42 protein-coding genes (1 of these 42 cut by a window edge) are annotated in these 43915 nt (G+C 72.5%); 24 read left to right on the top strand and 18 right to left on the bottom strand.

The genetic code is table 11. From position 1 onward, the window contains the following. Positions 1-191: 191 nt before the first annotated feature. A complete protein-coding gene (locus tag ACIQFY_RS15720; protein ID WP_066653207.1) occupies positions 192-464 on the bottom strand; it encodes a mycoredoxin in 273 nt (90 codons plus the stop codon). 60 nt (positions 465-524) lie between these two features. On the opposite strand from ACIQFY_RS15720, the gene ACIQFY_RS15715 reads away from it, so the two are divergent. Then, positions 525-2057, top strand: a complete 1533-nt coding sequence (locus tag ACIQFY_RS15715) for a CYTH domain-containing protein (RefSeq protein ID WP_066653209.1) — start codon at positions 525-527, stop codon at positions 2055-2057. A gap of 107 nt (positions 2058-2164) precedes the next feature. Here ACIQFY_RS15715 and ACIQFY_RS15710 read toward each other — a convergent pair whose 3' ends face one another. Together ACIQFY_RS15710 and ACIQFY_RS15705 are read right to left on the bottom strand one after the other, a co-directional pair. Continuing rightward, positions 2165-4336 (bottom strand): S9 family peptidase, encoded by a 2172-nt coding sequence (locus ACIQFY_RS15710; RefSeq protein ID WP_400340864.1) that lies wholly within the window; start codon positions 4334-4336, stop codon positions 2165-2167. Next, a complete protein-coding gene (locus ACIQFY_RS15705; protein ID WP_066653211.1) occupies positions 4333-5565 on the bottom strand; it encodes a Fic family protein in 1233 nt (410 codons plus the stop codon). The genes ACIQFY_RS15710 and ACIQFY_RS15705 overlap by 4 nt, the downstream gene beginning before the upstream one ends. A gap of 110 nt (positions 5566-5675) precedes the next feature. On the opposite strand from ACIQFY_RS15705, the gene ACIQFY_RS15700 reads away from it, so the two are divergent. Continuing rightward, positions 5676-6875, top strand: a complete 1200-nt coding sequence (locus ACIQFY_RS15700) for an amidohydrolase (protein WP_251160876.1) — start codon at positions 5676-5678, stop codon at positions 6873-6875. A 138-nt stretch (positions 6876-7013) separates the two neighbouring features. On the opposite strand, the gene ACIQFY_RS15695 is transcribed toward ACIQFY_RS15700, so the two are convergent. Then, positions 7014-7904: an aminodeoxychorismate lyase gene (locus ACIQFY_RS15695; protein WP_400340860.1), complete on the bottom strand. Its 891-nt coding sequence runs from the start codon at positions 7902-7904 to the stop codon at positions 7014-7016. Between the two features lie 35 nt (positions 7905-7939). Further along, on the bottom strand, positions 7940-8290 hold the full coding sequence (locus tag ACIQFY_RS15690) for a tryptophan synthase subunit alpha (protein ID WP_066653218.1): 351 nt from the start codon (positions 8288-8290) through the stop codon (positions 7940-7942). Positions 8291-8374: 84 nt separating this feature from the next. Here ACIQFY_RS15690 and ACIQFY_RS15685 point away from each other — a divergent pair, with 84 nt between their 5' ends. Next, entirely contained in the window at positions 8375-8881 is a 507-nt protein-coding gene (locus tag ACIQFY_RS15685) for an 8-oxo-dGTP diphosphatase (protein ID WP_311205881.1), read from the top strand. Here ACIQFY_RS15685 and ACIQFY_RS15680 read toward each other — a convergent pair. From ACIQFY_RS15680 to ACIQFY_RS15670, 3 genes are all read right to left on the bottom strand, one after another. After that, complete coding sequence (locus tag ACIQFY_RS15680) at positions 8878-9177, bottom strand: hypothetical protein (RefSeq protein WP_066653223.1); 300 nt, start codon at positions 9175-9177, stop codon at positions 8878-8880. The genes ACIQFY_RS15685 and ACIQFY_RS15680 overlap by 4 nt on opposite strands. Before the next feature lie 47 nt (positions 9178-9224). Beyond that, entirely contained in the window at positions 9225-10634 is a 1410-nt protein-coding gene (locus ACIQFY_RS15675) for an ABC transporter permease (RefSeq protein ID WP_400340858.1), read from the bottom strand. 349 nt (positions 10635-10983) lie between these two features. Next, complete coding sequence (locus ACIQFY_RS15670; protein WP_209686086.1) at positions 10984-12672, bottom strand: sodium:proton antiporter; 1689 nt, start codon at positions 12670-12672, stop codon at positions 10984-10986. A 116-nt stretch (positions 12673-12788) separates the two neighbouring features. Between ACIQFY_RS15670 and ACIQFY_RS15665 the strand changes: the two genes are divergently transcribed. The 3 genes from ACIQFY_RS15665 (at position 12789) to ACIQFY_RS15655 (ending at position 16008) form a co-directional block, all read left to right on the top strand. Then, positions 12789-14045 carry an inorganic phosphate transporter gene (locus ACIQFY_RS15665; protein WP_081984745.1) on the top strand — a complete coding sequence of 419 codons (1257 nt, stop codon included), beginning with the start codon at positions 12789-12791 and terminating at the stop codon, positions 14043-14045. 55 nt (positions 14046-14100) lie between these two features. Then, entirely contained in the window at positions 14101-14397 is a 297-nt protein-coding gene (locus ACIQFY_RS15660; protein WP_066653232.1) for a hypothetical protein, read from the top strand. Positions 14398-14523: 126 nt separating this feature from the next. Further along, positions 14524-16008 (top strand): aspartate ammonia-lyase, encoded by a 1485-nt coding sequence (locus tag ACIQFY_RS15655; RefSeq protein WP_251160871.1) that lies wholly within the window; start codon positions 14524-14526, stop codon positions 16006-16008. Positions 16009-16111: 103 nt separating this feature from the next. On the opposite strand, the gene ACIQFY_RS15650 is transcribed toward ACIQFY_RS15655, so the two are convergent. Together ACIQFY_RS15650 and ACIQFY_RS15645 are read right to left on the bottom strand one after the other, a co-directional pair. Then, positions 16112-17200 carry a YihY/virulence factor BrkB family protein gene (locus ACIQFY_RS15650; protein WP_400340856.1) on the bottom strand — a complete coding sequence of 363 codons (1089 nt, stop codon included), beginning with the start codon at positions 17198-17200 and terminating at the stop codon, positions 16112-16114. 176 nt (positions 17201-17376) lie between these two features. Beyond that, positions 17377-18693 carry an MFS transporter gene (locus tag ACIQFY_RS15645; protein WP_081984746.1) on the bottom strand — a complete coding sequence of 439 codons (1317 nt, stop codon included), beginning with the start codon at positions 18691-18693 and terminating at the stop codon, positions 17377-17379. Positions 18694-18874: 181 nt separating this feature from the next. On the opposite strand from ACIQFY_RS15645, the gene ACIQFY_RS15640 reads away from it, so the two are divergent. The 3 genes from ACIQFY_RS15640 to ACIQFY_RS15630 all read left to right on the top strand — a co-directional run bounded on the left by ACIQFY_RS15640 (position 18875) and on the right by ACIQFY_RS15630 (position 22537). After that, complete coding sequence (locus tag ACIQFY_RS15640) at positions 18875-19246, top strand: FKBP-type peptidyl-prolyl cis-trans isomerase (RefSeq protein WP_058728797.1); 372 nt, start codon at positions 18875-18877, stop codon at positions 19244-19246. Then, positions 19246-20082 (top strand): aldo/keto reductase, encoded by an 837-nt coding sequence (locus tag ACIQFY_RS15635; RefSeq protein WP_066653239.1) that lies wholly within the window; start codon positions 19246-19248, stop codon positions 20080-20082. The genes ACIQFY_RS15640 and ACIQFY_RS15635 overlap by 1 nt, the downstream gene beginning before the upstream one ends. A gap of 208 nt (positions 20083-20290) precedes the next feature. Next, a complete protein-coding gene (locus tag ACIQFY_RS15630; protein WP_251154811.1) occupies positions 20291-22537 on the top strand; it encodes an ATP-binding domain-containing protein in 2247 nt (748 codons plus the stop codon). On the opposite strand, the gene ACIQFY_RS15625 is transcribed toward ACIQFY_RS15630, so the two are convergent. The 3 genes from ACIQFY_RS15625 to ACIQFY_RS15615 form a co-directional block, all read right to left on the bottom strand. Continuing rightward, positions 22527-22805: a protealysin inhibitor emfourin gene (locus ACIQFY_RS15625; protein ID WP_066653244.1), complete on the bottom strand. Its 279-nt coding sequence runs from the start codon at positions 22803-22805 to the stop codon at positions 22527-22529. The genes ACIQFY_RS15630 and ACIQFY_RS15625 overlap by 11 nt on opposite strands. A gap of 17 nt (positions 22806-22822) precedes the next feature. Next, on the bottom strand, positions 22823-23875 hold the full coding sequence (locus ACIQFY_RS15620; protein WP_400340853.1) for a M4 family metallopeptidase: 1053 nt from the start codon (positions 23873-23875) through the stop codon (positions 22823-22825). 84 nt (positions 23876-23959) lie between these two features. Beyond that, a complete protein-coding gene (locus tag ACIQFY_RS15615) occupies positions 23960-25060 on the bottom strand; it encodes a glycoside hydrolase family 6 protein (RefSeq protein WP_400340852.1) in 1101 nt (366 codons plus the stop codon). Between the two features lie 103 nt (positions 25061-25163). On the opposite strand from ACIQFY_RS15615, the gene ACIQFY_RS15610 reads away from it, so the two are divergent. The 3 genes from ACIQFY_RS15610 to ACIQFY_RS15600 all read left to right on the top strand — a co-directional run bounded on the left by ACIQFY_RS15610 (position 25164) and on the right by ACIQFY_RS15600 (position 26755). After that, entirely contained in the window at positions 25164-25610 is a 447-nt protein-coding gene (locus ACIQFY_RS15610) for a VanZ family protein (RefSeq protein ID WP_066653249.1), read from the top strand. Between the two features lie 100 nt (positions 25611-25710). After that, the gene (gene rpsO / locus ACIQFY_RS15605; protein WP_058742593.1) at positions 25711-25980 is read left to right on the top strand and encodes a 30S ribosomal protein S15; all 270 of its coding nucleotides are present in this window, start codon (positions 25711-25713) and stop codon (positions 25978-25980) included. A gap of 154 nt (positions 25981-26134) precedes the next feature. Next, a complete protein-coding gene (locus ACIQFY_RS15600; RefSeq protein ID WP_066653250.1) occupies positions 26135-26755 on the top strand; it encodes a CE1759 family FMN reductase in 621 nt (206 codons plus the stop codon). 27 nt (positions 26756-26782) lie between these two features. On the opposite strand, the gene ACIQFY_RS15595 is transcribed toward ACIQFY_RS15600, so the two are convergent. Then, a complete protein-coding gene (locus tag ACIQFY_RS15595) occupies positions 26783-27994 on the bottom strand; it encodes a hypothetical protein (RefSeq protein WP_251154816.1) in 1212 nt (403 codons plus the stop codon). A 306-nt stretch (positions 27995-28300) separates the two neighbouring features. Between ACIQFY_RS15595 and ACIQFY_RS15590 the strand changes: the two genes are divergently transcribed. Further along, entirely contained in the window at positions 28301-30574 is a 2274-nt protein-coding gene (locus ACIQFY_RS15590) for a polyribonucleotide nucleotidyltransferase (protein WP_066653253.1), read from the top strand. Positions 30575-30655: 81 nt separating this feature from the next. On the opposite strand, the gene ACIQFY_RS15585 is transcribed toward ACIQFY_RS15590, so the two are convergent. Together ACIQFY_RS15585 and ACIQFY_RS15580 are read right to left on the bottom strand one after the other, a co-directional pair. After that, a complete protein-coding gene (locus tag ACIQFY_RS15585; RefSeq protein ID WP_400340849.1) occupies positions 30656-31183 on the bottom strand; it encodes a YbhB/YbcL family Raf kinase inhibitor-like protein in 528 nt (175 codons plus the stop codon). 124 nt (positions 31184-31307) lie between these two features. Then, on the bottom strand, positions 31308-31955 hold the full coding sequence (locus tag ACIQFY_RS15580) for a TetR/AcrR family transcriptional regulator (protein ID WP_066653259.1): 648 nt from the start codon (positions 31953-31955) through the stop codon (positions 31308-31310). A 245-nt stretch (positions 31956-32200) separates the two neighbouring features. On the opposite strand from ACIQFY_RS15580, the gene ACIQFY_RS15575 reads away from it, so the two are divergent. Together ACIQFY_RS15575 and ACIQFY_RS15570 are read left to right on the top strand one after the other, a co-directional pair. Then, complete coding sequence (locus ACIQFY_RS15575; RefSeq protein WP_251160862.1) at positions 32201-33535, top strand: pitrilysin family protein; 1335 nt, start codon at positions 32201-32203, stop codon at positions 33533-33535. A 5-nt stretch (positions 33536-33540) separates the two neighbouring features. Continuing rightward, entirely contained in the window at positions 33541-34143 is a 603-nt protein-coding gene (locus tag ACIQFY_RS15570) for a histidine phosphatase family protein (RefSeq protein WP_066657952.1), read from the top strand. Positions 34144-34193: 50 nt separating this feature from the next. On the opposite strand, the gene ACIQFY_RS15565 is transcribed toward ACIQFY_RS15570, so the two are convergent. After that, complete coding sequence (locus ACIQFY_RS15565; protein ID WP_400340846.1) at positions 34194-34703, bottom strand: GNAT family N-acetyltransferase; 510 nt, start codon at positions 34701-34703, stop codon at positions 34194-34196. A gap of 22 nt (positions 34704-34725) precedes the next feature. Between ACIQFY_RS15565 and ACIQFY_RS15560 the strand changes: the two genes are divergently transcribed. Together ACIQFY_RS15560 and ACIQFY_RS15555 are read left to right on the top strand one after the other, a co-directional pair. Next, a complete protein-coding gene (locus ACIQFY_RS15560) occupies positions 34726-35478 on the top strand; it encodes a 4-hydroxy-tetrahydrodipicolinate reductase (RefSeq protein ID WP_209686068.1) in 753 nt (250 codons plus the stop codon). Then, positions 35475-35942, top strand: a complete 468-nt coding sequence (locus ACIQFY_RS15555) for a hypothetical protein (protein WP_400340844.1) — start codon at positions 35475-35477, stop codon at positions 35940-35942. Before ACIQFY_RS15560 ends, ACIQFY_RS15555 begins: the two co-directional genes overlap by 4 nt. 110 nt (positions 35943-36052) lie before the next feature. Here ACIQFY_RS15555 and ACIQFY_RS15550 read toward each other — a convergent pair whose 3' ends face one another. Further along, on the bottom strand, positions 36053-36964 hold the full coding sequence (locus ACIQFY_RS15550) for a TIGR01777 family oxidoreductase (protein ID WP_400340842.1): 912 nt from the start codon (positions 36962-36964) through the stop codon (positions 36053-36055). A gap of 78 nt (positions 36965-37042) precedes the next feature. Here ACIQFY_RS15550 and ACIQFY_RS15545 point away from each other — a divergent pair, with 78 nt between their 5' ends. From ACIQFY_RS15545 to ACIQFY_RS15515, 7 genes are all read left to right on the top strand, one after another. Further along, positions 37043-37867 carry a thymidylate synthase gene (locus ACIQFY_RS15545; RefSeq protein ID WP_235426526.1) on the top strand — a complete coding sequence of 275 codons (825 nt, stop codon included), beginning with the start codon at positions 37043-37045 and terminating at the stop codon, positions 37865-37867. Further along, a complete protein-coding gene (locus ACIQFY_RS15540) occupies positions 37867-38373 on the top strand; it encodes a dihydrofolate reductase (RefSeq protein ID WP_209686065.1) in 507 nt (168 codons plus the stop codon). The genes ACIQFY_RS15545 and ACIQFY_RS15540 overlap by 1 nt, the downstream gene beginning before the upstream one ends. A gap of 383 nt (positions 38374-38756) precedes the next feature. Further along, a complete protein-coding gene (dapA, locus tag ACIQFY_RS15535) occupies positions 38757-39734 on the top strand; it encodes a 4-hydroxy-tetrahydrodipicolinate synthase (RefSeq protein ID WP_058730183.1) in 978 nt (325 codons plus the stop codon). Between the two features lie 48 nt (positions 39735-39782). Then, positions 39783-41459, top strand: coding sequence for a ribonuclease J (locus ACIQFY_RS15530; RefSeq protein ID WP_271826491.1), 1677 nt, complete (start codon positions 39783-39785; stop codon positions 41457-41459). Between the two features lie 183 nt (positions 41460-41642). Then, positions 41643-42662 carry an HlyD family efflux transporter periplasmic adaptor subunit gene (locus tag ACIQFY_RS15525; protein ID WP_400340839.1) on the top strand — a complete coding sequence of 340 codons (1020 nt, stop codon included), beginning with the start codon at positions 41643-41645 and terminating at the stop codon, positions 42660-42662. After that, a complete protein-coding gene (locus ACIQFY_RS15520; RefSeq protein ID WP_400340837.1) occupies positions 42659-43408 on the top strand; it encodes an ABC transporter ATP-binding protein in 750 nt (249 codons plus the stop codon). Before ACIQFY_RS15525 ends, ACIQFY_RS15520 begins: the two co-directional genes overlap by 4 nt. Then, positions 43405-43915, top strand: partial view of an ABC transporter permease gene (locus tag ACIQFY_RS15515; RefSeq protein ID WP_209686057.1) — the 5' end (the start) only. 737 nt of this gene lie beyond the right edge of the window; 511 of the gene's 1248 nt are visible here — the first part of the coding sequence; it begins with the start codon at positions 43405-43407; its stop codon lies off the right edge, out of view. Before ACIQFY_RS15520 ends, ACIQFY_RS15515 begins: the two co-directional genes overlap by 4 nt.

Raw genomic sequence — 43915 nt, 5'->3', positions numbered from 1 at the left:
GGGCCCGCGGCGGCGGGCCCGGGCGGGGGGGGGGGGGGCCGCCCCCCGCGGGGGGGGGGGGGGGGGGGCCGGGGCGGGCGGGGGGGGCGGCCCCCCCCCCCCCCCCCCCCCCCCCCCCGCCCCCCCCCCCCCCCCCCCCGGGCGCCCCCCCCCCCGCTTCTCGTTGTGCAGCGCGCCGGCGGCGCCTCGCGTCAGACGCGCGACTGCACCTCGGCCAGGGACGGGTTCGTCGCGGTGCTGCCGTCCGGGAAGACCAGCGTCGGCACGGTCTGGTTGCCGCCGTTGACCTCGGCGACGAGCTCCGCGGTGCCGGGGGTCTGCTCGATGTCGACCTCGCGGAACGGCACGCCCGCCTTCGACATCTGGTTCTTCAGCCGGGCGCAGTAGCCGCACCAGCTCGTCGTGAACATCGTGACGCCGCCGGCCTCGGGCACGAACGCGTCGCGGGTGACTGTCTCGCTCATGTGCCCAGGCTAACCCCGCCGGTTCGGGGAACCCCGGTGACCCCTGGTAGACAGGACCGCGTGACGGACACCCACCTCGAGATCGAGCGTACGTACGACATGCCCGAGGGCGACGACCTGCCGGACCTCATCGGCGTCGGCAGCATCGCCCGGACGGAGCGCCAGGAGCCGTTCGGCCTCGACGCCACCTACTGGGACACCGAGCGGTACGACCTCGTCGCCTCACGGGTGACCGTCCGCCGACGGACGGGTGGCCCGGACGCGGGATGGCACATCAAGCGTGCCGCGTCGGACACCGTCCGGCACGAGCAGCACTTCGCCCTGACGGACGATCCCGACACCGTGCCCGACGAGGTCCTGGCCGCGCTGTTCGCCGAGCGCCGGGGCCGCGGCCTGCGCCCCGTCGTCCGCATCACCACCACGCGGGCGGTCGTGCGGTTGCTCGACGAGGACGACGACCAGGTCGCCGAACTCGCCGACGACCGCGTGGTCGCCCAGCGCCTCGACGACCACGCGCCCGCGACCCCGCGCACCTGGCGTGAGGTCGAGGTCGAGGTGGCCGAGGGCGTCGACGAACAGGTTGCGCACGAGCTCTTCGCCGCACTCGACGGTCGCTTCGCCGACATCGACGCGCACCCCGCGGCGGTCACCTCGAAGCTCGCCCGCGGCCTGGAGGGCGCGCCCGCCGCCCGGCTCCGCACGGCGGAGAAGCCGGAGAAGCACACCGCGGCGCGGGCACTGACGAAGCGCCTGCGCAAGCTGCGATCGACCCTGCTCGCCCTCGAAGGACAGCTGCGCGCCGGGGCGGAGACGGACCTCCGTGAGACGGCGAGGACCTCCCTCGACATCGCCGCCGTGCTCGGCTCGTACCGTCCTGCGTTCCCGGCGACCCCGGCGACCGACCGAGCAGCCGAGGCCGCGGACGCCCTCGCCGCCGTGACGGCGCGCGCTGCGCTGGCCGATTACCTCGTGGAGCGTCTGCCCCACGCATCGACGCCGGCACAGGACCTGCTCGTCGACGCGATGACCCGGGAGCGGGTGCTCGCCGCCACCCGCGAGCGCCGTGCTGTCGCGGTCGGCGAGGTCACGGCCTTCCTGCACTCCGAGCGCTACCTCGAACTCCTCGACGCCCTCGACGACGCCGTCGAGCGTCCGGCGCCGACGGCGTGGGCGCTCCGGTCGCCGAAGCACGTCGCACAGGACGTCTCGGCGGTCGAGAAGCCACGCGTCCGTGACCTGGTCCGGAACGCGGTCGGGGACGACGACGAGAGCGTCGGCCCTGTCGACCGTGAAGCCGCCGACCGTGCGGCGACCGAGACCGCCTGGCGCGCTGCGACCCGCGCCCGGGCGGCGATGGACGTGCTCGGGGACGACGCCTTCCCGCACGCGCTGTGGAAGCGCATCGGGGACGCCGCGGACGTGCTGACCGAGCGGGTGCGCTCCCTGCACGCCCTCGACGTGCTCCGGGTGCACTCCGGCATCGCCGAGCGTGGTGGTGAGGGGACGTTCGGGTACGGCGTGCTCGCGGGGGACCGCGTGCGGCTCGCCGAGGACTCGTACGACCAGGCCGTGCAGGCACTCAACCGCGTCTGACGCGGCTCGGCGCGCTGCGTCGCGCAGCATTCCGTGGGAGCGACAGGACTCCACCGAACTCCGGTGGAGTCCTGTTGCTCCCGCGGGACGATCGGCAGCGGCGCCGCTCAGCCGGCGGCGATCGGCTCCGCTGAGGCCGCCGCGGGGTTCACGTCGGCCAGGCCGAGCACCTCGAGCAACCAGGCGAGCTCGAACGCGCGCTCGCGCCACGAGTCGTACCGGCCGCTCACGCCGCCGTGCCCCGCGGCCATCTCGGTCTTCAGCAGGACCGGCGCCCCGACCTCGCGCAGCTTCGCGGTCCACTTCGCCGGTTCGACGTAGAGCACACGGGTGTCGTTGATCGACGTCACGGCGAGGATCCGTGGGTACTGCACGTCGTCGCGCACGTTCTCGTACGGCGAGTACTCGCTCATGTACCGGTAGACCTCGGCATCGTGCAGCGGGTCGCCCCACTCGTCCCACTCGATCACCGTGAGCGGCAGGTCCGGGTCGAGGATGCTCGTGAGCGCGTCGACGAACGGGACGGCGGCCAGGATGCCGGCGAAGCGCTCCGGCGCCAGGTTCGCGACGGCGCCCATGAGCAGGCCACCGGCGCTGCCGCCCTCGGCGACGAGGCGGTCGGCGCTCGTCCGACCGCTCTCGATCAGGTGCTCGGCGACCGCGACGAAGTCGGTGAACGTGTTCTTCTTCGTCAGCGTCTTGCCGTCCTCGTACCAGTGCCGCCCCATCTCGCCGCCGCCCCGCACGTGGGCGACCGCGAAGACGACGCCGCGGTCGAGCAGGGACAGGCGCATGACGCTGAAGCCCGGGTCGATGGAGTGCTCGTAGGAGCCGTACCCGTAGAGGTGCAGCGGTGCCGGGTCGTCGGCGTCCACCGCGTCGCGGCGCCAGACGAGCGAGATCGGCACCTGCGTGCCGTCCGGTGCCGTCGCCCAGTCACGCTCCTGCACGTAGTCAGCCGGGTCGTAGCCGCCGAGGACCGGCTGTCGCTTGAGCACCGTGACCTCGCCGGTCGCCAGGTCGAGGTCGCTGACCTCGGACGGGGTGACGAACGACGTGTACCCGATTCGCAGGGTCGGCTGCTCCCACTCGGGGTTGCCGCCGAGCCCTGCCGAGAAGAGTGCCTCGTCGAAGGGGACCTCGTGCGCGTCGCCGTAGCCGTCGCCCTCGATCGGGATGACGGCGACGCGGGGGAGCGCCTCGGCCCGGTACTCGAGCGCCAGGTGCCCGGCGAAGGCGTCGACGGACTCGATGCGGCGCTCGGTGTGGTGCGCGACGACGACGCGGCGGTCGTGCTCCGAGGTGGGGTCGTCGGCGGGGACGTCGACGAGTTCGAAGTTCTCGGCGCCGTCGTTGTGCAGCACCAGGAAGCGGTCGCTCCCGCCGACGATGGCGTGCTCGATCTCGTACTCGACCCCCTCGCGCCGCGGCCACACGACCCGGAACTCGCCGGTCGGGTCGGCGGCGTCGAGCACCAGTGCCTCGGACGTGATCTTGGAGCCGAGCTCGATGACGATGTACTGCGACGAGCGGGTCACGCCGACGCCGACCCAGTAGCGGTCGTCGGACTCCTCGAACACGACGACGTCGTCGCCGGTGGCGCTGCCGACGGTGTGCCGCCAGATGCGGTCCGGACGCCAGGACTCGTCGACGGTCGGGTAGAACACGTAGCGCCCGGACGGGTCGAAGGTCGCGCCCGAGCCGGTGTCCGGGATCTCGTCGCCGAGGTCGGTGCCCGTCGTGAGGTCGCGTACGTGCAGCGTGTAGCGCTCGTCGCCCTCGACGTCGACGCCGTACAGGAGACGGGTCCCGTCGTCGCTGATGTCGTAGCTGCCGAGCGAGAAGAAGTCGTGCCCCTCGGCCAGGGCGTTGCCGTCGAGGACGACCTGCTCCCCGGGCAGGGACGCCGCACCCTCGTCGACCGCGGGCGGCGTCCAGTCGTCCGGGCCGGTGATCGGTGCGCGGCAGTGCACCCCGTACTGGCTGCCCTCGGCCGTCCGCGTGAAGTACCACCAGTCGCCCATGCGCACCGGGACGGAGAGGTCCGTCTCCTGCACGCGGTTCTTGACCTCGGCGAAGATGCGGTCGCGGAGGCCGGTCAGGTGCTCGGTCTGCGCCTCGGTCCAGGCGTTCTCGGCCTCGAGGTGGGCGAGGGTCTCCGGTGACTCCTTGTCCCGCATCCACTCGTAGTCGTCGACGAACTCGATGCCGTGGTGGATCCGCGTGACGGGCCGCTTCGCGGCGGTCGGCGGGGTGGCCTGGGCGTGCTCACTGCTCACCACGCCACCCTATGCGCCCGGGCCTCGACACCTGCTCGAACGCGCTCGGCGAAGGCGTCGAGTTCGGCCGCCACCGCGGGCGCGATCCACGCACGGCGACGGCGACGGGCGGTCACCGGTCGGAGGACCCCGGCGCGGCACAGGTCGGTGACCGTCGTCTCGAGCAGCGTCTCGGCCGTCCCCGAGACGTCGCCCCGCGCGATCGCGCGGCGGAGGAGCTCCTCCGCGTGGTCCTCCGTCAGGACGGCGTCCTGGTCGAGCGCCCGCCCGAGCACCGCGTGCGGGCCGGCGGCGCAGGTCGTCGCCGCACGGTCCGCGGCGACCTCGTCGAGCAGCAGCCCCGTCACGAGCGCCTCGTCCGACCCCGCGCCCACGGCGATCGCGACGTCGCGCACCCACGCGTCGACGTGTCCCTCGCGGTACTGCGTCAGGTGCTGGAAGTACCGGGTGCGCTCGGCGACCAGGACGGACGAGACGGGTGGACTCGCGGTCCGCGTCGCACCCCGGTGCCGCAGGACCGCCGCGACGAGCGCGCGACCGGTCCGTCCGTTGCCGTCGGTGAACGGGTGGATCGACTCGAACTGCGCGTGTGCGATCGCCGCCTGGGCCACGGGGTGCAGGTCGTCGCGCGCGAGGAACGCGAACAGGTCGGCCATGAGCGACGGGACGAACTCGGGCGGCGGTGGGACGTGGTCGGCGTCCCGTGGTGTGCGCCCGCCCCCGATCCAGTTCTGCACGGTGCGGTAGCGACCCGCGTGCGGGCCGTCCACGGGGTCGCCGCGCAGCAGACCACGGTGGGCGTCGAGGAGCGCGGTCTCGTCGAGGTGTCCGGCTCCGGCTGCCCGCACCAGGCGCTCGAGGGCGTCCCCGGCCTGCACCATCACCGAGGCGCTCGTGTTCGCGCGCACGCCCACCAGCGCCCGGGCGACGTCCTCGGCCGTGGCGTCCTCGTGCTCGATGCGCGAGGTCGCGACCGCCTCGGTCCGGGTGAGCAGCCGGTGCAGGGGACCGGCTCCGCCGTCCTCGTCGAGCGCCCGGAGCGCCGTCAGGCTCCGGTCGAGCAGTGCCGCGGTCGCTCCGTCGGGCTCCCAGTGCGCGTCGGCGATGCACGGTGGGACCGAAGCGGTGACGGTCGCCGTCTGCCGGACGGTCCGGTCGCCGCGGGTGGCGCTGCGCCACGGCCGGACGACGGTGTCGTGGGCGGGCCAGGGTGGTCGGGGTCGGGACACGGAGCCTCCTGCGTCGATCGTCGGTGTCGAGACGGTAGGACGGACGCGACCGCGGACGCCAGGGATCGGTATGTCGCGGGGACGACGGTGCTCCGCCGTACCGTGGTGGCATGCGCAACTCGTTCGTCGTCACCGGGGCCCACGTCGTCCCCGTCACCGCTCCGCCCTTCGACGGGGGTGCCGTCGTCGTGGAGGACGGCCGCATCACCGCCGTCGGCCCCGACGTGGCTCCGCCGCCCGGCCTCCCCGTCGTCGACGCCGCCGGCGCCTGGCTCGTCCCCGGGTTCGTCGAGTCGCACGGCCACGTCGGCATCCACGAGGAGGCGAACGGCTGGGCCGGCAACGACACCAACGAGATGACCGACCCGAACCAGGCTGCGGTGCGGGCGATCGACGCCGTGGACATCGACGACGAGGGGTTCCGCGACGCACTGTCCGGCGGCATCACGAGCATCGTCGTGAAGCCCGGTTCGGGCAACCCGATCGGCGGGCAGACCGTCGCGATCAAGACCTGGGGTGGTCGCACGATCGACGAGCAGCTCATCTCCGACGCCGTCAGCGTCAAGAGCGCCCTCGGCGAGAACCCGAAGCGCGTGTACGGCGACAAGGGGAGGACGCCGTCGACGCGCCTCGGCGTGGCGAAGGTCGTCCGCGAGGCGTTCGTCGCCGCGCAGGACTACCGCGCCGCCCGTGCGGCCGCCGCCGCGAAGGGGGAGCCGTTCACCCGCGACCTGACGAACGAGACGCTCGTCCGGGTGCTCGACGGCGAGCTCGCGTGGGACCAGCACGTCCACCGGCACGACGACCTCGCGACCGCGCTCCGCCTGGCCGACGAGTTCGGGTACCGGCTCGTCGTCAACCACGGCACCGAGGCGCACAAGATCGCCGACCTGCTCGCCGAGCGCGACGTCCCGGTGATCTACGGCCCGCTGTTCACGAGCCGCTCGAAGGTCGAACTCCGCGACCGCGGCATCCCGAACGTCGTGGCGCTCGCCGCCGCCGGTGTCCGCGTGGCCATCACCACCGACGCCCCGGTCGTGCCGATCGCGATGCTGGTCGACCAGGCCACGGCGGCCGTCAAGGAGGGCCTGCCCTGGCAGACCGCGCTCGAGGCCCTCACCACCAACCCCGCGGCCTTCCTCGGCTTCGGGGACCGTGTCGGCCGCATCGCACCGGGCTTCGACGCCGACCTCGTCCTGTGGGACGGCGACCCGCTGGCCGCGACCAGCCGCGCGACGCGCGTCTGGATCGAGGGCGCGTCCGTGTACGAGTGGGCCGACGGGACGGGCGTCACCACGCCGCGCTGGTGACCGGATGACGGTCTGGAGGCTCGTGGCGGCCCCGCCACGGTCCTCCCGTCCGCAAGACGCAACCTCGGCGGTTGCTCGCAACGCCGTACCGCTGCGCGCAACCGCCGACGTTGCGTTCCGCGAAGGGGGCGCCGAGCGTCAGGCGTCGCGGGACAGCAGGAAGTCGTTGATGCGCTCGGTCATCGGCAGGTCCATCTCCCGCGCGACGCCGTTCACGGACCGGATCGGTGCCGCCTGGCGGACGCTCGACAGCAGCCACAGGGCGTCGGCGGCCTCCAGGTCGGCCAGCGTGACGAGCTCGTACGAGGTCGCGATGCCCTCGCCCTCGGCGAACCGGAAGACGTCGGCCTGCGTCGTCCCCGCCAGGATGCCGATGTCGGTCCGCGGCGTCACGAACCTGCCGTCGACGGACATCACCAGGTTCGCGCGGGTGCCCTCGAGCACGTACCCGTCCGTCGAGACGAAGAGCGCGTCGTCCGCTCCGTGGCGCTCGGCCTCGCGGAGCGCCGCCATGTTCACCGCGTACGACAGTGTCTTCGCGCCCTGCAGCAACCACGGCGAGGTCCGCTCGACGTCGTGCCGGTAGCCGCGGTCGAGCGTCACGACGGCGATGCCCGCCGTCCGCGCGGGCGTCTGGTCGCCGGACGGTGCCGCGTAGACCCAGCCGGTCGGTCGACCCGAGCCCTCGACGCCGCGGGTCATGACGGTCTTCGCGAAGGCCTCGTGCACCGGGTCGAGCCGGGCGCACACCGCCTCGATCGCCTGGCGCCACGCGTCGACGTCCGGCGTGGGCAGGTCGAGCATCGCCGCGGACCGCACGAAGCGGGCGAGGTGCGGTTCGAGCGCCTGCGGCCGCCCGTCGACCACCGTGATGGTCTCGAACACCCCGTCGCCGCGGATCGCCCCGAGGTCCTGCACCTGCAGGTGCTCCTCGAGCGGCTTCGCCCACGTGTACGCGTCGGCCTCGGGGTCGTGCGGGGCGGCGTCGCGCGAGGGCTGGTTGAGGACGGCGAGGACGGTGTCGGTCATGCCACCATCCAACCGCAGCACCGGGTCGGTGGTCGTCAGTCGCGCCCGGGGAGCGCGCCCATGAGCTTCCACACCGCCGGCGTCAGCTCGGGGTGCTGCAGGGCGATCCGGCGGAGCCGGTGGTACTCCTCGCCGAGCTCGGTGCCCTGCCCGGAGGCCGGGTGGCCCGCCCAGTGCACGCTGCGCTGCCCGATCGCGGCGTCGAGCTCGACGGCATCGGCGCGGAGGATGAGCACGACCTGCTCGTCGACGGTCGGGAGCGTCGGCATGAACTCCCACGGGTCCTCGCCTGCACGGCTGCGGTGCTCGACGATCATCGAGATCTCCTCGGCGGCCTCGGCGCGCAGCACTTCGAGGCTGCGCCCGGTCCTGCGGGGCTCAGCCATGGTGCCCCCGCAGCACGCCTGCCATGCCAGCGATCGTACGCCAGCGCGGAGCGTCCACCGGACACGTCCGCCAGACTGGGGACCGTGACCGAACGCGACGAGACGAAGTCCCAGCACGCCCCGGTCGTGGTCGTCTACCTGCTCCGTGACGGTCCCGACGGCCCCGAGGTGCTGCTCGGCGAGAAGCGTCGGGGGCTCGGGGCCGGGCGCCTCGTCGGTCCGGGCGGCAAGCGCGAGCCGGGGGAGCCGCCGGTGGCGGCAGCGGTGCGCGAGGTGGCGGAGGAGGTCGGTCTGCGGCTCGAGTCGGACGACCTGGAGGCGCGTGGCACGTTGGACTACCGGTTCCCGTTCCGACCGTCCTGGTCGCAGCGCTCGGACGTCTTCGTCTGCCGCCGCTGGCAGGGGACCCCGTCGGGCAGCGACGAGCTGGAGCCGCGGTGGGTCCCCGTCGACGCGGTGCCCTACGACGCGATGTGGGACGACGCGCGCTACTGGTTGCCGGGCGTGCTGGCCGGCGGGAGCGTCACGGCGCGCTTCACCTTCGCGGAGGACAACGCGACCGTCTCGGGCTTCAGCGGCGAAGGCGTCTAGCGGGCGCCCGCACGACCCTGCTGGACGCGGGTGCTGCCGGTGCGCGCCTCCTCCGCGGCGGCGAGGACGTCGGCGTCCCCGCTGCGACCACCGAGCGGGCGGACGAAGAAGTCGACGATGCCCGCCGCGATCGCCCCGAGGACCGCGAACATCGCCCAGCCGACGAACAGCCCGGCGGTGTTCCGGCCGTCGGCGGGGGCGAGGAACACGCTCGCGGCGTAGAGCGCTGCCGCGAGCACGAGGAACGCCACGACGGCGGTGACGAGGACGCGGTGCCAGGCGGTGCGCGGGTGCATGCGGAACAGGATACGCGCGCTCCGGGGAGCGGCCGAGCGTGCGCGCGTCAGCGCTCGACGTGCCGCCCGTGCTGGCGCTCGTCGGGCGCGCCGGTCCGCGTCGTGCGCGATCCCGCCGGGGCCGGGCGGCGACCGGACGCGTCCACGCGGGGGACGGGACGGGTGCGGGGGCCGCTGGACGAGCCTCCCGGTCGGGCCGGGCCGGACCGGTCCGCCTGCCGCACCACGGGGATGCGTCCGGTCGGGGTGGTCTCCTGCTCGAGCCCGTCGCGACCGCCGGTGAAGACGTCGCCGGCGACACGCTCGTCCTCCCAGTCGTCGTCGCGCAGGACGCTCAGCGTGCCGGTCTCGGTCGAGGTCAGTCCGTGGCGCTCGAGCTCGGCGTCCCGCTGCTTCCCGAGGAACTCGCGGTTCGCGGTCTGCGCGTCCTGGAACATCGTCGTGCGGTTGTTCACGATCGCCGCGATGCGACGACGCTCCCACCACTGCTTGCCGAAGAACATCAGCACGAGCCCGGCGGCGGCGTAGCAGCCCATCGTGACCAGCCCGCGGCCGAAGCCGGGGCCGACGCCGTAGATCTCGTGCTTGATCATGTCGACCATGCTCGAGCCGACCACGACGTGGTTGAGCCACGCGAAGGGCTCCGGCATGAACCACTTCGGGTACGCGCCGCCGGAGGAGGGCATCGACAGGAAGACGAAGCAGATCATCGCGGGCGCGGCGATGAACCGGCCGACGAAGTAGCTCAGGCCGTTGACGGCGAGACCGATCGCGACGATCCAGCCCCAGGCGATGAGGACGAGTCCGATCCAGTGCCCGTGGATCGCGCCGACGACCGGGCCGGCGAGCGTGTTCGTGATCAGGGAGATCACGAGGCCGCCGACGACGATCACCGTCATGCGGGTGCGGTGCCGCAGCGGACCGCCCATGATGCCGATGAACATCGCGACCATGTAGCCGCCGATGCACCAGGCGAGCATGACGTACATCGCGACGGTGCCGTACTCGTCGTACGCGGGCAGCGGTGCGAGCTCGGTGACGGTCGGGGCGGCGACTCCGATCCCGGTGAGCACGCTGGTCAGCGTCGCGGGGACGAGCGAGGCGACCTGGAACTGGTGGGCGCTCGCCTTGAAGACCTCGTTCGCCGAAGGGTCGTACGCGACGGCCATCGTGCCGGCCAGGACGTCCTGCTTCGCGCGGGCCAGCGACTCGTACGTGTGGAACACGTACTCACCGGGCAGGGCCTTGCCGACGGCGGCGACGAGGGTCGGATCGCTGCCGACCAGGGCGACGGGGACGTCGTGCGGGTGGGGAGCGTGGAAGGCGAAGACGTAGCAGAGGCAGAAGCCGACGATGAAGAACAGCGGCATCCAGAGCTGCAGCCCGATGAGCTGCAGCGAGGGGTGGAGCGTGCCGTACCAGCGGCGGTACCGGCTGATCCGCTGCGGCTCGGGCACCGGTGCCTGGCGCACACGCCCCGCACGGCTGCCGGCGCTCCGGCTGCCGGCGACGGGAGCACCGCGACGGGGCCGCGAACCGCCCCGCGTCGAGGGCCGGGTCTGCCGGGGCTTCGGCGCGGACGACCGCGGCGCTCCGTCACGATCGGGGAGGTCGCTCTTCCTGGGGACGTCGTTCCGCGGCTCGCTCACTCGGCGCTCTGCTCCTTCTGCTGGTCGGAGCATCACGGTACGCCGGGCGTGCTCACCGCGCCCCGTGAGCTGTCGGGGCAGGACCGGCTGCGGCGGCCCGGGACCGGCGGCGCCGGGTCAGGACCGGCTGCGGCGGCCCGGGACCGGCAGCGCCGGGTCAGGACCGGCTGCGGGAGGCCTGGGCCGAGTCCATCGCGAGTTCCTCGGCGTCGAGCGTCACGAGCACGCGGCGCATGACCTCCTCGTCGAGGTTGCCCTTCTCGCGTTCCTCGAGCACGATCTCGCGGCGACGGTCGAGCAGTTCGCGGCGGATGTCCTGGATCTGGGCGCCGCGGAGTCGCAGCGGAGCGTTCCGGTCCTCGACCTCCTCTTCCTCGGCGTCGCGGCGGAACGTCTCGGCCTGTCGTTCGAGGCGGGCCTTCAGTCGGTTCACGACGCTGTCCGATGCCTCGGCGCCGTACTGCTCGGCCCACGCCGGTCGCCTCCGTTCGAGCAGGGCGATCGCGGCCTCGGTGGTGCGCTGGTTGAGGCGCATCTCGCTCCGGACGTCCGCCTCGCCCTCGGCCGGGTCCTGCACCTTCAGCGCCCGGATCACGAACGGCAGGGTCAGCCCCTGGAGCAGGAGCGTGCCGACGGTGACCACGAAGGCGATCACGAAGATGGTGTCCTGCGCCTTGACGTCGACCGAGTTGCCGACGACGGAGACCGCCGCGGCGAGGGTCACCACACCGCGCATGCCGGTCCACGAGATGACGGTGAGCTCCCGCCAGTTCAGCTTCGGTTCGGCGGAGCCGCGCAGCCAGCGCAGGGACGGGTGACCGCGGGACAGTCGGACACGCAACGGCCGCAGCCACCGGCCGTTGAAGCGGTTGCGCGCGTACGACTCGAACACGAAGAGCGGTCGCACGAGGATCACGACGACCAGGACGACGGCCGCCGCGGTGAGGGTCTGCGTCAGGCTGCGGTCGCTCTCGACGAGGTCCTGGACGACGGTCTTGAGCTGCAGGCCGATGAGGGCGAAGACGAACCCCTCGAGGATCACGTCCGCACTCGTCCACAGCGGGCGCTCCTGCAGCCGGGTCGCGTAGCCCTCCTTCGGCGAGTTGTAGCCGATGTACAGCCCCGCGGTGACCACGGCGATGACCCCGGAGCCGGAGAGGTGCTCGGCGAGGACGTACGCGACGAAGGGCAGCAGGATGCTCATGATCGTCTCGACGACCGGGTCGTTGATGCGCATCCGGATCCAGTGGACGGCGACGCCGAGGACGATGCCCACCGCCAGGCCGACACCGATCGCGAGCCCGAAGATGCCGAGGTCCTGCCAGATCGTCAGCGACGTCCCCGCCGCGATGAGCGTGAAGACCCGCACGAGGGTGAGGGACGCGGCGTCGTTGATGAGGCTCTCGCCGGACAGGACCGTCATCACCCGGCGGGGGAGTCCGAGCTTCCGGCCGATCGCCGCGGCGGACACCGCGTCCGGCGGGGCGACGACGGCGCCGAGCAGGATCGCCGCGGGCCAGTCCATGTCCGGGATGATGATGTACGCGGCGAGGGCGACCGCGAGCGCGGTGACGATCACGAGGAAGATACCGAGACGGCGGATCTGCTTGATGGACTGCCGGAAGCTCTGCCACGACACGTCGAGGGCGGCGGAGTAGAGCAGCGGCGGCAGGACGACGGTGAGGATCACCTCGGAGTCGATCTCGATCTCCGGCAGGCCCGGCAGGAACGACACCGCGAGCGCCACGGCCGTGACGAGCAGCGGCGCGGGCAGCCCCTTGGCCCGCGCGAAGCCGGTCACCGCGAGTGAACCGATCAACAGGATGAGGAGTTCCGCGGTGTCCATGGGGTCCATTCTCCCATCGACATGATTCGCAGGCTGAACGATCCCGCAGGTCGGGTGGCGCGGCGGCGGACGACAGGGTTTGCCCCGGAGCCGATCGGCTGCGACACTTGCCCGCGGTGGACATCACACTCATAGTCGTCCTGGTCATCGCGTTGGCCCTCTTCTTCGACTTCACAAACGGTTTTCACGACACCGCCAACGCGATGGCGACACCGATCGCCACCGGTGCCATGAAGCCCAAGGTGGCCGTCACGGTCGCCGCGGTGCTCAACCTCGTCGGTGCGTTCCTCAGCACCGCCGTCGCGACGTCGATCTCGCACGGCCTGATCAACGAGGGCCCCGGTGGCGTCGCGATCACCCCGGAGATGATCTTCGCGGGCCTGATCGGCGCGGTCGTCTGGAACATGATCACGTGGCTGCGCGGTCTGCCGTCGTCGTCCTCGCACGCGCTGTTCGGCGGGCTCATCGGTGCCGCGATCGTCGGAGCCGGCTTCGACTCCGTGAACTACGCCGCGCTGCTGACCGTCGTGATCATCCCCGCGTTCCTGTCGCCGGTGATCGCCGCGCTGGTCTCGCTCCTCGCCACGCGCATCGCCTACCGCGTGACCCGTCGTCCGGTCTTCCCGAACGAGCGCGGCGGCTTCCGCATCGGCCAGGTGTTCACGAGCTCGATGGTCTCCCTCGCGCACGGCACGAACGACGCGCAGAAGACGATGGGCGTGATCACGCTGACGCTGATCGCCTCGGGCGCGCAGTCGGCGAACCAGGGCGTGCAGTTCTGGGTCGTCGTCGCGTGTGCGCTCGCGATCGCACTCGGCACGTACACCGGTGGTTGGCGCATCATCCGCACCCTCGGGTCGGGTCTGACCGAGATCCGCGCCACCCAGGGCTTCGCCGCCGAGGCGTCCACCGCAGCCACCATCCTCGCGTCGAGCCACCTCGGCTTCGCGCTCTCGACCACGCAGGTGTCGTCGGGCTCGATCATCGGCGCCGGGCTCGGCCGTCGTGGCTCGAAGATCCAGTGGTCGACGGCGGGCAAGATCGTCGTCGCATGGTTCATCACGCTGCCGGCCGCCGCAGCCGTCGGCGCGATCGCGTCCGGCATCGCCCGGCTCGGTGTCGGGGGACTCGTCATCGACGCGGTCGTCGGCGCAGCCGTCATCCTCGGGCTCTACCTCTGGTCGCTGCGGAAGCCGCACGACCAGGCCGCCGCGATCGAGGTGGACGTGGCCGCCAACGCGGTCTTCACCCGCAAGGAGCTCCGCGACATGCAGCGCAAGAAGCGTGCCGCCCAGGTCGCCGAGCGGCGCGCCGAGCTCAGCCGTGAGCGCACCCTGCGCCGCATGGCCGGACGGAACGGAGGGCGCCGCTGATGGGCATCGCCACTGACTCGCGCAGCTTCGCATCCCTGGGCGGAGGGCGCCGCTGATGGGCATCGACTGGTTCGCATTCCTCACCGTGGCGATCGTCGCGGTCGTCTCCGCGTGCTTCGTGGTCCTCGTCTACTCGATCGGCCTGCGCCTCTGGAGCGCCGCCGACACGCGCGCCGGCAAGTACACCGTGAAGGACGACGGCACCGTCGGCCCCGCCACTGCCGGCTTCCCCCAGCCCGGCACCGTCCAGCCCGGCGTCCGCGCGTTCCGCGCGCTCGCCGTCGCGTGCTTCGCCGTCTCCGGCCTGGCCGTGCTCTACGGCATCTACCTGATCGTCCCGCAGTTCCACTGACGGGTCACGTCCACCTGACGGACGGGAGGCCCGTGGCGACGCCGCCACGGGCCTCCCGTCCGTCGACGGTCACCACGCGCGCCCACCTGCCGGACCCGACCGGCCGGACGGGCTAGCCTCGACAGGGTGACCGGCAACGAAGCAGCGCGCACCAGGACCGAGACCGACTCGCTGGGATCCCTCGAGGTCCCCGCCGACGCGTACTGGGGCATCAACACCCTCCGGGCGCTCGAGAACTTCCCGATCACGTCGGTGCCGATCGCCGTGTACCCGGACCTCATCGAGGCGCTCGCGACCGTGAAGCAGGCCGCCGCGCGGGCGAACAAGGCCATCGGCGTGCTCGACGCCGAGCGTGCCGACGCCATCGACCAGGCGGCGCAGGAGGTCCGCGACGGGAGCCTCCGCGACCAGTTCGTCGTCGACGTCGTGCAGGGCGGCGCGGGGACGTCGACGAACATGAACACGAACGAGGTGCTCGCCAACCGCGCCCTCGAGATCCTCGGGCGTGAGAAGGGCGACTACGCGTACCTGCACCCGATCGACCACGTGAACCGCAGCCAGTCGACGAACGACACCTACCCGACGAGCATCAAGCTGGCGATGATCCTGGGGGTGCGGCGGCTCACCGAGCAGCTCGAACTGCTCTCCGACGCGTTCGCCGAGCGCGGCCGGGCGTTCCAGGACGTCCTGAAGGTCGGGCGCACGCAGCTGCAGGACGCCGTGCCGATGACCCTCGGGCAGGAGTTCACCGGGTTCGCGCACACCATCCAGGAGGACGTCCTGCTCCTCCGCACGGTCTCGCCGCTGCTCGCGGAGACGAACCTCGGGGCGACGGCCATCGGCACGGGCATCACCGCGGACCCGCAGTACCGCGACGAGGTCCGTCGGCAGCTGCAGGTCGCGAGCGGGCTCGACATCGTCACCGCACCCGACCTGATCGAGGCGACGAGTGACGCCGGTGCCTTCATGACGCTGTCCGGCACGGTGAAGCGCAGTGCGGCCAAGCTGTCGAAGATCTGCAACGACCTGCGGTTGCTCGCGTCGGGGCCGCAGGCGGGGCTCGGCGAGATCACGCTGCCCGCACGCCAGGCGGGGTCGTCGATCATGCCGGGCAAGGTCAACCCGGTGATCCCGGAGGTCGTGAACCAGATCGCGTTCGCCGTCGCCGGTGCCGACACCACGGTGACGATGGCCGCCGAGGGCGGGCAGCTGCAGCTCAACGCCTTCGAGCCGATCATCACCCACTCGATCCTGCAATCGCTGCAGTGGATGGCGAGCGGGTGCGCCACGCTCCGGGTGAACTGCGTCACGGGCATCGAGGCGAACGAGGCCAAGCTCGCCGCGCAGGTGGACACCAACGTCGGCGTCGTCACCGCGCTGACGCCCTACATCGGCTACGCGGCCGCGGCGTCGATCGCGCACACCGCGTTGACGACCTCGACGCCGATCGCGACGCTCGTCACGGCGGCGGGGCTGATGGACGAGGACCAGGTGCAGCGGGTCCTGTCGCCGGCACGGTTGTCGGGCATCGAGCTCGCGACGGGGGCGATCCCGATCGTCACCGAGGAGATGTTGGACGCCGAGGCGGAGCGGGTCGCGCGCGAGCGCTGACCCCGTCCCGCGGGACGCAACCTCGGCGGCACTGCGCAGCGGTACAGCGTTGCGAGGCGTCGCCGACGTTGCGTCGTGCGGAGCGCCGCGCGAGCGCTGGAGCCTAGGGCAGCGGGGGCTCGCCGACCCGCACCTGGTGCGACATCGCGCGCAGGTGCTCCTCGGGCGGCGAGGGCTCCTCGTGCTCGTCCTCGGCACGCTGCTGCGCGGCGAGCCGGACCCGGTGCGCCGCAGCGATGTCCTGGTCGCGCCAGCGTGCGAGCGTGAAGTTCCGCGTGACGTCGCGGAGTGGCAGTCGGATCGACTCGTCAGCCTCGATGCCCGCGAGGAGCTGGCGCATCCGGATGACCTCGGAGTCGAGCTCCCCGCCGACGACGAGCACGAAGTTCGAGATGTACAGGTACACGAGCAGCAGGATCGCGCCACCGAGCCACCCGTAGGCCCGGTTCCCGCTGCCGCCGACCGTCTCGACGTAGATCGAGAAGCCGAGGGTCGCCACCGCCCAGGTGACGATCGCGAACGCCGCTCCGGCCGACACCCACCGCAGCTGCGGGGTCTTCACGTTCGGCGTCGCGTAGTAGAGGACCGCCACCATCACCACGAGGACGACGGCGAGCACGGGCCACTTCGCCACGTTCCACAGGTCGTCGATCCACGGCGCCCACCCCAGCTGCCGGACGATCGCTGCCGAGATCGTCGGGGTGCCGAGCAGGATGACGATCGCGATCGCCCCGCCGACCATCACGAGCAACGTGACGAGGAGCATCATGCTGCGGAACTTCCAGATCCGCCGGCCCTCCTCGACCTCGTAGGCGGTGTTCATCGCCCGTCCGAACGCCGTGGCGTACCCGGAGAGCGACCACAGCGTCAGGACGAGCCCGATCGAGAAGCCCACCCACGGGTTGTCGAGCGTCAGCAGCTGGCGCAGCGGCCCCTCGAGGTGCTGCGCGGTCTCGGGGCGGACGATGAAGCCCAGCACCTGGATGATGTCGTTCAGGCTGTCGCCCTGCCGGTCCACGACGGACAGGGCCGACACCACGGCGAGCGCCGCGGGGAACACGGTCAGCAGGGCGAAGAACGTCAGGGAGGCCGCGGCGTCCACGACGCGGTGGCGGATCACCGAGTGGTAGGTGCGCCGGACGACCGCGCGGACGCCGGTCCGCTGCAGGTCGCGCGAGGCGCTGTCGGGCATGCGATGTACCGTACCCGACCCCACGACGGCCGGGAGGCGCGGTGCGGCACCGCCACGCGCCTCCCGTCCTCGGGCAGCTGCACGAGACTCGGCCCCGCGGACAGATCTGCCGTTCCCGCGCGCGAGCCTCGTCCGCCAGGCCGAGTCTCGGACCTGACGGGGCCGGCACCCGCCGGTCAGTTCGCGTGCGGGTCGAGTGCGTCGTACCGGCGGAAGGAGGGCACCAGCCGGAGCAGCAGTGCCACGAGTCCGATGATGAGCACGCCGCCGATGATCGGCGGGTACGCGATGCCGGCCGCGACGACGAGCCCGGCGTACAGGTCGCCGAGGCGCGGGCCGCCGGTCACGACCACGATGAAGATGCCCTGCAGCCGTCCGCGCATCCCGTCGGGCGAGGCCGCCTGCAGGATCGTGTTCCGGAACACCGAGCTGACGTTGTCCGCGCCGCCCGCCGCCGCGAGGAACAGCGCCGCGAGTCCGAGTGCGGGCAGGATCTCGACGCCGAAGGCCTCGCCGGACCGACCGCCGAGCAGGTGCGCCACCGCGATGACGACGCCGAACGCCGCGATCGCCGCGCCGTACGCCGTGATCGCCCAGCCGACGGCCTCGCCCTGGCGTCGCACGTGCCCGAGCGGGCCGGAGAACACGCTCGACAGCAGCGCGCCGACGGCGTAGGCGGCGGTCAGGGTGCCGACCGTGATCGACCCGCCGCCGATGACCAGCGCCCCGATCGCCGGGAAGAGCACGCGCGGCTGGCCGAACGTCATCGCGACGATGTCGAGCACGAACGTCATCGTGATGTTGCGGGACCGCCGGAGGAACCGCGCACCCTCGACCAGGGAGCGCAGCCCGGGGCGGAGGGCGTCGTGCTCCGCCGCCATCCGGGGGAGGGTGAAGACGCCGAGGAAGGCGAACGTGAAGAGCACGACGTCGATCGTGTAGGTCGGTGCGAAGCCGACGCTCGCGATGAGGACACCGGCGATCGCCGGGCCCACCGTCACCTGGAACCCGGACGCGATGCCACCGAGGGCGCTCGCCGCCGGGAGCAGGTCCGTCCCGACGAGCCGGGGGACGATCGCCGAACGCGAGGCGTTGCTCACCGTCGCGGCGACGGCGTTGACGGTCGCGAGCACGTAGAGGAGCGCCACGCTGTGCAGCCCGAGCCAGGCGTGCGTGGCGATGAGCGCGACCGCGGCCCAGGCGATGATCGCGGACACGAGGGCCACGAGCCGCCGGTCGAAGGCGTCCGCGAGCATCCCGCCGTAGAGCCCGGCGACGATCATCGGGACGAGGGCGATCACGCCGACGAGCGCGACCGCGAAGGTCGAGCGGGTGATCTCGTACACCTCGAGGCCGACCGCGACGGTGGTCATCTGCGTGCCGATGCCGGCGATCGCCGTGCCGGCCCAGAGCCGCGCGAACGCGGGGGAGCGGCGGAGCGGGGTGAGGTCGGCGAGCAGGCGGCGGCGGGGTTCGGTGTCAGGTCGTGTCACGGTGGAACCATTCTGCGGCCTGCGCCGCCCCGAGCGGGCGGAATCTGCGGGCTCCGGCGACGCGAGCGGGCGGAGTGTGTCGCGTTCGTCCGCTGAGCGTGACGGATCGCGCCCGTTCGCGGGGAGCGAGACACCCGCGCCGCCGGGGGAGCCACCACACCCCAGCTGGTTGACTGACGCCATGACTGACCTCAACAGCAAGCCCGAGTTCGACGCCCCCGAGGGCCCGGCCCCCACCGAGCTCGTGATCACCGACATCGTCGAGGGTGACGGCGACGTCGCGCAGCCCGGCTCGACCGTCAAGGTGCACTACGCCGGCGTCGAGTACGAGTCCGGCGAGGAGTTCGACAGCTCGTGGAACCGGGGCGAGCCGATCGACTTCCCGCTCGCAGCACTCGTCCGTGGCTGGCAGGAGGGCATCCCCGGAATGAAGGTCGGCGGGCGCCGCAAGCTCACCGTCCCGCCGGAGCTCGCCTACGGCCCGGCCGGCGGCGGGCACTTCCTCTCCGGCAAGACCCTCATCTTCATCATCGACCTGCTCGGGGTCCGCTGATGCAGGTCGGCGCGCCCACCATCGAGCTGAACGACGGCCACCGCTTCCCGGAGCTCGGCCTCGGCACCTACGGGCTGAACGGCGACGAGGGCACCGCAGCGGTCGGCGCGGCGATCACGAGCGGCTACCGGCTGCTCGACACCGCGCTGAACTACGGCAACGAGGACGCCGTCGGCCGCGCCGTGCGCGAGTCGGAGGTCGACCGTGAGGACCTCGTCGTCACGTCGAAGCTGCCCGGGCGGCACCACGGCTACGACGAGGCACACCGCTCGATCGACGAGACGCTCGGCAACCTCGGGCTGGACCGCGTCGACCTGTACCTCATCCACTGGCCGAACCCGTCGGTCGGGAAGTTCGTCGACACGTGGAAGGCCTTCGTCGACCTCCGGGACAGCGGCAAGGTCCGCTCGATCGGCGTCTCGAACTTCACGCCCGAGCACCTGAAGGCGATCATCGACGCCACCGGTGTCGCCCCGGCGGTGAACCAGGTGGAACTGCACCCGTACTTCCCGCAGGCCGAGCTCCGCAAGGTGCACGCCGAGTACGGCATCGTCACCGAGAGCTGGAGCCCGCTCGCGAAGCAGTCCGAGCTGCTCACCGAGCAGCCGGTCCTCGACGCGGCGGCCGCGCACGGCGTGACGCCCGGCCAGGTCGTGCTGCGCTGGCACGTCCAGCTCGGCGCGGTCCCGGTGCCGAAGTCTGGCGACGCGGACCGGCAGCGGGAGAACCTCGACGTCTTCGGCTTCGCGCTGACCGACGACGAGGTCCGCGCGATCTCCGGGCTCGAGCGCGGGCGTCTCTGGGACGGCGACCCGGACACGCACGAGGAGATGTAGGGGCTGCCGCCCCCACGGACGGACGGGCGCGCCCCGCTGAGCGGCGACGCGAAGCGTCGCGCGGGGCGCGCCGACCGAGCCTGCGAGGGAGGGGTGTCGGCCGACACCGCGCCTCCCGTCCGTCCCCCGGTCGCCCGTGCGTCTCGTCGCCCCCGGAGGTCGCCCGGCGGGACTACACTGGACACCCCTGTTTCCCGAAGGGTGGCGTGTGTCCGAACCGACCGAGACCGACCGCGAACGTAGCTACGTCGACGGTCTCTTCACCCGTCTCGACGAGCTGACGTCCGAGGCCGAGCAGCGTCTCGCCGAGACCCGCCGCCAGGCGGTCGGCGGCAACCACCAGAGCCGCAGCGAGCGTGACGCCTACGCACGCCTGTACGAGGACACGATCGCCACGCTCGACCGCGTCGGCGACCGCCTGGTCTTCGGTCGGCTCGAGGTGTCCGAGCCGGAGTCGCCCGACGACACGTTCCGGTACATCGGCCGCGTCGGCCTCCGCGACGTCGAGCACCGACCGCTCCTGCTCGACTGGCGCGTCCCCGGTGCGAGCGCCTTCTACCAGGCGACCGCAGCGCACCCGATGGGCATGCGCGCCCGCCGCCACCTGACGCTCGAGGGTCGCACGGTCGTGAACGTCGAGGACGAGGTCTTCGACGCGACCCTGTACGACGACGAGCGCACGCACCTGCAGGGCGAGGGAGCGCTGCTCGCGGCGGTCACCGCCGAGCGCACCGGTCGGATGACCGACATCGTCGCGACGATCCAGGGCGAGCAGGACCGCATCATCCGCTCCGCGCTCGAGGGCGTCCTCATCGTGCAGGGCGGCCCCGGTACGGGCAAGACCGCCGTGGCGCTGCACCGCGCCGCGTACCTGCTGTACACGCACCGCGACCGGCTCCGGGGCTCCGGCGTGCTCATGGTCGGGCCGTCCCCGGCGTTCCTGACGTACATCGAGCAGGTGCTGCCGTCGCTCGGCGAGACCGGCGTGGTGATGGCCTCGCTCGGGTCGCTGTACCCGGGCGTGCACGCGACGATGCACGACCACGGGGACGTCGCCGCGGTGAAGGGCTCGGCGCAGATGGCGTCGCTGCTCCGCCGTGCCGTCCGCTCCCGCCAGGTCGTCCCGACCGAGTCGGTCGTGCTCGACGTCGAGGGGGAGCGGCTCACGGTGCCACCGCAGCTCGTCGCCGACGCCCTCAAGCGGGCGCAGGACCGCGGGAAGCCGCACAACGTCGCCCGGGTGACCTTCAACAAGATCGCCCTCGACGCGATGACCCGCCTGCTCGCCGACCAGCTCCGCGCCCGCGGCACGACGGTGGACGAGGCCGACGAGAAGGTCCTGCGCGAGGACATCCGCAGCTCGTACGACGCCCGTGTCCTGCTCAACACCGCGTGGCTGCCGCTGCCGCCGGAGAAGTTCCTCGAGGACCTCTACGCGCGCCCGAACTGGCTCGCCTCGCTCACGCCGGACTGGACACCCGCACGCCGCGCACTGCTCCAGCGACCGCGTGGCGCGGGCTTCACGATCGAGGACGTCCCGCTCCTCGACGAGGCCGCCGAGCTCCTCGGGCCGTTCGACCCGACCGGCGGTGCCGCGAAGCGCGCGGCCAAGGCCAGCCGCAACCGCGACATCGAGAACGCCCGCCAGGCGATCGAGAACATGGGCGTCGAGGGCATCGTCTCCGCCGAGCAGGTCGCGGGGTCCTTCGCCGAGGGCGGCGATCCCCGCACGACGGCCGAGCGCGCCGCCGAGGACCGGGAGTGGACCTACGGGCACATCGTCGTCGACGAGGCCCAGGAGCTCTCACCGATGCAGTGGCGGGTCCTCGCCCGCCGGAACCCGCTGCGGTCGTTCACGATCGTCGGTGACATGGCGCAGGGTTCCTCGCCGGCCGCCGCACGCACGTGGGACGACGTCGTCGGTGCGCTCGCACGCCGCCGTCGCGGACGTGCGCCCGTGGTGCCGCTCGACCACCGGATCGCCGAGCTCACGGTCAACTACCGCACGCCGCGCTCCATCGTGCAGGCGGCGGGTGCGTTCGCCGACGCCGCCGGACTGGCGGTCACGCGCACCGAGGCCGTGCGCGACGGCGACCCGGTCGACCGCGTGTCCGTGCCCCGGGCGGCGCTGCTCGACACGGTCGCCGAGCACGTGGACGCCGAGCGGGAGCGCATCGGCTCCGGCACGATCGGCGTCATCGTGCCCGAGGCCGAGCTCACCGCCGTCCGCGAGCGGCTCGCCCGCACCGACGCCGACGTCCGGGGGCTCGGCTCGCCGCGACCGGGGTCGGTGACGGTCTTGACGGGGGCGGACGCGAAGGGCCTCGAGTTCGACGGCGTCCTGCTCGTCGACCCGGACCGGGTCGGCGCCGACGCGGCACGCGCCGCGGCCGCGGTCTACGTGGCGATGACGCGACCGACGCGACGGCTGGTCGTCGTCGACGTCACCGACTGATCGGCTCGCCCTCGTCGCGCACCCGCGCGACGAGGGCCGCCCACGCGCCGTCGAGCTGGCTGCCGGGGATCGTGACGGTGGTGCGGGCGACGCTCACCGTCCACGTGAAGTCGTCGGGCACCGCCTGCCGCCGCCGCGCCGGGGCCTCGCGCGGGAGGGCGCCGACCAGGTCGTCCCAGGCGTCCGGGTCGTCGCACGAGTCGGTGTCGATCCGCCAGCCCCGCGAGAGGCCGGCGAACCCACCACTGCGGCGGACGACGATCTGCATGCTCCGGTTCTACGCCGTCACGGACCGGTGAGCACGCCGACGCTCCGCCAGGCGTCCTCGACCGCGGTGTGCTCCGTCGAGCCCTGCCCGAAGCGTGCCGTGGCGGCGTCGACCGTGACCCGTGCGAAGCCGGCGAAGTCGATGTCCTCGGTCGTCTCGGGCGACGTCAGGGCGTCCCACCAGACGGCTCCCGCGCCCTCCCACGCGTACCCGCCGATGGTGGTCGCGGCGAGGAAGAACGCGTGGTTCGGGATGCCCGAGTTCAGGTGCACGCCGCCGGAGTCCTCGGTGGTCTCGACGTAGTCGGCCATGGTCGCCGGCTGCGGGTCCTTCCCGAGCACCGGGTCGTCGTACGCGGTCCCCGGGGCCCGCATCGACCGGAGTGCCACGCCGTGCACGGCGTCGGTGAAGAGCCCCTCGCCGATGAGCCACGTGGCCTGGTCGGCGGTCTGCCCGGCGGCGTACTGCGCGACCAGCGAACCGAACACGTCGCTCACCGACTCGTTCAGCGCGCCCGACTGCCCCTGGTACGTCAGGTCGGCGGTGTACTGGGTCACGCCGTGGGCCAGCTCGTGGCCGATGACGTCGAGCGCGACCGTGAAGCGCCGGAACACCTCGTCGTCCCCGTCGCCGAACACCATGCGCCGCCCGTCCCAGTAGGCGTTGTCGTAGTCCTGCCCGTAGTGCACCGTGGCGTCGAGGGGGAGCCCGGCGCCGTCGATCGACACCCGGCCGAACACGTCGAGCCAGAACGCGTGCGTCGCGCCGAGTCCGGCGTACGCCTCGTCGACCGCGGCGTCACCGGAGTCGGGGTCGCCCTCGCGCCGGACGACCGTGCCGGGCAGGGTGGTCGTGCCGCGCGCGTCGGCGACGGTGCGCTGCGGCGAGCGGTCGACCGAGCCGCTGATGCCCTGCGGTCGGACGCGGTGCTCGTGCTTCGGAGCGGTGACGACGTCCATCTCGGCCAGCGCGGTCCGTGCCGCCGAGGCCGCGCGGGGGTGCTCCGACGCGGCGGCGACGGCGCGCAGCAGGTACGGCGGGACGACGGAGTGGCGGCGGGTGGCGGTCATGGCGCCATGGAACCACCGACGACCGACGACGGTGCTGCCCGGTCCGGAGCAGCTGGCCGGCTGGGGCTGCGGGGGCCCGGCGGGTCAGTCGCGCTGGCGGTGCTCCACCAGCGCCAGGGCGTACGACTCCCACCACTGCCCGGCCGCCGGTCCGCCGTTGCAGGTGCCGTCGCTGAGCCCGGGCGTCTTCACCCAGAGCAGGGCGTCGAGCCGGGTGGACCCCGCGGTGACGTGCGGTGCCTGTCCGAGTCCCGCACCCTCGGGGTTGCACCAGGTGCCGCGCCAGCCCTGCCCGTTCCGCGAGACGTCGATCACGAAGTGCGGGTCGCCACCGATCGCGTCCGCCAACCGGTCGGCGTACGCGCGTTCCGTGTCCACCCGGTAGAAGTTCGAGACGTTCGTCGCGAAGCCCTGCGTCCGGTCGACCCCGGCCGCCCGCAGCCACCGTGCCATCTCGGTGACGGGGACCCGGTCCTCGTTGCCGCCGTCGAGGTACACCGTCAACCCGTGTCCGGCGAGCTCGTCCACGGCGCGGTCCAGCAGTCGCAGGCGCTCCCGACCGAGGCGCTCGCAGACGTGGATCTGCGCGATCGAGTCGGGTTCGACGAGCACGACCGCGTGCGAGCCGGCCATCTCCCGGACGGCCGACCGCACCCACGGCAGGTAGGCGTCCTCGGCGGTGCCGCCGGCGGAGTAGCTGCCGCAGTCGCGGTCCGGGATCGCGTAGAGGACGAAGACGGGCGTGCGGTGCTGCTGCTCGGCGCCCCGGACCACCCGCCGGACGACCTGTCGGGTGACGGACTCGGAGGGGTTCGTCAGCCAGGTCGCGACGGGCTGGTCCGCGATGACGTCGATCTGCTCGGCGGTCGCGCGCTCGCCGTCCGCCCGGGCCGCGGCGGCTCGGCGCGCAGCCTGTCCGTCCTGGTCCGGCTGGTGGGCCAGGCCGCCCGGGAACGCGGCCGCGGCCGACTCGCGCTCCGCGATCGCCCGGCCCGGCTCGACACCGTTGCTCCTCGTCGTCGTCGCGCCGGGGGTGCCGGTGCCGTCCGGACCGTCATCGGACCCCGACACCGTGGAGAGGACGAGCCCGCCCACGGCCACGGCGACGACCGCTCCGACGGCGAGCACCGCCCACTGTCGTCGTCCGCTGCCCCTGGTGCGGCCGCGCGTCCCCTGCTCCGGCATAGGTCCATGCTGGCAGCAGGCCACAGCGTCGTGCCAGGGTGGCCCGGCGTCCGCCCAGGTGGGGCGCGGCCGGCTGCCAGGAGCCGGCAGCGATACTGACCGGATGTTCCGGAAGCTCCTGCTGCTCGCCCTCACCGCCGGCTACGCCTGGGTGATCTGGCGGATGACCCTCACGCCGCGGGTCTTCACGCATGCGCAGGACGAGCTCGTGCTGCACGTGATCGGTTGGCTGCAGCAGCTGCCGCACGGTGCCTGGTTCACCTACGACCGGGTCGAGTTCCTCGCGAACATCGGGATGTTCGTCCCCGTCGGGATGATCGCGGCGCTGTGGCTGCCGCGTCGCTGGTGGCTGCTGGGCGCCGTGGTCGCGGTCGTCCTGTCGGTCGGGATCGAGCTCGCGCAGGCCCGCTTCCTGCCGTACCGGGTCGCGGATCCGCGGGACGTGCTGTCGAACGGTCTCGGCGGGCTGCTCGGTGCCACCCTCGTCGGGCTCGTCCGGAGCCTGCTGCCGGTGCCGCGACGGCAGCGGCTGCGCGCCCGCCCTGCCTGAACTCTGGTAGTCTCGTCCGGTTGCCGTCGAACGGCCGCGGACAAAGAGCGCCCATGCATCAGGCATGAGCACCGCGCAACGGACAGGAAGGGGATCATCCATGGCACTTGACGCGAAGGTCAAGCAGGAGATCATCGAAGAGTACGCGACCCACCCGGGCGACACCGGATCCCCCGAGGTCCAGGTCGCCGTTCTGACGCGTCGCATCAACGACCTGAACGAGCACCTCAAGGAGCACAAGCACGACCACCACTCGCGTCGTGGTCTGCTGCTCATGGTCGGTCAGCGTCGCCGTCTCCTCGGGTACCTCTCCGACGTCGACATCAGCCGCTACCGTGCGCTCATCGAGCGCCTCGGCCTGCGTCGCTAGTCGACTCGCAGACACTGCGTGACCGAACGCCCCGGTCCTCCTCGTGAGGACCGGGGCGTTCCTCGTCCCCGGCCGGCCACGACCGGGAATGGTTGCGCCCCGGCCTCGGTTCGGTACGATGTTCATGCAAACGCATCGAAAGTCGGGAACTGTCATGACCACCATCGCCGTCGTCTCCGCCGGGCTCTCCGAGCCCAGCTCCACCCGCCTGCTCGCGGATCGGCTCGCCGCGTCCGCGGTCACCGCCGTCTCGGCCGACCAGCCGGGAGGCACGGTGGACGTCCGTCACGTCGAGCTGCGTCCGATCGCCCACGAGATCGTCGACGCGATGCTCACCGGGTTCGCCGCACCGGGCCTGGCCGCCGCTCAGCGCACCGTGCTCGAGGCAGACGCGCTCGTCTTCGTCACCCCGGTCTTCACCGCGGGGATGAGCGGTCTGGCGAAGTCGTTCCTCGACGTGCTCGACAAGGACGGCGTGACCGACCTGCCGGTGCTGCTCGCGGCGACCGGGGGCACCGCACGGCACTCGCTCGCGATCGACCACGCCCTCCGCCCGGTGTTCGCGTACCTGCGCGCCGCCGTCGTACCGACCGGTGTCTTCGCCGCGACCGACGACTGGGGGAGCGAGGCGGACTCCGCCGCGCTGGACGCACGCATCCGCCGGGCCGGGGTCGATCTGGCCTGGGCGATCCGCGCCTCCCGGCGGACGCCGCAGCAGGAGACGCTCGCCGCGCCGACCGACTTCGCGTCCCTGCTCGGTGGCCTCGGCCACTGACCCGCGGTACCAGACGGTGTCGGCCGGTCAGTACCAGTGCGGGTTGACGCTCATCTCGTGGTTCCACGCCGCGCAGGGCGAGCCGTAGGCGTCGTGGATGTACGCCAGCCCCCAGTTGACCTGGGTGGCGGCGTTCGTCCGCCAGTCCGCCCCGGCGACCGCCATCTTGCTCGCGGGCAGTGACTGGGGGATGCCGTACGCACCGCTCGAGGCGTTGAGGGCGTTGGCCCGCCAGCCCGACTCCTGGTTCCAGAGGGAGACCAGGCACGAGAACTGGTCGCCGCCCCAGCCGTAGGCGCCGATCGCACTGCGGGCGTACGCCTGCGCACCGGCCGGGTCGACCGTGACGCCGCCCGTGCTCGGGTAGGACGTGTCGGTCCCGCCGCTGGTCGCGACCGGCGCCGGGGCCGAGGGGGCGGCTGCCGCCGCCGCGCGCTGGGCTGCGGCGGCTCGCTCGCGCGCCCGCTGCTGCGCGGCCTTCTGTGCGGCGACCTGCACGCCGAGCTCGTACCGCTGCTCGGTCGTGGCGGTGGTGTCCTTCAGGGTGGCCAGCTGCGCGTAGAGCTCGTCGCTGTGCTGCTGGGTGTCGGCGACGGCCCGCTCGGCGGCGTCGGAGGCCGTCCGGGCCGTGGCGGACCGTTCCTCGGCGGCGGCGGCGAGGGTGCTCCGCTCGGACTCGGCACGCTCGGCCTGGTCGTGCAGCGACTCCGCCGTGCGGCCGGCGACCGAGGCGTCCTCGAGGACGCCCTCCCACGTGCTCGAGAGCTGGTCGACGGCGCCGAGCTGGTAGAGCAGCTGGTCCGGGTCGTCCGTGGTGGCGATGCGCGTGGTCATCGCGTTCTGGCTGCCGTCCCGGTACAGGGTCGCGGCGAGCTGCCCCGCACGGTCCTGCGCCTGGGTGGCGGTGCGCTCGGCGGTGTCGGCCTGGGACCGGAGCGCCGTGGCGGTCTGCGTCGCCGACGCGAGGTCCGCCTCGGCACGGTCGGCGGCCTCGGAGGCGTCGAGGGCGGTCTGCGACTTCGCCGCGGCGTCGGCCTGCACGGACCGCAGTGCCGCCTGCACCTTCGTCGCCTCTGCGGCCGCGGCCTGCTCGTCCCCCTTCGCGCGTTGCACGTCCTGCCACGTGGGGTACTCCGTCGTCGACGCGCTCGCGGGCAGGGCGGTGACGACCGGTGCGACGAGCGCGCCCACGACCACGGCGGCCGCGACGAGCACGCGCCGGGGAGGGCTGGTGCGCATGTCGGCAGGCTACCGGGGACACGCCCGTTCGCCAGGAGCAACACCCGCCGGGTGCCTGAGGACTGGTAAAGTCCTCATCGTCCGGGGACCGTTCTCCGGACGTCACGCTCCGGACGTCACACTCGCGGAGCTGGCACACAACACTGCGCAGACCGGGCACGGAGCTGGTCATCGGTGGTGGCTCGCGGGCCGTTCGGAGTCCCGAGTGCTTCTACTGCTGGCCAGACATGCGTCCCGACCCCTCGGCGCGCACGCACCACGAGTGCCGTCGCCCAGGTCTGCCGAACACGTCAAGGAGGCACCCTTTTGGAGGGTCCCGAGATCAAGTTCGCCGAAGCCGTCATCGACAACGGCAAGTTCGGCAAGCGTGTCGTCCGGTTCGAGACCGGCCGCCTCGCACAGCAGGCCCAGGGCGCGGTCGCCGCGTACCTCGACGAGGAGACCATGCTCCTCTCGGCCACCAGCGCCGGCAAGCACCCGCGTGAGGGCTTCGACTTCTTCCCGCTGACGGTCGACGTCGAGGAGCGCTCGTACGCCGCCGGCAAGATCCCCGGTTCGTTCTTCCGTCGCGAAGGCCGTCCGAGCACCGAGGCGATCCTCGTCTGCCGTCTCATCGACCGGCCGCTGCGCCCGTCGTTCGTCGACGGCCTGCGCAACGAGGTCCAGATCGTCATCACCGTCCTGAGCATCGCGCCGGACGAGTTCTACGACGCGCTCGCGATCAACGCGGCGTCCGCGTCGACGCAGATCTCCGGTCTGCCGTTCTCGGGCCCGATCGCCGGTGTGCGCCTCGCGCTCATCGGTGACCAGTGGGTCGCGTTCCCGAAGGCCTCGCAGCTCGAGGAAGCGGTCTTCGACCTCACCGTCGCCGGCCGTGTCGTCACCGACGACCAGGGCAACGAGGACGTCGCGATCATGATGGTCGAGGCGGAGGCGACCGAGCACGCCTGGGGCCTCATCCAGGGCGGCGCCACCAAGCCCGACGAGGCGATCGTCGCGCAGGGCCTCGAGGCGGCCAAGCCGTTCCTCAAGGTCCTCGTCGAGGCGCAGGCGAAGATGGCCGCACAGTCGGCCAAGGAGATCCAGGACTACCCGGTCTTCCCGCCGTACGCCCCCGAGGTCTACTCCGCCGTCGAGGCCCTCGCCCTCGACGAGCTCAAGGACGTCTACCAGATCGCCGGCAAGCTCGAGCGTCAGGACAAGGACGACGCCCTGAAGGCCCGCGTCAAGGAGGCCGTCGCCGCCAAGGTCGAGGCCGGGGAGCTCCCCGAGTCCGCCAACGGCCAGGTCAGCGGTGCGTACAAGTCGGTCACGAAGAAGGTCGTCCGCGGCCGCATCCTGACCGAGCAGGTCCGCATGGACGGTCGCGGCCTCGCCGACATCCGTCCGCTCGACGCCGAGGTCGCCGTGATCCCGCGCGTCCACGGCTCGGCGATCTTCCAGCGCGGCGAGACGCAGATCCTCGGCGTCACCACGCTGAACATGCTCAAGATGGAGCAGCAGATCGACTCGCTGTCGCCCGTCACGAAGAAGCGCTACCTGCACCACTACAACTTCCCGCCGTACTCGACGGGTGAGACCGGTCGCGTCGGTTCGCCGAAGCGTCGCGAGATCGGGCACGGCTTCCTCGCCGAGCGCGCCCTCGTGCCGGTGCTGCCGTCGCGCGAGGAGTTCCCCTACGCCATCCGTCAGGTGTCCGAGGCCCTCGGCTCCAACGGTTCGACGTCGATGGGCTCCGTCTGCGCCTCGACCCTGTCGCTCCTCAACGCCGGTGTGCCGCTGCGCGCGCCGGTCGCGGGCATCGCGATGGGCCTCGTCTCCGACACCGTCGACGGCCAGACCCGCTACGCGGCGCTGACCGACATCCTCGGTGCCGAGGACGCCCTCGGCGACATGGACTTCAAGGTCGCCGGTACCTCCGAGTTCGTCACCGCCATCCAGCTCGACACGAAGCTCGACGGCATCCCGTCGTCGGTCCTCGACGCCGCGCTGAAGCAGGCCAAGGAGGCCCGCTCGGCCATCCTCGGTGTGCTCACCGAGGCGATCGACGCCCCCGACGAGATGGCGGACACCGCTCCGCGCGTCATCTCGGTGCAGATCCCCGTCGACAAGATCGGCGAGCTGATCGGCCCGAAGGGCAAGACGATCAACGGGATCCAGGACGAGACCGGCGCCGACATCTCGATCGAGGACGACGGCACCGTCTACATCGGCGCCGTCGACGGCCCGTCGGCCGAGGCCGCCCGTGCGCAGGTCAACGCCATCGCGAACCCGACGAACCCGGAGATCGGGGACCAGTTCCTCGGCACGGTCGTCAAGATCGCGACGTTCGGTGCCTTCGTGTCGCTGCTCCCGGGCCGCGACGGTCTGCTCCACGTCTCCGAGGTCCGCAAGCTCGCCGGTGGCAAGCGCGTGGAGAACGTCGAGGACGTGCTCGGCGTCGGCCAGAAGGTCCTGGTCGAGGTCACCAAGGTGGACGACCGCGGCAAGCTCTCGCTCGCGCCGGTCGTCGCCGACGAGGTGGACACCGAGGGCCGCGAGGGCCACGAGAAGCACACCGAGGACAACGCCGAGGGTTGATCCCTCGCGCCTCGCGCTGCTGACACGACGACGGCCGCCGCTCCTGCTGGAGCGGCGGCCGTCGCCGTGTCCCGGGCGGCGTCAGGAGGCGGGCGTCTCCTGCGTGCCGGTGAGCTGCGCGCGGCCGAGCAGGTGCTCGCGGAGCAGGAAGCCGACGACCGCCGGCGTGGCGTCGGCGGGGGCCTCGAGCACCGGCACGTCGAGGGCGCTGACGGTGAAGACGTAGCGGTGCGGACCGTGGCCGGCGGGCGGGGCGGCACCGAGGAAGGTGTCCGTGCCGTACTCGTTGCGACGCCGCAGCGCCTCGGCGGGCAGCAGCGCGTCGTCGGTGCCGGCGCCCTGCGGGAGCGACGTGGTCGAGGCCGGGACGTCCGTCAGGCTCCAGTGCCAGAAGCCCGAGCCGGTCGGCGCGTCGGGGTCGTACACGGTGAGGACGTAGCTCTGCGTGCCGTCGGGGGCGCCGGACCACTCGAGTGCGGGGGAGCGGTCCTCACCACCGGCGTCGGAGCCGCGTGCCCAGTCGGGCAGTGCGCCACCGTTGCTGAAGTCGGGGCTGGTCAGGGTGAACGAGGGGACCTCGGGGAGGTTCCAGTTGGGGTCGTTGGCCATGCGTCCAGCCAACACCCGCGTCCTGTCCCGTGGATGGGACGGACGGGAGGCGCGGGACGGCGCCGCCACGTGCCTCCCGGCCGTCCGCTGCCCACTCGGGAGGCGTCGGACGCGCCCGTCCCGGTCAGCGCGTGATGACGCGCTCGACGACCCGCCCGAGCGCGGCGGTGGCCGCGATGGCGTCGCCGGCGTACGCACCGGCCATGACGCCGTCGCGCGCGAGCATGAGCTCGTCGGCGCCGTCGCCCGGCATCGGGTGTCCGGCGCGCTGCAGCAGCGCGAAGAGCTGTTCCGTGTACCAGTCGCGGTGCGCGGCGACGACCTGGCGGACCGGGTCGCGGGGATCGTGGTACTCGGCAGCGGCGTTGAGGAAGGCGCAGCCGCGGAAGTCCGGTCGGCCGACGTCGTCCGAGACGGCGGAGACCCAGGCGCGGACGGCCTCGACCGGGGAGGCTGCCTCCTCGACCAGGCGCGCGAAGGCCTGCTGCACCCGCTCGTCCTGCGCCCGGATGTAGGCCAGGATCAGGTTGTCCTTCGACCCGTAGTGCTTGTAGAACGTCGCCTTCGTGACGCTGGCCTCGGAGATCAGGCGGTCGACGCCGACGCCGCGGATGCCCTCTTCGTAGAAGAGTCTCGACGCGGTCTCGAGGATGCGGACCTTCGCGCCGCCGGAGCGGGGAGCCGGGGGGACGCTCGACCCGTCCGGCGACGCGAGGTTCGTGCTCGGGCCGGGGAGACGCTGGACGGCCGGTTGGGGGGAATCGACCGTCACAGCGCTGCTCCTCGGACTCATCGGCTCCGCGGGGGAGTGGGGGGACTCCGCCGCGCAGGACTGATGTCCCGAGCCATCGGGTCGGAATCTAGGGGGGCTTCCGACCCGATGTGACGACTGTACCACAGTGAGGACAGACAGACGAGTCTTTCTATCCTCCTCGAATGTACCCCAGTTCGAGGCACGCGCCGCGAGCCTGTGGAATCTGGATGATCGGCCCCGCCGGGTCAGTAGGCTCTCCTGCGATGAACCAGCCAGTGCCGTTGCCGCTCGAGGCCCAGGACACGTCCTTCCTGACGTCCGGTGGTGCCTTCGTCCGTCGATCCGTGCTGCCGTCCGGTGTCCGGGTCCTCACCGAGTCGGTGCCGGGGGCGAGCTCCACGAGCCTCGGCTTCTGGGTCGGTGTCGGGTCCCGTGACGAGCGCGAAGGGCAGTTCGGGTCCACGCACTTCCTCGAGCACCTGCTCTTCAAGGGCACCGGTCGACGCAGCGCACTCGACATCGCCATCGCGTTCGACTCCGTGGGCGGTGAGCACAACGCCGCGACCGCCAAGGAGTACACCTGCTACTACGCGCGGGTCCGGGACACCGACGTCCCGATGGCGGTCGAGGTGATCGGCGACATGGTCACCGGCTCGGTGCTCGACGCGGACGCCTTCGCCGTCGAGCGCGGCGTCATCCTCGAGGAGCTGGCGATGGCCGCCGACGACCCGGCGGACGTCGCGGGCGAGGCCTTCTTCGCCGCTGCCTTCGACGGGCACCCCCTCGGCCGTCCGATCGGCGGGACACCCGAGAGCATCCGTGCCGTCGGGCGCGACGAGGTCCTCGACCACTACCGGGAGCACTACGCACCGAACGGCATCGTCGTCACCGCCGCTGGTGCCGTCGACCACGACCGCTTCCGCGAACTCGTCGAGCGCGTCTTCCGCGACGCCCCGCGGGCCTCGCCGCTCGCCCGGCGCTCTCCGCAGCCCGTCGCCGACCCGGCGGTGCCGCGCCTCGCCGTCGCACACCGGCCGACCGAGCAGGTCAGCATGCTCCGTGGTTCGCAGGGGCTGGACCTCCGCGACGAACGCCGCCCGGTGCTCAGCGTGCTGAACGCCGTGCTCGGCGGGGGCATGAGCTCGCGCCTCTTCCAGGAGGTCCGCGAGCGCCGCGGACTCGCCTACGCCGTGTCCTCCTTCGCCCCGGCCTACCTCGACAACGGCGCCTTCGGCGTCTACGCCGGCTGTGCCCCGGACAACGTCGCCGGCGTGGTCGAGATCATCGACGCCGAGTTCGCGCGGATGGTCGACGACGGCATCACCGAGGACGAGCTCCGCCGCGCCAAGGGCCAGATCGAGGGAGCCCTCACGCTCTCGCTCGAGGACTCCGACGCCCGGATGACCCGCCTCGGCCGGTCCGAACTGGGCACGGGGGAGTTCACCGATCTCGGCACCGCGCTGCAGCGGGTCGACCGGGTCACCGCCGGCGACGTGCTCGACCTGGCGCGCGACCTGCTCACCCGACCCACGATCACCTCGGTGGTGGGAGCCGTGCAGCGGGACGAACTCGCCGCGGCCATCGGCGTCGAGGGGTGACGGACGTGTCGCACTACCTGTACCTCGTCCGGCACGGCGAACACCAGGACGCCGAGCACGGACTCCGCGACGGCAAGCTCTCCGAACGCGGCAAGCGCCAGGCAGTGCTCGTCGCCGACCGCCTCGGCGGGGTGCCCTTCGACGGCGTGTACCACTCGCCGCTCGACGCGCCGAGCGAGACGGCTGCGTACCTCGCACAGCGGCTGCCCTCGATCCAGCCGGAGCCCTCGACGCTGCTCTTCGACTGCATCCCGTCGGGACCGACGCCGGACATGCCGCACGCGTACCAGGGCTGGTACGGCGGCGTGACGGAAGAGGAGATCGTCGCCGGGCAGGCCCAGATGGGCGACGCCGTCGCCGAGTGGTTCACCCCGGCGCGCGAGGATCGCCACGACCTGCTCATCACGCACAACGCCGTGATCGGCTGGTTCGTCCGCGAGGCCTTCCAGGCACCGGAGTGGCGCTGGATGGGCACCAACGTGGCGCACACGGCGCTCACCATCATCCGGATCCGCTCCGCGAAGCCGGCCGAGGTGGTCACCCTCAACGACCTGGCGCACCTGCCGGTGGAGCTCCGCACGGGTCTGCCGGTCGAACAACCCGTCTAGCGGCCCGCCACCCAGCGCGCCACGGGGCCGGCCGGGAGGCACGACACCGGTCAGCGCACCGGCTTGCGGTACCAGGCGGTCGCGTTGGGGTTCTCGTTGAACGCCGCGGTGCGCTCGTACCCGCGGCTCCGGTACATCGCACCCGCGGCGACGAGCGAGTCGTTCGTGTCGAGGACGACGCTCGTCGCGCCGAGGTCCCGCGCGGCGCCCTCCAGTGCGTCCATCACCGCGGTCGCCACGCCCCGACCCCGTCCGGCGGGGGAGACGTAGACGTGCTTCACCTCGAACCGTGCGTCGTCGTCCGGCGTGGCATCGCCGTCCGCACGGGCGGCGATCCGTCGCAGGCCGCCGCACCCGATCGGGAGCGCCCCGTCCTCGTCGACCTCGTACGCGACCACGAACACGCCGTTCGGCGCCGTGAACTCGACGGCCGGGGTGCGCTTCCGCGCGTACGAGCCCTGCGCACTCGGGAAGGTCGCCTCGCGCTCGTCGAGGTAGGCGTCGAGCAGCGCGTCGACCTCGGGTGCATCGGCGGGGACGGACCTGACCTGGAGCGGCATGCGTCGATCCTAGGATGGAGCCATGGTCACTCCCGTCGCCGTCGTCGGCGCCACCGGTCGTCTCGGGGGCCTGGTGGCCTCCGTCGTGGAGTCGCTCGACGGCTTCGAGCTCGTCGCGTCGCTGTCCTCGAAGGACGCCGTGCACGAGGCACCGCCGTCGGTGTTCGGCGGAGCAGCCGTCGTGGTGGACGTCACCGTCCCGGCGCTGAGCCCCGCGATCGTCGACCACGCCCTGGCGAGCGGCGCGAACGTCCTCGTCGGGACCTCCGGCTGGTCGCTCGACCGCCTCGCGACGCTCCGCTCCGGGCTCGAGGCGCGGCCCGACCAGGGTGTGCTCGTCGTCCCGAACTTCTCGATCGGGTCGGTGCTCGCCACGCACCTCGCCACGATCGCCGCGCCGTGGTTCCCGTCCGTCGAGATCGTCGAGACGCACCACGCGGGCAAGATCGACAGCCCGTCGGGCACCGCCGTCCGGACCGCCGAGCTCATCGCGGACGCCCGTCGCGAGGTCGGTCCCGTCGACGCCCCGCACGTCGACCAGCGTGCCCGCGGGCAGCAGGTGGCGAGCGTCCCGATCCACTCCCTGCGCCTGCCGGGGGTGAAGGCGGTGCAGGACGTGCTGTTGAGCGGCCCCGGTGAGACCGTCACGATCCGCCACGACACGAACGACGACGTGGCGTACGTCGCAGGCGTCCGGGCGGCGCTGTCCGCCGTGGTCGGTGCCCGCGGCCTGACCGTCGGGCTCGGCAGCGTCCTCGGCATCGGCCAGCCGTGACGTCGACCTGGCGGTCCCTCCGCTCCCCGTTCTGGGGTGCGGCGCTGATGACCCTGCTGCTCGCGCTCTACATCGGGCTCGTCGGTCAGCGTGCGGTCGCGTTCGTGGCGACCGGGCAGCCGATCGGCATCGGCATCGGCGTCGCGCTGTTCGTCGTCGCGGCGATCGGCGCGCTGCTGCTCGTGCTCGAGGTCCGCTTCGGGCTGCGCATCACACGGCTCGGCGCGCGGCTCGAGCGCGAGGGCGCGACCCCGGACGACGTCGTCCCCGTCCGCCCGTCGGGGCGCCCCACGCGCGAGGCAGCCGACGAGCTGTTCCCGCGGTACCGGGACGCCGTCGAGGCCGACCCCGAGGACTGGCGCGGCTGGTACCGACTGGGCATCGTCTACGACGCCGCCGGTGACCGCAAGCGGGCGCGAGCGGCGATGCGGACCGCACTGGCGAAGGCGGCGGCGACCCGCTGACGGACGGGAGGCCCGTGGCGGTGTCCGCCACGGGCCTCCCGTCCGCCGGGTCGTCGGGTCGTTCCGGTCGTCGGGTCGTTCCGGGTCGTCGGGTCGTTCCGGTCGTCGGGTCAGAAGGCCGCGTCGACCGCGTCCTCGGCGTGCTCGTACCGGAACCGGTAGCCGGAGCCGGTGAGCTTGCGCGGCACCATGCGCTGGCTCGAGAGCAGCATCTCGTCGGCGGCCTCGCGGAGCAGCGTTCGCAGGGCGAAGGCCGGCACGCTGAACAGGTAGGGGCGGTGCAGGTCCTCGGCGACGCGGCGGGTGATGCGGTTCGACACCGCGGCCTCCGGTCCGGCGAGGTTGACGGGGCCGCGCACGTCGGCGGCCTCCGGGCTGGTGACGAGGTGCACGATCGCGCCGACCTCGTCCTCGAGCGCGATCCACGGCCAGAACTGGCCACCGGTGCCGAGCTTGCCGCCCAGTCCCGCCTTGGTGAGCGGCACGAGGGGTGCGAGTGCGCCGCCGCCCTGCCCGACCACGATGCCGGTGCGGAGCAGGACGACGCGGACGCCCTCGGGGGCTGCGGTCGCGGCGGCCTCCCACTGGGTGCAGACGTCGGCGAGGAAGCCCCGGCCGGCCTCGGCGTCGTCGTCGAGGACGTCCACGGGACGGTCGCCGTACACGCCCGAGGCCGACCCGGACAGGAAGAGCGCCGGAGGGTTCGTCGCGTGGCGCATCGCCTCGACGAGGGTCTCGGTGGCCTGCACGCGCGAGTCGAGGATCTCCCGCTTGTACGACTCGGTCCAGGGCAGCCTGCCGATGTTCGCGCCGGCGAGGTTGATCACGACGTCCGCGCCGTCGAGCACCGCCGGGTCGAGCGGTCGCGTGCCGGGGGACCAGCGGAACGCGCTCGCGGTGCGGGGTTCGCTGCGGGTCAGCGTCGTGACGTGGTGTCCGGCCTCGCGCAGGGCGCGGACGAGGGGGGTCCCGATGAAGCCGGACGCACCGGCGACGAGGATCGAGATCGGCTGGGTCGACATGCGGCCCACGGTACTCAGCGAGCCCCGGGTTCTCCTCGTGGACGGAGGCTCGCCGTGTCGTGGACGTAGGCTCTCCGTGTGAGCGAGACCGTGCAGCCCGATCCCACCGTCCCCACTCCCTACGAAGACCTGCTGCGCCGGGTGCTCGAGGAGGGTGCGCCGAAGGGCGACCGCACCGGCACCGGCACGCGCAGCATCTTCGGCGCGCAGCTCCGGTACGACCTGTCGCAGGGCTTCCCGCTGGTCACGACCAAGCGCGTGCACTTCAAGTCCGTCGCCTACGAGCTGCTCTGGTTCCTGCGCGGCGACGGCAACGCCCGGTGGCTGCAGGAGCACGGCGTGCGCATCTGGAACGAGTGGGCGGACGAGGACGGCGACCTCGGCCCGGTCTACGGCGTGCAGTGGCGCTCGTGGCCGACCCCGTCGGGGGAGCACGTCGACCAGATCGCCCAGGTGATCGAGCAGATCCGGACGAACCCGGACTCCCGTCGTCTCATCGTCTCGGCCTGGAACGTCGCCGACGTGCCGGAGATGGCGCTCGCCCCCTGCCACGCGTTCTTCCAGTTCTACGTGGTCGACGGCAAGCTCTCGTGCCAGCTGTACCAGCGGAGCGCGGACATGTTCCTCGGCGTGCCGTTCAACATCGCGTCCTACGCGCTGCTCACGCACATGATCGCCGCGCAGACCGGGCTCGAGGTCGGCGACTTCGTGTGGACCGGCGGCGACTGCCACGTGTACGACAACCACGTCGAGCAGGTCCGCGAGCAGCTCTCCCGCACGGCGTACCCGTACCCGACGCTCGAGATCGCTCCGCGCGACTCGATCGACGACTACGTGTACGAGGACTTCACGGTCGTCGACTACGAGCACCACCCGGCGATCAAGGCCGCGGTCGCCGTCTGATGGCCTGGACCGAGCCCGTCCGCGGTGTCGGCATGGTCTGGGCGCGCACCGCGTCCGGCGTGATCGGCGCCGACGGCGGCATCCCGTGGCACGTCCCGGAGGACCTCGCGCACTTCCGGCAGGTCACCGGCGACGCCGTGGTCGTGATGGGGCGGCGCACCTGGGACTCACTGCCGCCGCGGTTCCGACCACTGCCGGGGCGTCGGAACGTCGTGCTGACGCGGGACCCCTCGTGGTCGGCCGAGGGCGCCGAGGTCGTGCACGACCTGGCGACCGCACTCGACACCGACGAGACCGTGTGGGTGATCGGCGGGGGAGCCGTCTACGCCGACGCCCTGCCCTTCGCCGACCGGGTGTCCGAGACGATCGTCGACCGCGACGTACCGGGAGACACCCGCGCGCCGGCGCTCGACGACGCGTGGGAGCTCGTCGACGAGGGCCCGTGGCAGGAGTCGCGCGTCGACGCCACCCGCTACCGCTTCCGGGAGTGGCGCCGCCGCGCGTAGCGTCCGCGGTGCCCGCGGCGCGGCCGGCGCGGCCGCCGCGGCCGGCGCGCGCCGGCGCGACGTGCTCGCGCACAACACGAAGCACGTCGCGCCACGCAATCCCGTGGCGCGACGTGCTTCCGGTTGTGCACCGCGCCAGCCCGCGGCGTCCACCCGCCGGGCCGCGAGTCGCCGCACGGAGCCGGGCCGCGCCTCCCGGCCGCAGCCGCGCGCCGTGCGCCGTGCGCGAGCCGCGTCTCCCCGGCGGAGCCGAGCCGCGTCTCCCGGGCGGAGCCGCGCCGCGCCTCCCGGCCGGAGCCGGCCGCGGCGTCGCACCGTCCGCGAGCCGCGCACCGTCCGACCGGACGGCGGTGCCGTCGCGCATCCCCGGTACGCTGGAGGGCGTGTCCCCGCGTGAGAATCCCTTCGGTCAGGTCCTCGTCGCCCTCGTGACGCCGTTCACGGCCGACGGCGAGGTCGACTGGCCCGGCGTCGAGCAGCACATCGACGACTGCATCACGGCTGGCGCCGACGGCATCGTCGTCACCGGCACCACCGGCGAGACGAGCACGCTGACCGACCCGGAGAAGCTCCGCCTGGTCGAGGTCGGCAAGTCCGTCGCCGCGGGCCGCGCGAAGATCATCACGGGCGGCGGCTCCAACGAGACCGCGCACGCGATCCACCTCTACAAGCAGAGCGAGAAGGCCGGCGCCGACGGCGTGATGATCGTCACGCCGTACTACAACAAGCCGACCCAGGCGGGCGTCCTCACCCACTTCCGGATGATCGCCGACGCCACCGACCTGCCGGTGATCCTGTACGACATCCCGGGCCGCACGGGCATCCCGATCACGTACGAGACCATCGTGCGGGCGTCGCACCACCCGAACATCCTCGCCGTGAAGGACGCCAAGGGCGACTTCGCCGAGGTCTCCCGGGTGCTCAACAACACCGACCTCATGTACTTCTCGGGCGACGACACGAACGTGCTCCCGCACCTGTCGATCGGCGCCACCGGGCTGATCGGCGTCACGGCGAACATCACGAGCACGCCGTACCGCACGATCGTCGACGCCGTGAACCGCGGCGACCTGGCGACCGCCACCGCGGAGCACAAGCGCGTCGAACCGCTCGTCCGTGCGATCATGACCCACGTCCCCGGGACCGTCGCGGCGAAGTACGTGCTCCACGGCCTCGGCCGGATCGGCAGCCCGCGCGTCCGGCTGCCGCTCGTCGGCCCCGAGGACACCGAGGCCTACGCCATCGAGACCTCCCTCGAAGCGGTCCGGGACATCCCCGGTGCCGACTTCTCGAACTTCCGCCCGGACCGCAACGCGGCGGCCGGCGGCGCACTGCCGAAGGTGCCAGGCACCACACGTTAGGAAAGCACGCGGCGCAGCGGTAGCGCGTCGCACGACAGTCAGGACCGAATGCCCACCCAGATCTCCACACCGCAGCCGCTCGAACCCGGCACCCTCCGCGTGATCCCCGTCGGGGGTCTCGGCGAGATCGGTCGCAACATGACCGTGTACGAGTTCGACGGCAAGCTGCTCGTCGTCGACGCCGGCGTGCTCTTCCCCGAGGAGCACCAGCCGGGCGTCGACCTCATCCTCCCCGACTTCGGGCCGATCCGGGACCGTCTCGACGACGTCCTCGGTGTCGTGCTCACCCACGGGCACGAGGACCACATCGGCGCCGTCCCCTACCTGCTCAAGCTCAAGGGCGACATCCCCCTGATCGGTTCGACGCTGACCCTCGCGCTCGTCGAGGCGAAGCTCAAGGAACACCGGATCAAGCCCTACACGCTCGTCGTGCAGGAGGACCAGACCGAACAGCTCGGTCCGTTCCACCTCGAGTTCGTCGCCGTGAACCACTCCATCCCGGACGCCCTCGCCGTCGCGATCACGACCCCCGCCGGGCGCGTGCTGCACACCGGTGACTTCAAGATGGACCAGCTCCCGCTGGACGACCGGATCACCGACCTCCGTGCCTTCGCCCGCCTGGGCGAGCAGGGTGTCGACCTGTTCCTGCCGGACTCGACCAACGCCGACGTCCCCGGGTTCACCGCGCCCGAGCGTGACATCGGACCGGTGCTCGAGAACGTCATCTCCCGCGCCCGCAAGAAGGTCGTCGTCGCCAGCTTCTCGTCGCACGTCCACCGCGTGCAGCAGGTCCTCGACGCCGCCGCCGCGACCAACCGCAAGGTCGCGTTCATGGGGCGGTCGATGATCCGGAACATGACCATCGCCGCCGAGCTCGGCTACCTCCGGGTGCCGGACGACGTGCTCATCGACACGAAGAAGGCGAAGAACGTCCCGGACGACCAGATCGTCTACATGTCGACGGGGTCGCAGGGTGAGCCGATGGCCGTCCTCGCGCGCATGGCGAACCTCGAGCACCAGATCGAGATCGGCGAGGGCGACACCGTCATCCTCGCGTCGAGCCTCATCCCGGGCAACGAGAACGCCGTCTACCGGGTCATCGACGGGCTGACGAAGCTCGGCGCGAAGGTGGTCCACAAGGGCAACGCGAAGGTGCACGTCTCCGGCCACGCGTCGGCCGGCGAGCTCCTCTACTGCTACAACATCCTGCGCCCGCGCAACGTGCTGCCCGTGCACGGCGAGCACCGCCACCTGTACGCGAACGCCGACCTGGCGATCCAGACGGGTGTGCCGCCGCGCAACGTCATCCTCGGCCAGGACGGCATCGTCGTCGACCTGAAGGACGGTGTCGCGAGCGTCGCCGGACAGCTCGACATCGGCTACGTCTACGTCGACGGATCGACCGTGGGCGAGATCACCGACGCCGACCTCAAGGACCGTCGGGTCCTGGCGGAGGAGGGCTTCATCTCGATCTTCTGCGCCGTGGACTTCACGACGGGGCAGTGCGTGGTCGGCCCGGAGATCCAGTCGCGGGGCTTCGCCGAGGACGACTCCGTCTTCGACGACGTCCGTCCGCAGATCGCGAAGGCGCTCGCCGACGCGGCGGGCAACGGCACGCGGGACGCGCACGCCTTCCAGCAGGTCGTCCGCCGCACCGTCGGCCGCTGGGTGAACACGAAGCACCGCCGCCGCCCGATGATCGTCCCGGTGGTCATCGAGGCGTAGGCAGACGCGCCGCAGCCGGCCGGGAGGCACGGCGAGCGTTCCCCGGGAACGCTCGCCGTGCCTCCCGGCCGCGTTGCACCCCGTGGTGGGGACGGGCGTCCACCGCGCGGCCGGCCGGGTGACCGACCTGCGTCATCCCACAGGCTGATGCTCCCTCGGTATGTCAGCCAATACCGTCCCAGGGTGACCGTCCTGCGTCGCTGGGTGTGGCCCGGCCTGAAGTTCCTCGTGTTCGCCGCCATCGCGGTGTCCCTCGTCCGCCTCGCCTTCTTCGCGGCGCAGCCCGAGGGCGAGGAGACGACCCCGACCGCGCAGCTGGAGGACCCGACCGTCACCGTCGAGACGGGGGACGTCGTCAACGACGTCGAGGCGACCGGTCACGTCGAGTCCGTCGCCGCGACGCCGGTGCGTTCCACCGCCGAGGGCACCGTCAACCGGGTCTTCGTGACGAACGGCACGCACGTCGAGCAGGGCGCGCCGATCATCGACCTGCGGGTCGAGACCCCGGCGGAGGGCACGACCGAGGACGGCGAGCCCTCGCCGGCATCCGTGACCTTCGCGACCGTCGTCGCCTCGTCGTCCGGCACGGTGTCCGGACTCGACCTGGTGGCGAAGCAGCCCGTCGCGATCGGTGACACCGTCGCCCGGGTCGCCCCGGAGTCGTACCGTGTGACCGCGACGCTCGAGGCCGCGCAGCTCTACCGACTCACCTCGCGCCCCTCCGAGGCGACCGTGACCATCACGGACGGGCCGGCTCCCTTCACCTGCACGAACCTCGCGCTCAGCTCCGCGTCCGCCTCGGCGGCGGGCGAGCCGTCGGACGCGGGTCCCGACGGTGCAGACGGTGGCGCGGGCTCCTCGGGTGCCGACGGTGCGACGCAGCTGCGGTGCGACGTCCCCGGGGACGTCACCGTGTTCCCGGGGCTCGAGGTCACGGTCGCCGTGTCCGCGGGCTCGGCCGAGGGCGTGCTGACGCTCCCGACGACCGCCGTGCAGGGGACCGCGCAGCGCGGCGTCGTCACCGTCGTCGACGACGACGGGAAGCGCTCCGAGCGCCAGGTCGCCCTCGGCCTCAACGACGGCGAGACGGTCGAGGTGCGTGACGGGCTGACCGAGGGCGAGACCGTCCTGCAGTTCGTCCCCGGCAAGGAGGCGCAGCCCGAGGACGAGTTCGCCGAGGACGGCGCGGTGGTGACCGGATGAGCCTCGTGCACGTCCGCGACCTCCGGAAGTCCGTCCCGCTCCCCGACGGCTCCACGCTGGAGATCCTGCGCGGTGTCGACCTCGACGTCGAGGCGGACAGCCGCGTCGCCATCGTCGGCCGCTCGGGCTCGGGCAAGTCGACCCTGCTCAACGTCCTCGGCCTGCTCGACACCCCGAGCGAGGGGATGCACGAGTTCGACGGGCGGGACGTCGGCCGTGCCGGCTCGGTCCGACGCGACCGGGTGCGCGGCGCGGACGTCGGCTTCGTCTTCCAGCAGTTCAACCTGCTGCAGGGTCGCACCGCGGTCGAGAACGTCGAGGTCCCGTTGCTCTACGCGACCGGCCGGGCGTTCTGGTCCCGTCGTCGCCTGGCACTGGAGATGCTCGACCGGGTGGGCCTCGCCGACCGTGCCGACACGCAGCCGCACCGGCTCTCCGGCGGGGAGCAGCAGCGCGTCGCCATCGCCCGGGCACTCGTCCGGTCGCCGCGGCTCATCCTCGCCGACGAGCCGACCGGTGCACTCGACGTCGACACCGGCCGCGTGGTCATGGAGCTGCTCGAGACCGTCGCGGCCGAGACCGGCGCGGCGCTCGTCACCATCACCCACGACACCGCGGTCGCAGCACGGGCGGACGTCGTCCACCGGATCGACCACGGGCTCGTCGTCGACACGGCAGCGTCCGCTACCGAGTCCGCCTCCGCGTCCGAGTCCGCCTCCGTCGAGCGGCCGGGGGTGGCGGCGTGAACCGGCTCCTCACCACCGTCGTCGGGACGTTCGTCGAGTCCTGGCAGGAGCTCCGCGTGCACCGCGGCCGGGTCGTGCTCAGCCTGATCGGGGTCACGATCGCGGTGGCGTCGCTCGCGGTCGTCGTCGGGTTCGGGTCGCTCGCCGAGCGGGTGACCGCCGCCTTCAACGAGCAGTACGGCGGACGGCCGGCGACCTACCAGGTCACCGGCTCGTCCTCGGCCACGGGGGACGGCACGGGTGCCGCTGCCGCGGCCGACGCCGAGGCGCTCGACCGGGAACTCCGCGCCGGTGCCGAGCGCTACCACGTCCGGTTCTCGACCGAGGCGTCGTGGACGCAGCGCCCCGTGCAGTTCCCCGACGGGGTCACCCTGGCCCAGGGCGTCACCGTCGACCCCGCGTACGCCGAGATGCACCGCGTCCGCGTCGACGACGGCGCGTGGTTCACCGAGGACGACCGGGATCGACTCGCGCCGGCGCTCGTCGTCAACCAGGCGTTCCTCGACC

Origin of the sequence: Curtobacterium sp. NPDC092190 (assembly GCF_044755625.1) — a bacterium.
GTDB lineage: Bacteria > Actinomycetota > Actinomycetes > Actinomycetales > Microbacteriaceae > Curtobacterium.
This window is presented reverse-complemented; position numbering and strand designations above follow the sequence as displayed.

Coding starts and splice junctions, on each gene's coding strand:
- ACIQFY_RS15680 (WP_066653223.1), bottom strand. CDS start 9,177: ATGCACCCGCGCACCGCCTGGCACCGCGTCCTCGTCACCGCCGTCGTG.
- ACIQFY_RS15670 (WP_209686086.1), bottom strand. CDS start 12,672: ATGGACACCGCGGAACTCCTCATCCTGTTGATCGGTTCACTCGCGGTG.
- ACIQFY_RS15575 (WP_251160862.1), top strand. CDS start 32,201: ATGAACCAGCCAGTGCCGTTGCCGCTCGAGGCCCAGGACACGTCCTTC.
- ACIQFY_RS15550 (WP_400340842.1), bottom strand. CDS start 36,964: ATGTCGACCCAGCCGATCTCGATCCTCGTCGCCGGTGCGTCCGGCTTC.
- ACIQFY_RS15620 (WP_400340853.1), bottom strand. CDS start 23,875: ATGACCGCCACCCGCCGCCACTCCGTCGTCCCGCCGTACCTGCTGCGC.
- ACIQFY_RS15560 (WP_209686068.1), top strand. CDS start 34,726: ATGGTCACTCCCGTCGCCGTCGTCGGCGCCACCGGTCGTCTCGGGGGC.
- ACIQFY_RS15610 (WP_066653249.1), top strand. CDS start 25,164: ATGTTCCGGAAGCTCCTGCTGCTCGCCCTCACCGCCGGCTACGCCTGG.
- ACIQFY_RS15595 (WP_251154816.1), bottom strand. CDS start 27,994: ATGCGCACCAGCCCTCCCCGGCGCGTGCTCGTCGCGGCCGCCGTGGTC.
- ACIQFY_RS15520 (WP_400340837.1), top strand. CDS start 42,659: ATGAGCCTCGTGCACGTCCGCGACCTCCGGAAGTCCGTCCCGCTCCCC.
- ACIQFY_RS15540 (WP_209686065.1), top strand. CDS start 37,867: ATGGCCTGGACCGAGCCCGTCCGCGGTGTCGGCATGGTCTGGGCGCGC.
- ACIQFY_RS15650 (WP_400340856.1), bottom strand. CDS start 17,200: ATGCCCGACAGCGCCTCGCGCGACCTGCAGCGGACCGGCGTCCGCGCG.
- ACIQFY_RS15530 (WP_271826491.1), top strand. CDS start 39,783: ATGCCCACCCAGATCTCCACACCGCAGCCGCTCGAACCCGGCACCCTC.
- rpsO (WP_058742593.1), top strand. CDS start 25,711: ATGGCACTTGACGCGAAGGTCAAGCAGGAGATCATCGAAGAGTACGCG.
- ACIQFY_RS15700 (WP_251160876.1), top strand. CDS start 5,676: ATGCGCAACTCGTTCGTCGTCACCGGGGCCCACGTCGTCCCCGTCACC.
- ACIQFY_RS15585 (WP_400340849.1), bottom strand. CDS start 31,183: ATGGCCAACGACCCCAACTGGAACCTCCCCGAGGTCCCCTCGTTCACC.
- ACIQFY_RS15635 (WP_066653239.1), top strand. CDS start 19,246: ATGCAGGTCGGCGCGCCCACCATCGAGCTGAACGACGGCCACCGCTTC.
- ACIQFY_RS15660 (WP_066653232.1), top strand. CDS start 14,101: ATGGGCATCGACTGGTTCGCATTCCTCACCGTGGCGATCGTCGCGGTC.
- ACIQFY_RS15695 (WP_400340860.1), bottom strand. CDS start 7,904: ATGACCGACACCGTCCTCGCCGTCCTCAACCAGCCCTCGCGCGACGCC.
- ACIQFY_RS15720 (WP_066653207.1), bottom strand. CDS start 464: ATGAGCGAGACAGTCACCCGCGACGCGTTCGTGCCCGAGGCCGGCGGC.
- ACIQFY_RS15615 (WP_400340852.1), bottom strand. CDS start 25,060: ATGCCGGAGCAGGGGACGCGCGGCCGCACCAGGGGCAGCGGACGACGA.
- ACIQFY_RS15565 (WP_400340846.1), bottom strand. CDS start 34,703: ATGCCGCTCCAGGTCAGGTCCGTCCCCGCCGATGCACCCGAGGTCGAC.
- ACIQFY_RS15690 (WP_066653218.1), bottom strand. CDS start 8,290: ATGGCTGAGCCCCGCAGGACCGGGCGCAGCCTCGAAGTGCTGCGCGCC.
- ACIQFY_RS15640 (WP_058728797.1), top strand. CDS start 18,875: ATGACTGACCTCAACAGCAAGCCCGAGTTCGACGCCCCCGAGGGCCCG.
- ACIQFY_RS15625 (WP_066653244.1), bottom strand. CDS start 22,805: ATGCAGATCGTCGTCCGCCGCAGTGGTGGGTTCGCCGGCCTCTCGCGG.
- ACIQFY_RS15600 (WP_066653250.1), top strand. CDS start 26,135: ATGACCACCATCGCCGTCGTCTCCGCCGGGCTCTCCGAGCCCAGCTCC.